Here is a 55,742-nt window from a genome sequence, read left to right on the forward strand (position 1 = left end):
GTGCCGGCGATGATGAACACCAGTGGTGCTTCGTGGTTCTGCCAGGCCAGGCGGTAGTGCAGTTTCTTCACCGGCCAGAAGTTGCTCGGCAGCTCATGCTCGCGCTCCGGGCGCAGCTTGAGCGCGTAGTCCGACTGGCGGATGTCGTCATCCGTCGGCAACTGCGGGCGCAGTTCCGGCGGGGTGGTGGCGATGGTCGCCTCGAACGGGTTGAGCAACGGATAGCCGTAGCTGGCCTGATCCACATCGCGGGCGAAAGCGGGCCCGGCGAGCCCCAGTGCGAGGCCGCCGATCAGGGCGGCCACGCGGCGAAGAAATGTCATGGTTCGGAGTCCTTTCAAGAGGAGGCCAACTCTAGGGTGACCGGGCATTAAGACCAGCACATTTCCTACAAGTGCGATATGCGTTTCAGCCCTTGCGCGCCAGGTCACGCAAGGCGTCGCCGGTTAGACGATAGACGGTCCATTCGTCCTGTGGGCGCGCGCCCAGGCTGCGGTAGAAACCGATGGCGGGTTCGTTCCAGTCCAGTACCGACCATTCCAGGCGTCCGCAATCGCGCTCCACCGCCAGCCGCGCCAACTCGGTCAGCAGTGCCTTGCCCAGGCCGGCGCCACGGGCAGCGGGGCGCACGTAGAGGTCTTCGAGGTAGATGCCCGGCTGGCTCAGCCAGGTGGAGTAGTTGTGGAAGAACAGCGCGAAGCCCTGGGGCTCGCCGTCCACTTCACCGATCAGCACCTCGGCATAGGGGCGCGGGCCGAACAGGTGATCGTGCATGCGCTGGGCGTCGGCCTTCACTTCGTGGACCAGCTTTTCGTAGTCGGCCAGTTCGCGGATCAGCTCGAGGATCAGCGGGATGTCGTCAGGGGCGGCAGGACGCAGGGTGGCGCGGGGCATGAAAATATCCTTGTGCTGCGAATGCTTCGGAGCATGCCCAAAGCCCCGCGCCGCTGGCAACAGGACGCTTCAGAAACGCTCCAGGCTTTCCAGCCAGATCAGCTCACAGGCGCCGGCGCCGGTGTCCTCGCGGGTCAGCGAGCTGACCCAGCGCCAGCCGTCGTCGCCTTCCACGCGCACCAGCTTGCCGGACAGGCGTACGTGCTCCCCGGCGGTGACCTGGGCCAGGGTGCGCGCCACGCCGTCATTGGCCGGGATCATGTGCATGTTGGCGGCGTGAGTTTCCAGCTCGCGGCGGGGAATCGGCAGCTTGTCGGCGTGCCAGTAGAACCAGCGGTTGCCCTGGCTGATGCGGATATCGGCGAGTACCTGCGGATTATCCATCGGTCCCCAGCCCAGCGCGAGGTCGGTGGGCGAGAGTTCGGCCTCGCGGCCCAGTCGGTAATCCTCGCGGCCTAGCACGCGGGCCTCGATGCTGAAGTCCTGTAGCGGATAGATGGAATAGCGCTCGACGCGGAAGCCGCCAGCAGACAGGACCTGGCTGTGCTGCTGCGGTGCGTGGGGGCGTTCGGTCGGCCACAGCCACCAGAAGCTGGAGGCCGCGCAGACCAGCAGGAACAGGGTCGATCGCTTCATCGAAGGCTCCGTGGGTGAAGGAAGTTTAAGCAGGCTTTGGCCCCTCTTGCATCGGCCCCGGCGCTGGTTATGCTGGGCGCCGATTTCCTGCCTCCCGGAGTAGTGGCGCCATGTCCCGACGTTTGCCCCTGATCCTCCTGCTGCTTGCCCTAGCGCTCTGGCTGGCCGCCAGCTATGGCTTGCGTTTCGGGCTGATGGAGGACAGTCGCTGGGTGGGCATCTGCGCCGAGGAAGCCATGCGCTGGGAGTGCAGCGCGCGCTCGCAACTGGGCTGGGCGATTCATTTCGGCGTGTTCGGCAAGTTGGCGCTGGGGCTTTCGCTGCTGGCCTTCTTCGTGCCACGCCAGGCGGGCTGGTGGCTGGCGGTACTGGCCATGCTGGTCACGCTGCCGGCGCTGGTGCTCTACAACGCCGGGCTCGCCGTCTTCGCCGTGGTGCTGGCCGGGCTGCGCCTGGTGCGCGCACCGGCCCGCTGACTCAGGCCTTTCGTTCGGCCGGGCGTATCCCGCGCCACAGCGCGCCCAGCAGGAGCAGGCTTACCGCCGCCCAGCCCATTGCCTGAAGATTGCTCAGGCCTTCCAGTGCCAGCTGTGCGGGAATCCCGACGGCGATGATCAGTGCCAGCAGCAGCGCTTCGCGGCGCGGGGCGGAAACCGGGCGGCACAGGTAGACCAGCGCCGGGAACAGCAGGGCCGCGCTGGGAAAGCTGCGATAGCGCGCATCGAAGACCATCCCGAGCATCAGCACCGCGCCGGCGAAACCGGCGGTCGCCAGCCACAGTCCGGCGCGGCGCTGCAGGGCGTCGAACGCCTGCGAGCGCCAACCCGCGCGGGCCGACAGCGCCAGGCTGACGTGCAGCAGTACCAGCAGGTTGAGGCCGGCCAGCGCCGCCGCCCAGAGCCATTCGCCCCAGAAGCGGCTGGTGATCACCGACAGCTCCAGCCAGAGGCCGATGCAGCCGGCACCCAGCGCGCCGGCCAGCGGCAGCAGGAAAGCACTGCGGGCAGAGGCTGGGCGGCCGCCCACCAGCAGGGCACCGAGCAGGATCACTCCGGAAAGCCCCAGCCACTGCGGCCAGCCCGGCAGATTGCTGACCGGCCCGGCGAGCACGCCTTTTTCCTCTCGGTCGGCGCTGAACAGACCCCAGTAGCCGCCCACCGCGCCTTCGCTCTGGCGCTTCCAGGGTTGGTCGAAGGCTTCGATCAGGTTGTAGTGCCAGCCTTTCTCCTCGGCCATATGCACGAAGCCACGGATGAACCGCGCCTCGTTGACCCGGCTGGGCAGGGCGGTCTCGCGCTGGCGGCCTTCGCTGGGCCAGCCGGTCTCGCCGATGAGGATGTCTTTGGGGGCGAACTCGCGGCCGAAGTCCTCGCGGATCTTCGCCACATGGGCGAGGGCATCGTCGATGCCGCTGGGGTTGTCTTCCCAGTAGGGCAGCAGGTGGATGGTGACGAAGTCCACCGCCGGGGCGATTTCCGGGTGCTGGTGCCAGAACTCCCAGACATCGGCGTAGGTCACCGGCTGGCGCACCTGGGCCTTCACCTTGTGGATAAGTCCGGCCAGGTAGCGCCCGGTGACCTCCTTGCGCAGCAGGGTCTCGTTGCCGACGATCACCGCCTGCACCACGTCCGGGTACTGGTTGGCGGCCTTGATCAGCGCCTCGACTTCACGTTCGGTATCCACCGGGTTGGCGTTGACCCAGGCGCCGAGCATCAGCTTCAGGCCGTGCTTGCGGGCCAGCGCCGGGATGCCTTCCAGGCCGGTCATGGAATAGGTGCGCACGCAGTCGAAGCGCGTCGCCAGCAGGGCCAGGTCGGCATCCATCTGCTCCGGGCGCAGCACGAAAGGCTGGTCGAAGGGCGACTGGTCCTTGGCGAACGGGCTGTAGGACGCGCACTGCAGCTTGTGCGTGGGCGTGGCCGCATCGGGCAGGACCACCGGTTTGCCCAGGCCGTACCAGAGCCCGCAGAGGGCGATCAGGGCAAGCAGCAGGGCGAGGCAATAGGGGAGGAGCGGAAAGCGCGAGGACTGTGGCATGGGAGCACGCGAACCGTGGCGAGGCGCGCATCTTAGCAACGCCGTCGGCCGCCGTCAGTGCCCGCGCGGGGCACTCAGGCGTGGCGGTGAATCCAGTGGGGCGTCGGCGCCGAATCGACTGCGGCGCTGCCCTCGATGCGCTTCCAGAACTTCTCGTGGAAGTGGAAGCCCACCGCGTTGCACAGCGGCTCGACCACCGCGACCAGCCCGCCCACGGTGATGCTGCCGGTCAGCGCGTAGGCGACGCTGAAGGCGATCATGAAGTGCATCAGAGTGAAGGTGACGGTCTTGAGCATGGTGGCGCTCCTCCAGTCGAGAATGATTCTCCGTTGCTGAAAGACTACTGCGGGGGAACCCCGCCGGGTAATCGAGCCTCTGTATGGAGGCGATAGGCCGGCAGCGGGGTCGTGGTTGGAATGGCGCGGTCGTGGATGGACGGGTTCTGTCGCGGATCGGACCGTTTGGCGTCGCTCTCAGAGCAGTTCGCCATCAGGGTGCGCCGATCATGAAGGGGCGGCCAAGACCGCGAAATGCGCCGGGTTCGCCCAGGCGCGCCGATAAAATCACGGGGAGAAAACCATGCGAATGATGCGACGCCTGTTGGGCCTGGGCGCAGGGCTGGTGCTGTCGGCGGCTGCCGGGCTGGCCGGTGCGGCGGCCAAGCCGGAAATCACCATCGGTTACGTGGACGGCTGGTCGGACAGCGTGGCGACCACGCACGTCGCCGCCGAGATCATGCGCGAGAAGCTCGGCTACCAGGTCAAGCTGATGCCGGTCGCCGCCGGGATCATGTGGCAGGGCGTGGCGCGCGGTAAGCTCGACGCCATGCTCTCGGCCTGGCTGCCGGTCACCCACGGCGCCTACTACGAGAAGATGAAGGACAAGGTGGTCAACCTGGGCGTGAACTACCCGGGTGCGAAGATCGGCCTGATCGTGCCGGAGTACGTGAAAGCCAACAGTATCGAAGACCTCAATGCGCAGAAGGATGACTTCGGCGGCCGCATCGTCGGCATCGACGCCGGCGCCGGGGTGATGCTCAAGACCGACCAGGCGATCAAGGACTACGGCCTGGACTACAAGCTGGTGGCCAGTTCCGGCAGCGGCATGATCTCCGAGCTGACCCGCGCGGAGAACGACAAGAAGGCCGTTGCGGTGACCGGCTGGATTCCGCACTGGATGTTCGCGAAGTGGAAACTGAAGTTCCTCGAAGACCCGAAAAAGGTCTATGGCGACGAGGAGCACGTGGATAGCGTGGCGAACCCGGCGCTGGAGAAGAAGGCACCGGAAGTCTGGGCCTTCCTGAAGAAATTCCAGTGGAAGGACGGCCAGGAAATCGGCGAAGTCATGCTCGCCGTGCAGAACGGCGAGAAGCCGGAAGTCGCCGCCAAGAAATGGGTGGAGGCGCACCCCGATCGCGTGAAGGAATGGCTGTAAGCAGCTAGATCGAACTGACACGCGCCACAGAATAATCCCCCGCGAACCTCCGGATTCGCGGGGGATTTTTTTATTTCACAGCGTCTATTCCGGGCTTGTCCGCGAAGTCTGGCTAAACGCTACGACTAAAGTCGTCTGGAGCCCTTGCAGCGCTCAAATAAATTAGGGATCGACGACATCCGCGTCATCCCCGCTGTGAGGACAAGAACAAAATGAACGACAGCATCTACCAGCGGATTGATACCAATCCGCGCTTCAAAGAGCTGGTGGCCAAGCGCGAGCGCTTCGCCTGGCTGCTCTCCCTGATCATGTTGAGCCTGTACGTGCTCTTCATCCTGCTCATCGCCTTCCAGCCGCAGCTGCTCGGCGCGAAGATCAGTGCCGATTCGTCCGTCACCTGGGGCATCCCCATGGGCGTCGGGCTGATCCTCTCGGCCTTCGTGCTCACCGGCATCTACGTGCGCCGCGCGAACGGCGAATTCGACCGCATGAATCAGGAAATCCTCAAGGAGGCCCAGCAATGAAAGGCCGAATTTCTGCGGCCCTCGCTCTGGCCGCGTTCGCACCTGCACTCTGGGCTGACGCCCTCACCGGCGAGGTACAGCGCCAGCCGCTGAACGTCTCCGCCATCGTCATGTTCGTCGCCTTCGTTGGCCTGACCCTGTGCATCACCTACTGGGCCTCCAAGCGCAGCAAATCCGCCGCCGACTTCTACACCGCCGGCGGCAGCATCACCGGCTTCCAGAACGGTTTGGCAATCGCCGGTGACTACATGTCCGCCGCGTCCTTCCTCGGCATTTCCGCGCTGGTGTTCACCTCCGGCTACGACGGCCTGATCTACTCCATCGGCTTCCTCGTCGGCTGGCCGATCATCCTCTTCCTGATCGCCGAGCGCCTGCGCAACCTGGGCAAATACACCTTCGCCGACGTGGCGTCCTACCGCCTCAAGCAGAAGGACATCCGCACCCTGTCCGCCTGCGGTTCGCTGGTGGTCGTGGCCTTCTACCTGATCGCGCAGATGGTCGGCGCCGGCAAACTGATCGAACTGCTGTTCGGCCTGAACTACCACGTCGCGGTGGTGCTGGTCGGCATCCTGATGGTGCTCTATGTGCTGTTCGGCGGCATGCTCGCCACCACCTGGGTACAGATCATCAAGGCCGTGCTGCTGCTCTCGGGCGCCACCTTCATGGCGATCATGGTGCTCAAGCACGTCAACTTCGACATCAGCACCCTGTTCTCCGAAGCCATCAAGGTCCATCCCAAAGGCGAGTCCATCATGAGCCCCGGCGGCCTGGTGAAGGACCCGATCTCCGCGTTCTCCCTGGGCTTCGCGCTGATGTTCGGCACCGCTGGCCTGCCGCACATCCTGATGCGCTTCTTCACCGTCAGTGACGCCAAGGAAGCCCGCAAGTCGGTGTTCTTCGCCACTGGCTTCATCGGCTACTTCTACATCCTGACCTTCATCATCGGCTTCGGCGCGATCCTGCTGGTCAGCACCAACCCGGACTTCAAGGACGCCACCGGCGCCCTGCTGGGTGGCAACAACATGGCGGCCGTGCACCTGGCCGATGCCGTCGGCGGCAGCCTGTTCCTGGGCTTCATCTCCGCCGTGGCCTTCGCCACCATCCTCGCGGTGGTTGCCGGCCTGACCCTGGCCGGCGCCTCGGCCGTGTCCCACGACCTGTACGCCAGCGTGCTGAAGGGCGGCAAGGCCAACGAGAAGGATGAACTGCGCGTCTCGAAGATCACTACCGTGTGCCTGGGTGTCGTCGCGATCGTGCTCGGCATCCTGTTCGAGAAGCAGAACATTGCCTTCATGGTCGGCCTGGCCTTCTCCATCGCCGCCAGCTGCAACTTCCCGGTACTGCTGCTCTCCATGTACTGGAAGAAGCTGACCACCCGCGGCGCGAAGATCGGCGGCTGGATGGGCCTGATCACCGCGGTGGTACTGATGATCCTCGGCCCGACCATCTGGGTGCAGATCCTCGGCCACGAGAAACCCATCTACCCGTTCGAGTACCCGGCGCTGTTCTCCATGGCCGTGGCCTTCATCGGTATCTGGTTCTTCTCCATCACCGACAAGTCGACCGCTGCCGACGAAGAGCGCGCGCGCTTCTTCCCGCAGTTCATCCGTTCGCAGACCGGCCTGGGTGCCAGTGGCGCAGCCGCCCACTGATAGCCTGAGCTAACCTGCCGGGGCCGGGGGTGGAAACACCTCCGGCCCCGCTTTTTTGACAGGGATGGATGACGGATGTCCGACGATTTCAACTTCGCCTCGCCACCCTTCGACCAGCTTCGCCCGCTGGAGCGCGAGCAACTGCGCGACGCGCTGAGCGTGGGCTACTACACGGTCGACGAAGTGCTGCTCGAAGCCGGTGCGCCGGTGCCTTGCCTGTTCGTGCTGATGAAGGGCGTGATCGAGGAACGCGGCGAAGACGGCAAGCTGTTCGCCCAGTATGGCGCCGAGGACCTGTTCGACGTGCGCGGGCTGTTCTCCGGCAGCAGCAAGCACCGCTACCAGGCGGTGGAAGAGAGCATCGTCTACGAACTGCCGGCGGCGGTGTTCCACCAGTTGTGCACGGACAACCCGCAGTTCGCCCGCTTCTTCCGTGCGGACCTGGCCAGCAAGCGCCAGCTGGAGCGCCGTGATGGGCAGAACCTGGCCGAATTCATCCTCACCCGCATCGCCCCAGAACACCTGTTGCCCGCCATCGAAGTCGAGCCCGGCCTGCCGCTGGGCGATGCAGCGCGCCTGCAACTCAGCCGTGGCGCGGACGCGCTGCTGGTGCGCGAGGATGGCGCGCTGGGCATCGTCACCCGCACCGACCTGATGACCGCGCACTTTCGCGACGGCTTCAGCGAGGCACAACCCATCGGCCCGCTGGCGCACCGTCCGCTGAGCCATGTCGAGCTGGGCGATTTCCTCTTCGACGCGATGATCCTCATGACCCGCCAGCGCATCGAGCGCGTGGCGGTGTGCGAGGAGGGCAGGGTGGTCGGTCTGCTGCACCTGACCCAGGTGCTCAGCCTGTTTTCGACCCATTCCCACGTACTGGCGCTGAGGATTGCCCGTGCCGAGAGCGAAGCTGAGCTGCGCGCCGCTGCCGAGACCCTGCACACACTGATCGCCACTCTGGCGGGCAATGGCATCCGCCTGCGCTTCATCATGCAATTGGTCAGTGCACTCAACGAGCAACTGCTCGAGCGCCTGTTCGAACTGCAGGTGCCGCCGGTGCTGCGCGGCCGTTGCTGCCTGCTGGTGATGGGCAGCGAAGGACGTGCGGAGCAACTGCTCAAGACCGACCAGGACAACGCGCTGATCCTCGACGACGGCCTGCCGGTGGAGCAGGGCCTGTTGTTGATGCAGCGCTTCTCCGCCGCGTTGCTGGAGTTCGGTTACCCGCCGTGTCCCGGCGGCGTGATGGCCAGCCGGCCGGAGTGGTGCAAACCCTTGTCCGAGTGGCAGCGCGAGTTGCGCGAGCTGCCGTTGCAAGGTCGCCCCGAACAACTGATGCGCCTGTCGATTCTCGCCGATGCCTGGCCGGTGGCAGGCAACCGGAGGCTGTTCGACAGCCTGCGCGACTGCCTGTACGAGCTGGCCGGCGACAGCAGCCGCTGGATAAGCGACCTGGCCCTCCCCGCGCTGCAATTCGATACGCCGCTGACTTTCCTCGGCCAGCTCAAGACCCAGGATGCTCACCTGGACGTCAAGCGTGGCGGCATCTTCCCCATCGTCCACGGCGCACGCGTGCTGGCCGTGCGCGAAGGGCTGGACGAGCGAGGCACCCTCGGCCGCCTCGCCGCGCTGAAGGCGCTCGGCGTGCTGGATGAGTCGCTGGTCGACAACCTGAGCGAAGCCTTCGAGCTGTTCCTCCAGTTGCGCCTGCGCCAGCAACTGGACGGTCAGTGCGACGGCCGCGAACAGGGGCTCGATGTTTCCCGTCTCAGCCGCCACGAGCGCGACCTGCTGCGCTTCGGGCTGCACACGGTGAAGAAGTTCAAGCAGAGCCTGACCCGCCAATTCCACCTGGAGACCCGATGAACGCCTGCGTCGTTGCCCCCGATCCGCACTGGTCCGCCTGGCGCCGCCGTCTCTACTGGTGGCGGCACGACCCGGCGGAAGCGGAAGAGCTGGTGTCGCTGGACCTGGAGACCACCAGCCTCGACCCGCGCAAGGCCGACATTCTCAGCATCGGCGCGGTGGTGATCCGGCGCGGCAAGCTGATTCTCGGCGAGCGCCTGGAGTTGCTGGTGGAGCCGCCGCCGTCGCTGGACGGCGAATCGATCCGCATCCACAAGCTGCGCCGCACCGACCTTGAAGGGCAGTTGCCGCTGGTGGAGGCGCTGCGCCAGGTGCAGGCGTTCATCGGCGAGCGGCCGCTGCTGGGCTACTACCTGTCGTTCGACGTCGCGGTGCTGCGCCGGCACTTGCAGGAACAGTTCGGCGCGCGGCTGGACAACCCCCGCGTGGAGGTCTCGGAGATCTACCACCGCAAGATGAGCCGGCGCTTTCCCGACCTGCACCTGGACCTGCGCTTCGATACCCTGGCGCGCAATCTGGATATCCCCATCGAAGGCCGCCACACCGCCATCGGCGATGCGCGCACCGCCGCGCTGATGTTCCTGCGCCTGCGCAAGGGCTCGCTGCCCCGCGACCTGAACTGACTCTGGCGCGGGCAGATTCTTTGAATCTTCCGCGCACCCTCCCGGTCGGACATTACAAGCGCTGGCCAATCGCAACACCGCGAGCCATCGCCCCTCGTCGACTGAAAGAGGAGAGACGATATGGGACTCGGGACCATCCTGTTGATCATCCTGATCTTGATGCTGATCGGCGGTCTGCCGGTCTTCCCCCACTCGCGCAACTGGGGCTACGGCCCGTCCGGTGTGATCGGCGTGGTGCTGATCGTGCTGCTGGTGTTGTTGTTGCTCGGGCGGATCTGAGCCAGTTGCAACCCCTCACCCTGACCCTCTCCGCAAGGGAGAGGGCTGGGGCGAGGGGGGAAACCCTGGCGCCGAGGCAAGGAGAAAACCTGATTCCCTCGGCTTTCGTCACAGCGCCGATACGCCACAGGGTGATTCGTCGCACAGCCCTCGTGGGGCACCTGTACTAACATACTGGGCCTTTGCCATCAGGGAGACGTAGGGATGCTGGGCGTTGTACTGGTTGTGCTCGGCGTGGTGTGGTTGCTCGTTCAGTGCGGGCTGGGCCTGCCGCCGCTGGCCGAAGCCATGACCCTGGACCCGGTGGTCAATCCGGATCGCTATTGGCAGTTCGCCTTCCTCGGCCCGGCCCTTCCCGTGGCGCTGGGTGTCTTCATGCTGCGCTACCGCATCAGCGGCTTCGCCCAGTTCAAGCGCGAGCGCATCAACTGCGCCGCCCATCTTCTGGTCTCCGCTGGCATCGCCCTGGTGCTGGGCAAGCTCTGCGTGCTTCTCCAGGCCTGATCGCGCAACCCGCGAAGCGCTAGTGCGCCGGCGGTTTGCCAGGGGCATTCAGCGCCCTGATTTCGCCGCTGATAGCGGAAAGCCTTGGTTACACTTCGGTCCACAGTCGTCGACAAAGCGTTGTCGATGACCCGTCCCGAACAAGACAAGAAAAGGCAGACCTCCCCTATGCAAAATCGCATCATGATTACCGGCGCCGGTTCCGGCCTCGGACGCGAAATCGCCCTGCGCTGGGCCCGCGAGGGCTGGAAGCTGGCGCTGGCCGATGTCAACGAAGCAGGCCTGCAGGAAACCCTCAAGCTGGTGCGCGAGGCCGGCGGTGACGGCTTCACCCAGCGCTGCGACGTGCGCGACTACAGCCAGCTGACCCAGCTGGCGCAGTCCTGCGAAGAGAAATTCGGCGGCATCGACATCATCGTCAACAACGCCGGCGTCGCTTCCGGCGGATTCTTCAGCGAACTGTCGCTGGAAGACTGGGACTGGCAGATCTCGATCAACTTGATGGGCGTGGTCAAGGGCTGCAAGGCCTTCCTGCCGTTGCTGGAGAAGAGCAAGGGGCGCATCGTCAACATCGCCTCCATGGCCGCCCTGATGCAGGGCCCGGCGATGAGCAACTACAACGTGGCCAAGGCCGGCGTGGTGGCACTCTCGGAAAGCCTGCTGGCCGATCTCAGCCTGGTGGACGTGAAGGTCCACGTGGTCTGCCCGTCGTTCTTCCAGACCAACCTGCTGGATTCCTTCCGCGGTCCGAGCCCGGAGATGAAGACGCAGGTCGGCAAGCTGCTGGAAAGCTCGCCTATCAGCGCCGCCGACATCGCCGACTACATCCACCAGGAAGTGGCCCGCGACGTCTTCATGATCCTGCCCCACGAGCAGGGCCGGATGGCCTGGCAGATCAAGCAGCAGAACCCCCAGGCGATCTACGACGAGATGGCGAAAATGGCGGAGAAGATGCAGGCCAAGCGTCGCAGCCTGTCCTGATTTTCATTCCCGAATTGCCCCCTTTCGGTGCAACGAAAGAGAGGGCTTGCCCAGGCCGGTGCAAAGGGTTAGTTTTAGTCACCGGCCTGCCTGGCTGATGTACGTTGGACCCCGGTGAAAGCCCCGCTCATTTCGCGGGGCTTTTGCTTTTTCGGGCTACTGCGCAGCTGCGGGGATTCGCGCTTTGCGCGATGCCAGGCCTGTGTTAGAAGGCTTGCGTGTCATTGAAGGAAGAACCCGCTTGCACTGTGAATCCATCGTCTATGGCTGCATCCGCGACTGGCCCGGCGACTCGATGGAGCGCCGCCTGCGCCGTGCCGCCAACCGCAAGGTGCTCGACAGCCTGCCCATGGGCGAGGCTTGGCCGTTCCTGGGCCGCGAGATGTTCAGCCGCTGCGAGACCGAAGGCGCGGGCCTGTACCAGTCCCAGGTGATCCATTTCGGCGCCAGCTACCAGACCATCGAGTACGAGTGGAAACTCTGGGTCGAACAGTTCGAAGCCCTGCTGCGTCGCCTCTACTGGGCCAGCGCGGTGGTGCACCTGGAAACCGAAGTCAACGGCAGCCACACCTTCCGCTGGGAGTCCGAGAACGGCTTCCACAGCCCCCGCGAAGGCGAGCTGAAAGTGCGCTGCGCCTGGGAACGCGAGGGCGGCCTGCGCGGCTGACCGACGCACTTCCCGTCACGGAAAGAACCCCATGATCAACTACCTCTGGTTCGTCCTCGCCGCGTTCTGCGAGATTGCCGGCTGCTACGCCTTCTACCTGTGGCTGCGTCTGGACAAGAGCGCCCTGTGGATAATTCCCGGCCTGCTCAGCCTGACGGTCTTCGCCCTGCTGCTCACCCGCGTCGAGGCGAACTACGCCGGACGGGCCTATGCCGCGTACGGCGGCATCTACGTCGCTGCGTCGCTGTTCTGGCTGGCCTTCGTCGAGAAGAGCCGTCCGCTGTGGAGCGATTGGATAGGTGTGGCGCTGTGCGTGATCGGCGCCAGCGTGGTGCTTCTAGGGCCGCGTCTGGCCCCTTGAGCTAAACGATTCGCCCTCCAGCATTCGGCGGATAACGCCGTTGGCGTTATGCGCCCTACGCAGACCCAACCGGGCGCTCCGGTCCCACCGCTGAGCTTCATCGTAGGATGGGTGGAGCTTGCGATACCCATGCTGTGGGTGCGCGCAATCGATGGGTATCGCTGCGCTCCACGCCATCCTACGTGGTGTTCATTGAGGTGCTCCTGGGCCGGTGCTTCAGTCCTCCAGCCACTCCTTCGGCACTTCGCTTTTCAGCATCAGCTGGCACTGCTGGCTTTCCGGATCGAAGACGATCACCGCCTCGCCGCGTTTGAGCGCATGCCGCGCACGCTCGACGCGTACGTCCAGCGGCGTGTCATCGCCGTTATCGGTGCCTTCGCGGGTGACGAAGTCTTCCAGCAGGTTGTTCAGGGTGTCGGCTTCGATCAGCTCGAAGGGAATCAGCATGGCGGGCTACTCGGGAATCGCACTGGTGAATCGCAGCGCGGGATTGTAGTCCCGTGCTGCGCCGAGTGCAGCTTCAGTTCTTTTTCCCGTCCTTGCCCTTGTCGCTGCTCCGGTCAGAGCCATCGCCGCTGTCGATCAGGTCGTCCACCGGCGGCACGTGGGTGGTGCTTTCCATGTGCACCGGATGTTCCAGCTGCTTGCTGAAGCGCTCCAGCGTGCCTTCGCTGGGTTCTGCATCGCTGTCGAACACCGGCGGGCTGAGCATGTAGGCCGTCAGCAGTTTCGCCAGGGCGGCAAGGCTGTCGATGTGGGTGCGCTCGTAGCCGTGGGTGGCGTCGCAACCGAAGGCCAGCAGGGCGGTGCGGATGTCATGGCCGGCGGTGATCGCCGATTGCGCATCGCTGTGGTAGTAGCGGAACAGGTCCCGCCGTACGGCGACCTCATGGCGTTCGCCGAGGCGCAGCAGGTGACGGGAAAGATGGAAGTCGTAGGGCCCGCCGGAATCCTGCAGGGCCACGCTCACCGCGTGCTCGCTGGAGTTCTGCCCCTCGGCCACCGGGGCGATGTCGATGCCGACGAACTCACTCACGTCCCAGGGCAACGCGCCGGCCGCGCCGGAGCCGATTTCCTCGGTGATGGTGAACAGCGGGTGGCAGTCGATGGGCGGCACCTGGCCGCTTTCCACGATGGCCTTCAGCGAGGCCAGCAGCGCGGCCACGCCGGCCTTGTCGTCGAGGTGGCGGGCGCTGATATGGCCACTTTCGGTGAATTCCGGCAACGGGTCGAAGGCGACGAAATCACCGATGGCCACGCCCAGCGATTCGCTGTCGGCGCGGCTGGCGGTGTAGGTGTCCAGGCGCAGTTCGACGTGGTCCCAGCTGATCGGCAGGGTGTCCACGGCGGTATTGAAGGCGTGCCCGGAGGCCATCAGTGGCAGCACGCTGCCACGGAATACGCCGTTCTCGCAGAACACCGTGACGCGGCTGCCCTCGGCGAATCGGCTCGACCAGCAGCCCACCGGCGCCAGTGCCAGGCGGCCGTTGGGCTTGATCTCGCGGACGATGGCGCCAATGGTGTCCAGATGCGCCGAGACCGCACGGTCCGGGCTCTTGCGCCGGCCCAGCAGGGTCGCGCGGATGGTCCCGCGGCGGGTCATCTCGAAGGGTACGCCGATCTCCTCCAGCCGCTCGGCGACGTAGCGCACGATGGTGTCGGTGAAGCCGGTGGGGCTGGGGATGGCGAGCATTTCCAGCAGCACACGCTGCAGGTAGTTCAGGTCCGGTTGGGGCAGTTGGGTCATGCCGGGGCCTCCACGTTGGGGTGTGGCTGGTCACGGTTGTCGCGATGCAGCAGTTCGCGGCTCAGCGGGAACAGCAGGTCGACGAAGCGCTCGGCGACGGGTTGTGGCTCATGGTTGGCCAGGCCGGGGCGTTCGTTGGCTTCGATGATCACGTACTCCGCCTGGTCGGCCTCGGTGACCAGCAGATCGAGGCCGGTGACCGGAATCTCCAGCGCCCGCGACGCGCGGATGGCGGCGTCGGCGAGCGCCGGGTGCAAGCGCTCGGTGACGTCTTCCAGGGTGCCGCCGGTGTGCAGGTTGGCGGTGCGCCGCACAGCCAGGCGCTGGCCGCTGGGCAGCACGTCGTCGTAGCTGAAGCCGGCGGCGCTCAGGGTGCGTTCGGTTTCGCCGTCCAGCGGGATGCGGCTCTCGCCGCCGGTGGCGGCCTGGCGACGGCGGCTCTGCGCCTCGATCAGCTTGCGGATGCTGTGCCGGCCATCACCGATCACCTCGGCGGGGCGGCGGATGGCGGCGGCCACCACTTCATAGCCGATCACCACGATGCGCAGGTCCTGGCCGGGGTGGTAGCTCTCGAGGATCACCCGGGTGTCGAACTGCTTCGCGTGGGCGATGGCGTCCTCCACTTCTTCCGGCGTGCGCAGGTCCACGGCGACGCCCTGGCCCTGTTCGCCGTCCACCGGCTTGACCACCAGCGCGCCGTGGTCCTCGAGGAAGGCGGCATTCTCCTGCACGCTGCCCGCCAGCCGCTGCTGCGGCTGGCGCAGGCCGGCGCGGTCGAGGGCGCGGTGGGTGAGGGTCTTGTCCTGGCACAGGCTCATGCTCACGGCGCTGGTGAGGTCGCACAGCGACTCGCGGCAGCGGATGCGCCGGCCGCCCTGGGTGAGAGTGAAGAGGCCGGCGTCGGCATCCTGCACCTGCACCTCGATGCCGCGCCGATGGGATTCGTCGACGATGATCCTGGCGTAGGGGTTGAGCCCTTCCTCAGGGCCGGGGCCAAGGAAAAGCGACTGGTTGATACCGTTCTTGCACTTCACCGCGAAGGTCGGCAGCTCGCGGAAACGCAGCTTGCGGTACAGCGACTTGGCCTGCTGGTTGCCGTGCAGCACCGACAGGTCCAGGTACGCCAGCCCCCGGCTCATGAAGTGCTCGATCAGGTGGCGCACCAGCGCTTCGCCGACGCCGGGCCGGCTGGACTGCGGGTCCACCGCCAGGCACCAGAGGCTGGAGCCGCCTTCCGGGTCGCGGAAGGCCTTGGCGTGGTTGATGCCCATGACCGTGCCGATCACCGTGCCGGTCTCGGCGTCCTCTGCCAGCCAGTAGGCCGGGCCGCCCTGGTGGCGCGGGGTGACGTTGGACGGATCGACCGGCAGCATGCCGCGCGACAGGTACAGGCGGTTGATTGCCGCCCAGTCGTCATCGCTGTGCACGCGGCGGATGCGGAAGCCGCGGAAGGGGCGGCGCGCCGGGCGGTAGTCGGTGAACCACAGGCGCAGGGCATCGGAGGGGTCGAGGAAGAGTTGTTGCGGGGCGTGGGCCAGCACCTGCTGCGGCGCGGCCACGTAAAGGGCGATGTCGCGTTCGCCGGGTTGTTCGTTGAGCAGCTCGGCGGCAAGCTTGTCGGGGCTGGAGAAGGTGTGGCCGATCAGCAGGCGACCCCAGCCGCACTGCAGGATCAGCGGGCCGTGGCTTTCCGCGTGGTCACCGGCGAAGCGCGCCTGCAGGCGCTCGTAGGTCGGCGTCTGGCCGCGCAGCAACCTCTGGTTGTGAGGATGGGGCAGGTTGGAATGGGGTTTCATCTTGCGCTCCCTGATAAGGCTTCTGTCCTGGGCTGAAGGAAAAGGCAACGCCGCACGAGGCGGCGTTGCCGAGCCGAGGGACTGTTGTTGCTTTGCGCGAGCCGCGTTGCTGCGCCAAATCGCGCCAGGCTAGACGCGGGACGCCGGCAATGGTCATTCCCTTGCCTAGTCCCGCAACGACGCATGGCGCGATTTGCCGCGCAACCCGATGGGCCAGCCCGTCTATTGCGCAGCAAGACGTGATGCGTTGGCTGCTGGAACCACCGCACTTCCGCTTCGTGCCGGGCGCTGCGTAATGGGCGGCGCTGGCGTGGCCGCAGCGAAGCATCAACAGTCCCTCATAGGCCTTGTTCCGTCAGCCAGAGGTTGAGGGCCGCCAACTGCCACAACTTGGAACCACGCAGCGGGGTGAGGTCGCTCGCCGGGTCGCTGAGCAGGCGGTCGAACATCGCCGTCTCGAACAGCCCCCGGTCCTGGCTCGGGTCCAGCAGCAACTCGCTGACCCAGGCGCGGGTATTGCCTTGCAGGTGCTTGAGACCTGGCACCGGGAAGTAACCCTTGGGCCGGTCGATCACTTCGCTGGGGATGACCTTGCGCGCGGCGGCCTTGAGCACCTGCTTGCCACCGTCGCCGAGCTTGAAGCGGGACGGAATGCGCGCCGACAGCTCCGCCACGCGGTAGTCGAGGAACGGCACGCGCGCCTCCAGGCCCCAGGCCATGGTCATGTTGTCCACGCGCTTGACCGGGTCGTCGACCAGCATGATGGTGCTGTCCAGGCGCAGTGCCTTGTCCACCGGGTCATCCGCGCCGGCCCGGGCGAAGTGCTCGCGGACGAACTCGCTGGCCACGTCCTCCACCCGCAGGGCTTCGCGCACGGTGTCCAGGTACTCGCCGTGAGTGCGGTCGAAGAAGGCTGCGCGGTAGGCCTGCAGCGGGTCCTTGGCGCCGGCCACCTTCGGGTACCAGTGGTAGCCGGCGAACAGCTCGTCGGCGCCCTGGCCGCTCTGCACCACCTTGCAATGCCTGGAGACTTCCCGCGAGAGCAGGTAGAACGCGATGCAGTCGTGGCTGACCATCGGCTCGCTCATGGCGCGGAAGGCTGCCGGCAGCTGCGAGATCACTTCCTTCTCGTCGATGCGCAACTGATGGTGGCGCGTGCCGTAGCGCTGGGCGATCAGGTCGGAATACTGGAACTCGTCGCCACGTTCGCCGCCGGCATCCTCGAAGCCAATGGAGAAGGTCAGCAGGTCCTCGACGCCGGCCTCGTGCAGTAGGCCGACCAGCAGGCTGGAGTCCACCCCGCCGGAGAGCAGCACGCCGACTTCGCGGGCGGCACGCTGACGCACGCTCACGGCATCGCGCAGGCTGCTCAGCAGGCGGTCTTCCCAGTCGTCCAGGGTCAGCTCGCGCTCGTCCGGCAGTGGCCCGTAGTCCAGGGTCCACCAGCGCTGGCGCTCGGTGTGACCGTCGGCGTCGATGGTCATCCAGGTGGCCGGCGGCAGTTTCTGCACCTCGGCCAGCAAGGTACGCGGCGCGGGGACCACGGCGTGGAAGTTGAGGTAGTGGTTGAGCGCCACCGGGTCCAGCGCCGGGTCGATGTCGCCGCCCTTGAGCAGCGCCGGAAGGCTGGAGGCGAAGCGCAGGCGCTTGCCGGTCTGCGACAGGTACAGTGGCTTGATGCCGAGGCGGTCGCGGGCGATGAACAGGCGCCGTTTGTCGCGTTCCCAGATGGCGAAGGCGAACATGCCATTGAGGCGTGGCAATAGTTGTTCACCCCAGGCGTGGTATCCCTTGAGGAGTACTTCGGTGTCGCCTCCGGAAAAGAAGCGGTACCCAAGGGCTTCCAGCTCGCCGCGCAGTTCGGGGTAGTTGTAGATTGCCCCGTTGAACACCAGCGACAGGCCCAGCGAGGTGTCGATCATCGGCTGACCGGAAGCTTCGGCCAGGTCCATGATCTTCAGCCGCCGATGCCCCAGGGCCACCGGCCCTTCGCTGTGGAAGCCCCAGGCATCGGGACCTCGCGGGGCGAGGTGATGGGTGATGCGTTCGACCGCGGCAAGATCCGCAGCCTGTTTGTCGAAACGTAACTCTCCAGCTATTCCGCACATTTCCTTACCGGTACTCCGTTGGGGATGAAGTGGGTGGCGCCTCACGGACGCCTTAGGGGATGACCCGTCGATCTGGCGAGAGTTCTATCTGATTTCATTGAGAAAAAATGACGGAGCAGCAGGTGGACTGAGATGGCCGAGAGCAAGACTGCGATGCGCAACGCCCACGCACTCTCCATGTTGCAGGCCCTGAGACGGCTGCAGCAGGCGGCGGAAGTGCACTCCAAGAGCCTGGGCCGTGACGGCGAACTGACGCCGCTGCAGTTGCTGATCCTGCAGGTGGTGGAACTGGAGGGGGAGATAACCGCTGGTCAGTTGGCGCGGCAGGTGGCGCTGTCGCAGTCGTCCATTTCCAGCGCGCTGACTCGCCTGGAAAGCAAGGGCCTGCTGACCCGTCGGCGCGACGACGATGACCGCCGCAAACAGTGGCTGAGCCTGGAAGCGGTCGGCCGGCGTGCGCTCAGGAATGGGCCGACGCTGTTGCCCGAGCACGCACTGGAGCGTTTCGCCGGGCTGCCCGAGTGGGAGCAGCATGCCATTCTCGCCGGACTGCTGCGGGCGGCCGAGCTGTTCGAGACGCCGGGAGCCGCGGCCGAGGAAGAAGAGTTCTAGGGCCCTGTAAGGGCTGTCAGCTCATCAGCTTCTGCGCGGCCAGCGACAGGCTGACCGCCACCAGCATCAGCGCGAACAGTCGCTGTAGCGTCGCGCCACCCAGCCGTACCGCCAGGCGATTGCCGAACAGCACGCCGAGCGCACCGCCTGCCGCCAGGCACGCCAGCAATGGCAGCGGCGGCTGTGCGTGGGTGAGGTAAAGCAGGAAACCACCACCGGACACCAGTGCGATCACCGCCATGGAGGTCGCCGTCGCCGCCATCATCGACAGCGGTGTGAACCACAGCAGCCCCGGCACGATCAGGAAGCCGCCGCCCACGCCCATCAGACCGGACAGCAAACCCACCGCCAGGCCAACACCCAGTAGCGGCCCGTTACGCATCGGCGTGTCGCAGGTGCGTGGCTGGCTGGAGCCTTGCCACATGCGCCAGGCCGACCACAGCACCAGTAGGCAGAAGCCGACGATCAGCCACGCGTCCGGCACGTACTTGCCCAGCCACTGGCCGACGGCGTTGCCCGGCCAGCCGGTGATCACCAGCCAGAACAGTGGCTTCCACGCCACCTGGCCCTGCCGTGCGCGCGGCACCGCACCAATGGCGGCGGACAGTGCGACAGCGCCGAGGCTGACGCCGATGGCATCGTGCAGTGGCAGATGCAGGCTGAGCAGCAGGGGTAGCGCCACCAGGGAACCGCCAGCGCCAGTCAGGCCCAGCAGCAGCCCGAGGATCAGGCCGATGGCGGAAGATTCAAGCAGCAGTGCATCCATGTCGGTGGTCCGCTCTGGAAGCTGGTCGCGGCCCTGTCGATGGACCGCGAGGTGTTCAGGAGTTCTTCTGGCCGCGCACGACATCGCGCAGCAAGAAGCGATTGGGGTGGCAGGCCTCGGCCACGGCGCGCGGAAGTGGCAGCGGTTCGCCGTCGATCCAGGCCGCCAGCAGTTCGCCGGCCAGCGGCGCGGTGACCAGCCCGCGTGAGCCATGGGCACTGTTCAGGTACAGGCCGTCCAGCCAGGGGCAGGGCGTCTCCGGTACCTGGCGCGCATCCTTGCCGAGCACCGCGTAAGACTGGGCGAAGGCTTCGCGATCCGCCAGCGGGCCCACCAGCGGCAGGTAGTCCGGGGTGGTGCAGCGGAAGGCGGCGCGGCCCTGCAGCGTGGCCGGGTCGAGCTGGGCTATGTGCATCCGCTCGCTCAGGTCTGTGGATATCTCCGCCAGCAGGTCGAGGTTGCCCAAGTGTTCTTCCAATGATGGCTCGGTATCGTCTCGTTTGAATTCGAAACTGGCGCCCAGGGTGTGCTCGCCGTGACGCGGCGGGGCGACGTAGCCTTCGGCGCAGACCACGGTACTCAGCGAGGCGCTCTCGGCGGTGGCTGGCACGCGGGTGATCTGCCCGCGAATGCGCTTCATCGGCAGTGATTCGGCGCCTGCGAAGCGGCGCACTTCGGCGGCGGTGGCGAGGATGGCGACGGGCGCGCCGGCGAGCTTCTGCTCGCCGCTCCAGGCGCTCCAGCCATCGGCTTCGCGTTGCAGGCGGACTTCCTCGCCGGTCAGCACGCGGATATTCGGATGCGCTGCGAGATGCCGACACAGTGCGGGCGGATGCACCCAGCCGCCTTCGGGATAGAACAGCCCGCCGGCCGGCAGGCCGATGCCGGCGATGGACTCCGCCTCAGCCTTGTCCAGCTGACGCAGCAGGGTCGCCGGAAAGGCATCGGCCAGCTTGGCCTGGCGCTGTGTCTCGGCGTCATCGAAGCCCAGTTGCAGCACGCCGCAATCGGACCATTCCTCGCCTTTCTGCAGACGCCGGATCAGCCGCCGCGTGTGCCCGAAGCCGCTGACGATCAACCGCGACAGTGCGGTGCCGTGGGCGGACAGCTTGAGGTAGAGCACGCCTTGCGGATTGCCCGACGCTTCTTCGGCGAGGCCTGCGTGACGCTCGATCAGCGTCACTTTCCAGCCCCGCGCGGCCAGGCTGGCGGCGCTGGCGCAACCGGCCATGCCGCCGCCGACCACCAGCGCTTCCCGAGGGCCTTTGGGGTGAGCGGGACGGCTGTACCAGGGCTTGCCGGCCGGCTGTTCGACACCGAGGAATTCGCCCTGGGACATCTCCCATTTCTTGCCGAAGCCCAGGGTGCGACGGATCTTGAAGCCGGCCGCGCCCAGCCCGCGCCGGACGAAGCCGGCGCTGGTGAAGGTGGCAATGCTCGTGCCCGGCCCCGAGAGGCGCGCGAGCTCGGCGTAGAGCGCGTCGTTCCACATCTCCGGGTTCTTCGCCGGGGAGAAACCGTCGAGGAACCAGGCGTCGATGCGCGCGTCCAGCTCGGGCAAGGTTTCCAGCACGTCGCCCACCAGCAGGGTCAGCACCACGCGGCCCCCGGCGAAGACCAGGCGCTGGAAGCCCGGGTGGATCGCCACGTACTGCTCCAGCAACTGCCCCGACAGATCCGCCAGCTCGGGCCAGAGGGCGAAGGCGCGGCGCAGGTCGTCCAGCGCCACCGGGTACTTCTCGGTACTGACGAAGTGCAGCCGCGCATCGCTCGGCGCCTGCTCTTCGAACAGCTGCCAGGCGCAGAGGAAGTTCAGCCCGGTGCCGAAGCCGGTTTCGCCGATGCACAGGCGTCCGCCAGCGGGGAGCGCAGCAAAGCGCTCGGGCAGGTGGTTGCCGTTGATAAACACGTGATGCGTCTCGGCGATCCCCGAGACGGGGGAGAAATACACGTCGCCATAGACGCGGGAGGTCGGCTGGCCGTTCTCGTCCCAGTCGATCTGGGCGCTGCTGATGTCTGGCATGTGGGGGCAGGGTTGTGAAACGAAGCCGGCAGTTTAGCCGATCCGCCGCGCAGACAGCCTGCGTCACATCCGCTACCTTTTACTCACTTCGAGACAAGGAGAGGTGCATGTTCGAATCCGCCGAGATCGGTCATTCCATCGACAAGGAAACCTACGAGAAGGAAGTCGCGGTGCTGCGCGAAGCCCTGCTCGAGGCGCAGTACGAGCTCAAGCAGCAGGCGCGCTTCCCGGTGATCATCCTGATCAACGGTATTGAGGGCGCTGGCAAGGGCGAGACGGTGAAGCTGCTCAACGAGTGGATGGACCCGCGCCTGATCCGGGTGGAAAGCTTCCTCCTGCCCACCGACGAGGAACTCTCGCGGCCGCCGCAGTGGCGCTTCTGGCGCCGCCTGCCGCCCAAGGGGACGACCGGTATCTTCTTCGGCAACTGGTACAGCCAGATGCTGTATGCACGGGTCACTGGCGAGATCAAGGACAGCCAGCTCGATGGCCTGATCAGCGATGCCGAACGCTTCGAGCGGATGTATTCCGACGAAGGCGCGCTGATCTTCAAGTTCTGGTTCCACCTTTCCAAGAAGCAGCTCAAGGAACGCCTCAAGGCGCTGGAGAACGACCCGACCCGCAGTTGGCAATTGAGCGAGATCGACTGGAAGCAGAACGAGGTCTACGACAAGTTCGTGCGCTACGGCGAGCGCGTGCTGCGCCGCACCAGCCGTGACTATGCGCCCTGGTACGTGGTGGAGGGCTCCGATGAGCGCTACCGCAGCCTGACGGTCGGCCGCACCATCCTCGAAAGCCTGCAGGCCGCGCTCAAGCGCAAGGACCGCCCGACCCCGCAGCCCCATGCCGCGCCGCTGGTTTCCAGCCTGGACAACAAGGGGCTGCTGGATGCACTTGATCTGGGCCTTTCGCTGGACAAGGACCAGTACAAGGAACAACTGGCCAAGGAACAGGCGCGCCTGGCCACGTTGATGCGCGACAAGCGCTTCCGCAGCCACTCGCTGATCGCCGTGTTCGAAGGCAACGACGCCGCCGGCAAGGGCGGCGCGATCCGTCGCGTGACCGATGCGCTGGACCCGCGCCAGTACCGCATCGTGCCGATCGCCGCGCCCACCGAGGAGGAGCGTGCGCAGCCCTACCTGTGGCGCTTCTGGCGGCATATTCCGGCACGCCGGCAGTTCACCATCTTCGATCGTTCCTGGTATGGCCGCGTGCTGGTGGAGCGGGTCGAAGGCTTCGCCAGTGACGCCGACTGGCTGCGTGCCTATGCGGAGATCAACGATTTCGAGGAGCAGCTGGCGAACTACAACATCGTGCTGGTGAAGTTCTGGCTGTCCATCGACCAGGAGACCCAGCTGGAGCGCTTCAAGGAGCGGGAGTCGATCCCCTTCAAGCGCTTCAAGATCACCGAGGAAGACTGGCGCAACCGCGACAAGTGGGACCTCTACGTGGACGCGGTGGGCGACATGGTCGACCGCACCAGCACCGAGATCGCGCCCTGGACGCTGGTGGAGGCCAATGACAAGCGCTATGCGCGGGTGAAGGTGCTCAAGACCATCAACGACGCGCTGGAGGCGGCTTACGCCAGTTCGAAGAAGGGCAAGAAGGACTGACGTTTCAGAAGTTTTTTTGTAGAAGCGAGCTTGCTCGCGAACCAGCCCCGCTCAGTGCTTCCCTGCAGGAGCGGGCCCTGCCCGTGAGCCGCCGGCCTACCCGCCGTTCTTCTGCGAAGGCTTCGGCGCCCCGACCAGCCGCCCCATCGCGCCGGCAATGCCCATCTCCCGTAGCACCTGCAGCTCGCCCTCGGTCTCGACCATCTCCGCGATCAGCGGCAGGTCGATGCTGTTGGAGGCGCGGTACATGGCTTCGATGAACAGGCGCTTGTCGTTGTCCTGGTCGATGGCGCGGATGTAGCTGCCGTCGATCTTCAGGTACGCAAGGCCCAGGCGGGTCAGGTTACCGATCAGGCTGAAGCGTCCGCCGAAGTGCTGCAGGCCCAGCTTGGCCCCGACGTCCTGTACCGACTGGGCGAGCTTCTCCAGCTCGGCCGGCGGCGGCAGGTAGCGTTCGTCCACTTCCAGGGTCATCAGTTGTGCTTCCTGCGGGTGGGCGCGGAGGATTTCGAACAGCTGGCGCAGGGGCTCGGCGCTGCGCACGGTTTCTGCCGACAGCGACAAGGCCAGCGGCGCCGGTTGCTGGGCGAGGTGGGCGAGGGCATGTTCGAGCATGGCCAGGTCGAAGCGCGCGGACCAGCCGAAGCGTTCGATCCACGGCAGGAACTGCCCGGCGGCGACGGCCTCGCCCTTGGGATCGAGCAGCCGCGCGAGGACTTTCTGGTGCAGCAGTTCGCCCTTCTCGGCGCAGGCGCGCACGGGCTGGAACCATAGCTGTAGCTTGCCTTTCTGCAGGGCGTCGTCGAGCCACTCGCGCCAGGCTCGGGAGTCCTGCGCGGGCTGGCCGCCGGAGCTGTCCAGGCGCTGCCAGGGACGGTCCGGCGAGGACTGCGATTGCGCCAGGGCCTGATCCGCGCGGGACAGCACGCTGGCCGCGGATTCGCCGGGGCGGAAGGCCGCGAGCCCAAGGTGCGCCACCGGCTTGCAGTCGCTGGCGCCGGTGCCGCGCAGGTTCTCCAGGGCGGCGCTGAGCTGGTCGGCCAACAGTTCGGCGCTGGCGCTGTCGACGCCAGGGGCGAGCAGGGTGAACTCGCCGCCACGGCTGCGGGCGGCAAGCCAGTCCGGGGTGCCGTGGGTCTCCCGCTCACGCTCCAGCAACTCGGCAACATCGCGGATCAGCGCGTCGGTGCGCTGCCCGCCCAGGCGCTGGTTGAGCCCGGCCAGGTCGTTCAGGCGCAGCAGCAGCAGATAGCCGGCGGCGTTCTGTTCGCTGGGGGACAATTGCGCATCCAGCCGCGCGTCGAACAGGCGGCGGTTGGCCAGGCCAGAGAGGCTGTCCTGGTAGGCCTCTTCGCGCAGTTTCTCGCTGCGGGTGGCTTCCTCGGCGAACAGCGCCTTGAGCTTGTCGACCATCTGGTTCATCGCCTGCACCACACGCTTGAGTTCGGGAGTGCGTGGCTCCTTGGGCAGGGTGAGGAATTCGCGGCGGGTGATGGCGTGGGCCTGCTGCACCATCTGGTCCAGCGGCTTGAGCTGGGTGCGCAGCAGCCAGCCGCCGAGGATGGCGCTGACCAGCCCGCAGGCCAGCAGCCAGGCGAGGCTGCCCAGCGCGCCGTCCCACAGCTTGGCCAGGGCGAACTGCGGATGGCTGACCACCTCGACCCGCGCGGCCTGTTCCCAGCCGCGCATGATCAGCGCATCGCCGCCCTGGGCCTTGAGGTTGACCAGCTTGGCGAACCAGCCCGGCACCTGCTGGTTCTGCGTGTCGCTGTCGCGTTCGACTATCACCTTGCCCTCGGGAATGCTCACCACGCGGATGGTGGCGAAGTAGCCGGAATCGAAGATCGAGCTGACCATCAGCTCGATCATCGCCGGGTCGTCCACGTGCGGGGTGAGCGACAGCCCCAGTGCGGTGGCTGCATCCTGGGCGTGGGAGCGCAACTGGCTGATCATCTGCTCGCGAGAGCTTTCCAGGCTGGCGGCGAAGCTGCCGGCGAAGGCCACCACGAGGAACAGGCAGATCGCCAGGAACAGTTGCTTGAGCAATGACATGCCGGGTTTCTCCTATCGCGTCTCGTCGAGGTCAAGGCCCTCGGCGCGCATCTTGGTCAACAGGTCCTGCCAGCGCGACAGCTTCTTGCTGTCGCCAGTGCGCTTGCCGCCGCCAGGGCCGGGCAGCCACAGCCCCTCGGCGTTGAAGGCGTAGACGGGCAGGAGGTCCTTGCGCTGGGAGGCGGGCTTGATCTGCGGGATCAGGTTGTCCAGCACCAGCGGTTCGGCAGTGGGGGAGGCGTAGTAGGTAAGCACCATGTGCGCCTGGTTCTGCTGCAGCGCCTTGACGTAGGTGATGCGCAGCTTGTCGCTGGCGACCCCGAGGCGGCGCAGCGTGACGAACTTGGCGATGGAGTAGTCCTCGCAATCGCCGGCGCCCTTGTAGAGGGATTCCACCGGTGTCGCCCAGTAGTCCTCCTGGTGCCAGACGGTGCGGTCGTCGGTGAATACCAGGGCGCCGTTGAAGAAGGTATTGACCGCCTTGAGCTTGGCGCTCTCGTCGAGGTTCTCACTGTCCTGGATCAGGCGTCCCCAGGATTCGATGCGGGTCTTGGCGGTGCCGAGGTTGCCGTAGCGCTGCTCGGCGTTCTTCAGGATGGTGTCGAAGTTCCAGGCGGCGCCGGCGGTCAGCGCGAGGAGCGCGAGCAGCAGCACGCCGGCCCGCAGACGCAGCGGGCTGGCGAACAGCCAGAGGGCTCCTCGGGGTGGCTGCATCGCCAGCGCTCCATGTGGGATGTGTGGAGTCTAGGCGCTCTTCGAAAACTTGCGCTGGCGTATCGCCATGGGGCGAGAAGGCCCGTCGTATGGGCCTTTCGGCGAATCTGACAGGATTGTCATTTAAGGGTCAGCGTGCGGTCCTGCGCTCTGGCTTATAACCCCAGGATGAGGCCGCTGTGGCCGAACCAGACGCAGGAGAGCGGGATGCAGGGGCAACGGCGGGTTTGGCTGGCAGCAGGGTTGCTGGGGGTGACGGCGCTGGGGGCTGGCATCTGGGGCTTTGCCGGCCGGCACGAGGCCCCGCAGGCGGCGGCCCAGCCAGCCGGCGTGCCGGTGACCCTGGCGCGCGTGGCCCGCGAGGACCTGACGCAGAACCTCGACGGCGTCGGCACCGTCACCTCGCTGCACAGCGTGCTGGTGCGTCCGCAGGTCGAAGGCCAGCTCACCGCGTTGCTGGTGGAAGAGGGGCAGATGGTCAAGGAAGGTGAACTGCTGGCGACCATCGACGACCGCGCCATCAACGCCGCGCTGGAGCAGGCAGAGGCGACCCGGCAGAGCAACCAGGCGCAGCTGCGCATCGTCGAGCAGGACCTGGCGCGCTACCAGACGCTGAGCCAGCGCGGCTCGATATCCCGCCAGACCCTGGAACAGACCGAAGCCGAGGCGGCCCGCCTGCGCGCCACCCTGCGTGGCAACCAGGCCACCATCGACGCCGAGCGCGTGCGCCTGTCCTACACACGCATCACCTCGCCGGTTGCCGGCCGCGTCGGCATCCGCAACGTCGACGTCGGCAACCTGCTGCGCACCAATGACAGCAGCGGCCTGTTCACTGTTACCCAGATGTCGCCGATCTCGGTGGTCTTCGCCCTGCCGCAGGAAAGCCTGCCGCAGCTGCAACCGCTGATGAAGGGCGATTCCCCGGTGGTCGCGCGCAGCCGCGACGGCGGTCAACTGCTGGGCGAGGGCCATCTGCGCAGCATCGACAACCAGGTCGCCAGCAGCACCGGGACCATCCGCGTGCGTGCGGTCTTCGACAACAAGGACGGCCAGCTCTGGCCGGGGCAGTTCGTCGCCATCGACCTGCAGTCCGGCGTGCTGCGCAACGGCCTGGTGTTGGACAGCCGTGCCGTGCGCCGTGGTCTGGACGGTGCCTTCGTGTTCCGCATCGAGGATGGCAAGGCGCAGAAGGTGCCGGTGCGCATCGTCCAGGAAGTGGATGGCCGAACGCTGGTCGAAGGCCTCGCGGCGGACGATGAAGTGGTGCTCGACGGCCACTCGCGCCTGACTCCCGGCGCCCGCGTGGAGGTGCAGGGCGACGTGCAGACCCTGGCCCGCCGGAGCGAGCCGTGAGCGTGCGCGCCGGCATGTCCGGCTGGTGCGTGCGCCACCCCATCGCCACCTGCCTGCTGACCATCGCCTCGCTGCTGCTCGGCCTGCTGGCGTTCTTCCGCCTCGGCGTGGCGCCTCTGCCGCAGGTGGACTTCCCCACTATCCAGGTGCAGGCGCTGCTGCCCGGCGGCAGCCCGGAGACCATGGCGTCTTCGGTGGCGACTCCGCTGGAAGTGCAGTTCAGCGCCATCCCCGGCATCACCCAGATGCTTTCCACCAGCGCCCTGGGCTCGACCACCCTGACGCTGCAGTTCGACCTGGAAAAGAATATCGACGTCGCCGCCCAGGAGGTCACCGCCGCGATCAACGCCGCCGCCGGGCGCCTGCCGGCGGACATGCCGAACCTGCCGACCTGGCGCAAGATCAACCCGGCGGACAGCCCGATCATGATCGTCCGGGTGAATTCCGAGCTGATGCCGCTGATCGAGCTCAGTGACCTTGCCGAAGTGCTGCTGTCACGCCAGCTCAGCCAGATCAGCGGGGTCGGGCAGATCTTCGTGGTCGGACAGCAGCGCCCGGCGATCCGCATCCAGGCGCAGCCGGAAAAGCTGGCTGCGTTCCGCCTGACCCTGGCCGACCTGCGCCAGTCGCTGCAGTCGGCGAGTATCAATCAGGCCAAGGGCGCGCTGTTCGGCGACGGCCGCGTGTCCACCCTGGCGGCCAATGACCAGCTGTTCAGCCCCGGCGAGTACGGCGACCTCGTGGTTGCCTACCGCGCCGGCGCGCCGGTGTTCCTGCGCGACCTGGCGAAGGTGGTGAAGGCGCCGGAAGACGATTACGTGCAGGCCTGGCCGGATGGCCGCCCCGGCGTGGCACTGGTGATCCTGCGCCAGCCCGGCGCGAACATCGTCGAGACCTCCGATGCCATCCAGGCCGAGCTGCCACGCCTGCGTGAAATGCTGCCGGCGGGCGTCGAAGTGGAAGTGCTCAACGACCGCACCCGCACCATCCGCGCCTCGCTGCATGAAGTGGAGTTGACCCTGCTGTTGACCATGGCCCTGGTGGTGCTGGTGATGGGGCTGTTCCTGCGCCAGCTGTCGGCGACCCTGATCGTCGCCACCGTGCTGGCGGTGTCGCTCAGCGCCAGCTTCGCGGCCATGTACCTGCTGGGCTTCACCCTGAACAACCTGACATTGGTGGCGCTGATCATCGCCGTGGGCTTCATCGTCGACGACGCCATCGTGGTGGTGGAGAACATCCACCGCCACCTGGAGCAGGGCAAGGACCGGGTACAGGCGGCGCTGGCCGGCGCCTCGGAGATCAGTTTCACGGTGGTGTCGATCAGTTTCTCGCTGATCGCCGCGTTCATCCCGCTGCTGTTCATGGGCGGCATCGTCGGGCGGCTGTTCCGTGAGTTCGCCGTCAGCGTCACGGCGGCCATTCTGATTTCGGTGGTCGCTTCGCTGACCATCGCGCCGATGCTCGCCTCGCGTTTCATGGGGGCGCCCCATCACCATAAAAGCGGGCACGGGCACGACGACGGAGGCATCGCCGGTTGGTTGCTGGCGCGCTACGCCAAGGGGCTGGACTGGTCGCTGCATCACCAGCGCACGGTGCTGGCCGGCTTCGTGGTCTGCGTGGCCATCGCGGTGGGCGGCTACGTCGGCATTCCCAAGGGCTTCTTCCCGTCCCAGGACACCGCCTTCGTCTTCGGCACCACCCAGGCCGCCGAAGACATCTCCTATGCCGACATGGCCGAGAAGCACAAGCAGCTCGCCGAGATCGTTGCCGCCGACCCGGCGGTGCAGAGCTACAACCACGCCATCGGCATCACCGGCGGCAGCCAGAGCCTGGCCAACGGGCGCTTCTGGATCGTGCTCAAGGACCGTGGCGACCGCGACGTCTCGGTGGACGAGTTCATCAACCGCATCCGGCCCAAGCTGGCCAAGGTGCCGGGTATCGTCCTCTACCTGCGTTCGGCGCAGGACATCAACCTCGCCACCGGGCCGGTGCGCACCCAGTACCAGTACGCCCTGCGCAGCAATGACAGCGCGGCGCTGGCGCAGTGGGCGGATCGCCTGACCCAGCGGTTGAAGGAGGAGGGCGGCCTGCAGGATGTGTCCAACGACCTGCAGATGGGCGCCAGCGTCACCTCGCTCGAGATCGACCGGGTAGCGGCGGCACGCTTCGGGCTGTCCGCTGAGGACGTCAGCCAGACCCTCTACGACGCTTTCGGCCAGCGCCAGGTCGGCGAATTCCAGACCGAGGTCAACCAGTACAAGGTCATCCTCGAACTGGATTCGCGCCAGCGTGGCCGCGCGGAAAGCCTGGCGTGGTTCCACCTTCGCTCGCCGCTGACCGGCGAGATGGTGCCGCTGGCGGCGGTGGCGCGGGTCACGCCGGCCAAGTCGGGGCCGCTGCAGATCAACCACAACGGCATGTTCCCGGCCGTCACGCTGTCCTTCAACCTGTCACCGGGCGTGGCCCTGGGCGACGCCGTGAATCTGGTGCAGCGGGCGCAGGCGGAGATCGGCATGCCGTCGAGCATCAGCGGCGAATTCCAGGGCGCCGCGGCAGCCTTCCAGAGTTCGCTGGCGAGCCAGCCGCTGTTGATCCTCGCGGCGCTGTTTGCGGTCTACGTGATCCTGGGCGTGCTCTACGAGAGCTTCGTGCACCCGCTGACCATTCTTTCCACCTTGCCCTCGGCCGGCATCGGCGCGGTGTTCCTGCTCTGGGGCTGGGGCCTGGAGTTCTCGGTGATGGCGCTGATCGGCCTGGTGCTGCTGATCGGCATCGTCAAGAAGAACGGCATCCTGATGGTCGACTTCGCCCTCGCCGCGCAACGCCAGCGCGGGCTGTCGCCCTACGACGCGATCCGCGAGGCGTGCCTGGCGCGCTTCCGGCCGATCATGATGACCACGCTGGCCGCGCTGCTGGGGGCGATCCCGCTGATGATCGGCTTCGGCACCGGCTCGGAACTGCGCCAGCCGCTGGGCGTGGCGGTGGTCGGCGGGCTGGTCTTCAGTCAGGCGCTGACTCTGTTCAGCACACCGGTGGTTTACCTGGCGCTGGACCGGCTGTTCCATCGCCAGCAACCTGCAGCGGCCGCGCTGGGAGGTGCGGTATGAGGAGCGGCTGGGTAGCATGCCGGACTGCGGGCGTCACGAACGGAGGGCTGGCATGCGCGTACTGATTGTCGAAGACGAGAGCAAGACCGCCGACTACCTGCAGCGCGGGTTGAGCGAGCAGGGCTTCACCGTGGACGTCGCCAGCAACGGCATCGACGGCCGGCACCTGGCGCTCAATGGCGAATACGACGTCATCGTCCTTGACGTGATGCTCCCCGGCATCGACGGCTACGGCGTGCTGCGCGCCCTGCGTGAACAGCGCCAGACGCCGGTGATCATGCTCACCGCCCGCGAGCGTGTGGAAGACCGCGTGCGCGGCCTGCGCGAGGGCGCCGACGATTACCTGATCAAGCCGTTCTCCTTCCTTGAACTGGTGGCGCGCCTGCAGGCCCTGACCCGCCGTGGCGCACACCTGGAAAGCGCGACGCAGATGCGCATTGCCGACCTCGCCATCGACCTGGTCAGCCGCCGTGTGCAGCGCGGCGGCACGCGCCTGGAGCTGACCGCCAAGGAGTATTCGCTGCTTTGCGTGCTGGCCCAGCGCAGTGGCGAAATCCTTTCCAAGACGGCCATCGCCGAGCTGGTCTGGGACATCAATTTCGACACCGACACCAACGTCGTCGAGGTCGCCATCAAGCGTCTGCGCGCCAAGCTCGACGGGCCCTTCGACACCAAGCTGCTGCATACCATCCGGGGCATGGGCTACGTGCTGGAAAGCCGCACCGCCCAGGAGCGTGAGGCGTGAGGGGGCTATCGCTATCCACGCGGCTGGCCGGCATGTTCGCCGGCGCCGCGCTGGGCATCTTCCTGCTGATCGGCTCGGCCCTCTACTGCGTGCTGGACGGGCAGATCGAGCGCCTGCAGCGCTCGGAGCTGGATACCCGCTTCAACATGGTCGCGCGCATGCTCGACAAGCCCGACCTGGCCGAGCGCTGGCCGCACATGCAGCTCAAGCTCAACACCCTGAGCCAGGAGTACCAGCTGATCCGCTTCTGGATCGACAGCGACGACTCGCGCTTCCGCTACGGCCAGCCCAACGACGCGGTGCGGCGGATGCTCGGCAGCGGCAACGGCTACGCCGAACTGGAACTGCCCGGCCACGATTCGCCGCTCAGCGCCCGCGTCGGCGTGCTGCCCGCCAGTGGCTCACGCCCGGCGCTGGTGCTGCTCGCGGCGATCGACAGCGTGGCCTTCCAGCATGCCCGCCACGCCACGCTGATTACCCTGTTCGTGCTGTCCGCGCTGGGCATCGCCCTGGCGACGCTGTGCGGGCACTGGATAGCGCGGGTCGGCCTGCGGCCGGTGCGCGAACTCTCCGCCGAGGCGCGGCAGATCAGCCCGAAGCAATTGTCCCAGCGCCTGCGCCTGGACGGCTTGCCGACGGAATTGTCGGCGCTGGCCGGTGCCTTCAACGAGGCGCTGGATCGGCTGGAGCAGGCCTACCTGCGCCTGGAGTCGTTCAACGCCGACGTCGCCCACGAACTGCGCACGCCGCTGGCCAACCTGATCGGCCAGAGCCAGGTGGCGTTGTCCCGCGAGCGCAGCGCGCAGGATTACGAAGAGGTGCTGCAGTCCAATCTGGAAGAGCTGGAACGCCTGCGCGCCATCGTCAACGACATGCTGTTCCTCGCCCGCGTCGATCAGGGTGGGCTGGCGGCCGAGCGGGTGGAAACCTCGCTGGCGGCTGAGGTGGCGACGACCGTGGATTTCCTCGAGGTGATCTTCGACGAGCAGGGCGTGCAGGTGAGCCTGCGCGGCGACGCACGGGCCTGCGTCGAGCGGGCGCTGGTCCAGAGGGCGGTGACCAACCTGCTGTACAACGCCGCGCAGCACACCGCGTCGGGTGGTCGTATCGAGGTGCGCCTGAGCGGCGAGCGCGGCGCCGCGCTGGTGGAAGTCAGCAACCCCGGCGAGCCGATCAACGCCGAGCAGCGCGCGCGCCTGTTTGAGCGCTTCTACCGCGCCGACCTGGCCCGCGCCAACAGCCAGAGCAGCCACGGGCTGGGGCTGTCCATCGTCAAGGCGGTGGCGAGCATGCATGGTGGCTCGGTGTTCGTGCGCAGCGAGGGCGGCATCAACACCTTTGGCTTTACGGTGGATGCGGTGGGGGCGGTGGTGGTGAGTCGCCTGGATGAAGGTGGGAGCGTGGGGGAGGTGGTGTCGGTCTGATGGTTCGGCGCGTGTGGCGTTGCCCTCTCCCTAACCCTCTCCCTGAAGGGAGAGGGGACTGTCCGGTGCGCTTTGAAAGCTCGGCGTTGTACGGCTGACTCCGCGTAGCCATCTGCTCCAAACGGCTCCCTCTCCCTTCAGGGAGAGGGCTGGGGAGAGGGCGCTCGCCCGGGCAGAGGACTCAATCCAAGCGCCGGGTCTTGGTCCGAATCAGATAGATAGTCACCAGCGTCGCACTGGTCAGCATGAACGCCCAGGCCCAGGGGCGTTGCACCACGAAGCCGGAGATCAGGATGCTGCACCACATCAGGCCGATGGCGTAGACCTTGCCCTTGAGCGGGATGCCTTCGCCGTCGAGGTAGTCGCGGATCCACGGGCCGAGCTTGGGGTGGTTCACCAGCCAGTCGTAGAAGCGCTGGGAGCTGCGCATGAAGCAGGCGGCGGCGAGCAGGAGGAAGGGCGTGGTGGGCAGCACCGGCAGGAAGATGCCGATCACGCCCAGGGCCACGCTGAGCCAGCCGACGCCGAGCAGGCAGTAGCGAACCCAGGCGTGGCGGCTCTGGCGGATTTCTCGTGGCATCGACTGGCGCGAAGCGAGTCCGGAGCCGCGTGGCGCAGCTCCGGTGGCGGATCAGTGAGTGCGCGGCTTCAGCAGCGCCGGCTTCTCTTCCGGCGCCTGGCACAGCAGGAACAGGTTGGTCAGCAGCTCCGGGATCTGCGCGACCATGTCGTCCACCAGCCCGCGGTCGCTGGCGATCTCATCGAACTCGGGCTGTTCGTCGAACAGGCCGGAACCGACCATGATCGGCAGCAGCAGCTCGCTGACTTCTTCCTCAGCCTGTTCGAACCAGATGGCCTCGCGCAGGAACACGCCTTCCATGAAGCCGATGCACCAGCCGCGGATGTCGGAGTCGTCAGGCTGGTCGCCCAGGTAGGGTTCGCAGGGCAGCTCCAGCTCCTCGTCACCGGCCATCTGGCGGATGATGTGCGCCTTGAGCTGGACCAGGGTGGATTCGATCTCGCTGCGCTCTTCCTCGCTGCGGTAATGCGGCGGTTCGGCGAACAGGGCGTCGATCCACTCGCGCTCCGGCACTTCCTCCGGGCAGATCGCCAGCGCGGTCAGGTAGCCGTGTGCCGCCACGTAGTCCAAGGCTTCCTCGTGCAGATCATCGGCATCGAGAAAGGCTTGCAGGCGGGACAATTGGTCGGCGAAGGACATCGGGTACTACCTCGGAGGTGATCGGTCCCGAATTGTAGTCTTTCCGCTGGCCGGCGGCAAAAGCCAAATGCCCGTGCAGCCCGCGCCGACGCAGGGCTCGGACGCAGAGCTCGGACGCATGTGGCGGATTTTTCCGCAGTTTCCCGGACAAGGTGCCGGCCGCAGCGGGATCGCTTGCGTATAATGCGCGGCTTCATTCGGAGTCCCCCATGCTCGAACAGGCCCTGCGCATCCTCAAAGACGTTTTCGGTTACGACGCTTTCCGCGGCAATCAGGCGCGGATCATCGAGCGCGTGGCCGGCGGCGGCGATGCGCTGGTGCTGATGCCCACCGGTGGCGGCAAGTCGCTGTGCTTCCAGGTGCCGGCGCTGCTGCGCGAGGGCCTGACGGTGGTGGTTTCGCCGCTGATCGCGCTGATGGAGGACCAGGTCGCCACGCTGGACGAACTGGGCGTGCCGGTGGCGGCGCTGAACTCCTCGCTGAGCCCCGAGGCCCAGCGCGAAATCGCCGACCGCCTGCAGCGCGGCGAGATCAAGCTGCTCTACCTCGCCCCGGAACGCCTGGTGCAGCCGCGCATGCTGGCCTTCCTGCAGCGCCTGGAAATCGGCCTGTTCGCCATCGACGAGGCGCACTGCGTATCGCAGTGGGGCCACGACTTCCGTCCTGAATACCTGCAGCTGGGCCAGCTCGCCGAGCTGTTCCCGCATGTGCCGCGCATCGCCCTGACCGCCACGGCGGACATGCGTACCCGCGAGGAGATGATCCAGCGCCTGCACCTGCAGGACGCTGAGCAGTTCCTCTCCAGCTTTGACCGGCCGAACATCTTCTACCGCATCGTGCCCAAGGAGCAGCCGCGCAAGCAGCTGCTGGGCTTCCTGAGCGAGCGGCGCGGCGACGCGGGCATCGTCTACTGCATGTCGCGCAAGAAGGTCGAGGAGGTCGCCGAGTTCCTCTCTAACCAAGGCTTCCCAGCGCTGCCTTACCACGCCGGCCTGTCCAACGACCTGCGCGCCTATCACCAGAAGCGCTTCCTCAACGAGGAAGGGCTGATCATGGTCGCCACCGTCGCCTTCGGCATGGGCATCGACAAACCCAACGTGCGCTTCGTCGCGCACCTGGACCTGCCCAAGAGCCTGGAGGCGTACTACCAGGAAACCGGCCGCGCCGGTCGCGACAGCCTGCCCGCCGACGCCTGGATGGCCTACGGCCTGCAGGACGTGTTGCTGCTGCGGCAGATGATGCAGAACTCCGAGGGCGACGAGCGCCACAAGCGCGTCGAGCGGCACAAGCTCGAAGCCATGCTGGCACTGTGCGAGGAAACCCGCTGCCGCCGCCAGGCACTGCTGGCCTACTTCGACGAGGTGATGCCCAACCCCTGCGGCCACTGCGACATCTGCGTCGATGGCGTGGAAACCTGGGACGCCACCGAGCCCGCGCGCCAAGCCCTGTCGGCCATCTACCGCAGCGGCCAGCGCTACGGCGTCGGCCATCTGGTGGACGTGCTGCTGGGCAAGGACACCGAGAAGGTGCGCAGTGTCGGGCACCAGCACCTGGCGGTGTTCGGTATCGGTAAATCCCGTGGCGAGGACGAGTGGCGCACGCTGTTCCGCCAACTGGTCGCCCGTGGCTTCGCCGACGTGGATGTCGACGGCTTCAACGGCCTGCGCCTGACCGAGGCCTGCCGTCCGCTGCTGCGCGGCGAGGAGACGTTAGCCCTGCGCCGCGATCCGAAGCCGCAACGCAGCAAGTCCTCCTCTTCCGGCGGCGCCAGCCCGGCCAGCCAGCTGGTACGCCAGGAGGAACGCGAGATGTGGGAAGCCCTGCGCACCCTGCGGCGCAAGCTGGCGGAGGAGCACTCGGTGCCGCCCTACGTCATCTTCCCCGACGCCACCCTGCTGGAAATGCTCCGCAGCCAGCCCACCACGCTGTCCGCCATGGCCCAGGTCAGCGGCGTCGGCGCGCGCAAGCTGGAGCGCTACGGCCAGGCCTTCCTCGATGTCCTCACCGAGTCGGACACGGCGCCGGACACCCCCGCACCGGTCACCGACCTGCGCCACGAACTGGTGACCCTGGCCCGCGCCGGCATGACCCCCGCGCAGATCGCCCGGCAGCTCGATTGCAGCGAGAAGAACGTCTACAGCCTGCTGGCCGAGGCCATCGGCCGCCAGCAGCTGACCCTGGAGCAGGCGCTGGACCTGCCCGAGGAACTGCTCGGTGAAGTCCAGGATGCCTTCCTCGACGAGGACGGCGAACTGCCGCCGGTGAGCGCCATCGCCGAGCTGTTCGAAGGCCGCGTGCCGCTGGGCGTCCTGCATTGCGTGCGCGCCGCCCTGCAGGCCGAGCTGGAAGTCTGATCGCGTCGAAGTACGGCGTTACAGATGAAATATCAATGTGCCAGCAACGGCGCCTTTTCCTACCAGTCCTATCTGTCAGTACGGATCAGTTTCGGAGTGACAGATGGCGAGCTGGGTGCGGGTAGTGGCGGGGCTGCTGGTCGTCGGGCAACTCAGTGGATGCGCCAGTGGCGGCGGACTGACCGAGGGCGGGAAGAACGCCTTGATCGGCGTTGCGGCGGTCGCGCTGGTGGCGGGGCTGGTCATCATGTCCAAGGACGATGACGACGACGATCGTGATTGCCGCAAGCGCCATGGGCATTCGGATCGCCGTTACTGCAACGACTCCTACTACGGCCATGACCGTTACCGGAACTCCCGGGACGATCGCTGGTGAGTGGGCTGCCCGTCAGTTTCGTGACGGGGCAAAACGACAAACTTGTGACGCACGTCCCGAACGGCTATGGTGGCACTTAGACCTCCACGAGAAGAGGTGAGCGTGCCACAACAACAAAGCTGGCTGGACGACGTTCGTTCCAATGCCTATGCCGAACAGCTCTCCCGGGGCTTTCGCCGCCTGCGTTTCGAACCCGACCTCGAGACCCAGTACCGCCATTACCTGCTCGAAGACAGCTTCGATCTCAAGCGCACCGCGCTGACCATCGGCGTGCTGATCTGGCTGGCGCTGGCGGCCATCGACTTTCTCCTGATCCGGACTGCAGAACACTGGGACATGCTCGCCGTGCGCATCGGCGTGCTGGTGCTGCTGAGCGTCTGCGGCGGGCTGATCCTGCAGCGCCGGCACACCCAGCTGCTGGTGCCGCTGAGCCTGGCCTGCATCCTCAGTGTCGGCATCGGCGCGGCGGCCGTGGCCGGCATCGCCCACACCGTGGACCAGAGCTATCCCTACGAGGGCCTGTTGCTGGTCAGCATGGCGGCCTACTTCCTGATCGGCCTGCGCTTCGCCGAGGCGGTGGGTAGCGCTTCGGTGATCCTGCTGGCCTACGTGGGCTTCGAGCTTTACGCGGGGTTGCCGCTGCCCAAGCTGATCAGCAACGTGGTATTCCTGCTGCTGGCCAACCTGGTCGGCGCAGTGGGCTGCTACCTGCTGGACTACAAGTCCCGCCAGCACTTCCTCATCAGCCGCCTGCTGAAGGTCATGGCCGAGCACGATGCCCTGACCGGCCTGCACAACCGCCGCAGTTTCAATCGCCAGCTGGAGCGCCTGTGGCGCCAGGCTCAGCGCGAGAGCGTGGGGCTGGCGCTGCTGCTCTGCGATGTCGATCACTTCAAGGCCTACAACGACCGCTATGGCCACCAGGCGGGCGACGGCGTGCTGCAGCGCATCGGCGAGGTGCTGACGGCCAGCGCACGGCGCCCGCTGGACATGGCTGTGCGGCTGGGGGGCGAGGAATTTGCCGTGCTGCTCTATGGCGCCAGCGAGCGCGAAGCCAGGGAGCGCGCCGAAGTCGTGCGCGAGTCGGTGCAGGCGCTGGGCATCGCTCACGAAGGGTCGCTGACGGCGGACGAGGTGACGCTGTCCATTGGCGTGTCCTGCCTGTGGCCGGAGACCGGCCACCCGCTGCGCAGCATCTACGAGCATGCCGACCGTGCCCTTTACGAAGCCAAGGCGTTCGGACGCAACCAGGTCGTCGCCTGATGGCCCATTCTGTCCCCCGAGCTGGCGCCGTGCGTGACTGCGGCGCGCGCAGGCGCGGTGCTAGCATGCGCCGCACCCCGTCACCGAGCCCGCGCCCATGCAGCAGCTGATCCAGCCCAACGGCCAACCGCACTACGGCATCTTTCCCGGCACCCCGGCGACCATCAACTACCGTGATTTCGACTTCCGCTCGCCGATGGGCCGCCGCCTCGGCGCATTGAGCAAGTGGCGCAGCTTCCACCAGTTCCAGTACTTCGGCCTGATCAGCCCGACGCTGATCGGCGGTTGCGCACTGGCGGATGTCAGCCTGCTCACTATCGGTTTCGTTTACCTCTACCACCCCGAGAGCGGGCGGATGATCGAGCGCCAGTTCAAGTGCCCGTTGGGCATGGGGACGAACTTCTCGCAGGCACCCAACGACGGCGTCTGTGAACTGCGCCAGGGGCGCAACCTGCTGCGCCTGGAGAACAGCTCCGCACCTTTCGAGAAGCGTCTGCTGGTCGAGCTGGACGACGGCACTCGCATCGACGCGCGCTTCAGCGAGGAGCAGCCGGCGTTCCAGCCCATGAGCCTCTGCACGCCAACGGCGGTGAACGGCTGGGTCTACGCGCGCAAGGTGGCCGGCGTGCAGTGCCACGGCGAGGTGCGCAGCGCGCTGGGCAACTACGACCTGCGCGAGCTGGATGCCTATGCGCACCACGACTGGTCCGCCGGCTACATGCGCCGCGAGACGTTCTGGAACTGGGCCTGCCTGTCCGGCGAGACGCAAGGGCGGCGCCTCGGGCTGAACCTGTCGTGCGGCGTCAACGAGACCAGCTTCACCGAGAACTGCTACTGGCTCGACGGCCAGTTGGTGAAGGTCGACACCGTGCGCTTCGAGTTCGACCGCGACCATCCGCTGCAACCCTGGACCATCCGTTCCTACGATGGCCAGGTCGAACTGCGCTTCGAGGCCCACGGGCTGCACCAGGAGCGCCTCAACCTCGGCGTGCTGGCCAGCAACTTCAAGCAGATCTTCGGACGCTTCAGCGGCGTGCTGCGACCGGCGGGACAGGCCGAGTTGCGCATCGACAACCTGTGGGGGTTCGTCGAAGACCAGTACGCGAAATGGTGAGATAGTGATTTACACCCTGCGACAATCTGTCATTGTACGGGCTTGATTAGCTGGCTAATAATTAGTCAAATCAATTAGCCGTCCAACCTCCTACCGTACGCAGCACAATGTCAGACAACGATAAGCACTATTTCGGTACCCAACTGGCCCAGGCTTCGCGTGCATGGCGGGCCGAACTCGACCGCCGTCTCAGCCACCTCGGCCTGTCCCAGGCTCGCTGGCTGGTGCTGCTGCACCTGGCCCGTCACGCCGCCGCCCCCACCCAGCGTGAGCTGGCCCAGTCGGTCGGTGTCGAGGGTCCGACCCTGGCGCGCTTGCTCGATGGTCTCGAAGCCCAGGGGCTGGTCCGTCGCCAGGCAGTCGCCGAAGACCGCCGCGCCAAGCGCATCGCTCTCACCCCCAAGGCAGACGTCCTGATCACCGATATCGAGAACATCGCCGCCGCCGTTCGCAACGAAGTGCTGGCAGGGATATCGGAAGAGGAAATCGCGCTGTGTCAGAAAACGCTCAGTCGGATTCTCGGCAACCTCGAGCGAAACTGAGCAATTCATCACGTTATTCGGGTAAAGTAGCCATTTTTCTGGCGGTCCTTTGCGGGGCCGCTGGCCATTCGCTATCCACCCCTTAACCATTCGCCGGTTTTTCGACGATTTATCTTGACCAAACCCTGAGCACCACCTAATCCGTGATATCAGACGGCCTGTACCCTGCAAGGTACAGAGGAGTGGTGCGTTGCGGTCTGCAGTCCGGCATGGTTCCAGTGTGTGGACAGGTTCAACCTGCCGCTTTAGAGCGGTCAGGGAATGGCGTGCAGACCCGGACAATGGGATGGGGTTATGGCTCGAATAAATAGAATTCCGCTGACGCTTGCCGCACTTTCGGTTTTTGTCTCCGCTCACGCGAATGCCCTTGGGCTCGGCGATATCACGCTGCACTCCGGGCTGAACCAGCCGCTGGATGCCGAGATCGCCCTGCTCGAAACCGGCGACATGACCTCCGACGAACTCATAGCGAAGCTCGCGAGTCCCGCTGACTACGAGAACGCTGGTGTCGACCGCTTCGTGTTCCTGCAGAACCTGCGCTTCACCCCGGTGATCCGCAATGGTCGTGGCTACATCAAGGTGGTGTCCACGCAGCCGGTGCACGAGCCTTACCTGAATTTCCTGATTGCCGTGGAGCGCCCCAACGGTCGCATGCTGCGCGAGTACACCGTGCTGATCGATCCGCCGGAGTACAGCGCCAACCGCAGCGTGGCCGCCAATGTCGCGGCGCGCGACGTCGCGCTTTCGCGCTCTTCCGGTTACCGCCCGGACGCCTACCGCCCGGAGCCCGTGCGCCGCGCGCCGGCACAGCCGCCGCTGCCGGCGGGTGATGGCCGCTACACTACGGTGCGCAATGACACCCTGTGGAAGATCAGTTCGCGCCTGACGGGCAGCGGCGCTTCCCGCGCGCAACTGATGGACAGCATCGTCGCGCTGAACCCGCAGGCCTTCGTCAATGGTGACCCGCACCGCCTGAAGGTGGGCCAGACGCTGATCCTGCCGCAGGGCCAGGAGCACGCCGGCAGCGCCAGCACGGCCTTGGCGCCGCAGCCCGCTTCCACCGCTCCAGCGTCGGCCGCCGAGCAGTCTGCAGTCGCACCGCAGACACCTGCCACTGCTACGGCCAGTACTCCGGCTCAGGCCCAGGGCAATGCTGCCGCACCGGCAGCGCCGGCCGCAGATGCCAGCGTCGCCAAGGTGGAGGCCGACCTGCTCCTGGCCAATGCCCAGCGCGACCAGATGAACCAGCGCATGGACGATCTGCAGAAGCAGCTGGTATCCCTCCAGCAGGCCCTGCAGAGCCGCGACCAGCAGGTGCAGTCGCTGCAGGCCGAGCTGGATCGCCGCCAGGGCGCGGAAGCCTCGGGCAATGCTCCGGCAGCCAATGCTCCGGTGGCTGATGCACCGACCAGCAACGCCCCGACCAATGCCGTGCCAGCCGCTCCCAGCTCTGTGGCGCCGGAGCCGCAGAACAACCCGGCCCCGAGCGTCGCTCAGCCGGCAACCCCGGCGCAGGATGCCCAGGGCTCCGGTTTCAACTACTGGCCCTGGCTGGGCGCCGGCGCCCTTGGTGCGCTATTGGTCGGCCTGCTGTTCGCCCGTCGCAAGCGCGAGGAAAAGCCGGTCGAGATGCCGCCCCTGCGCGCGGCCGTGCCCGAGCCGGTGAAGCCGCTTCCGGAGGTCAAGCCGCTGGCTGCTGCTGTCGTGGCTCCGGTACCCACGCCGCATCCGGTGGTGGTCGCCACCCCGGAGCCGGGCGTTGCCCGCCTGCCCGCTGCCAGCGCGGACAGCCTGGAAGGCGCGGATATCTACATCGCCTACGGCCGCTTCACTCAGGCCCGCGACATGCTGCGCAAGGCCGTCAACGCCGAGCCGAATCGCCGCGAGCTTCGCATGAAGCTGCTGCTGGTACTGGCCGAGCTGGGCGACGTGGCTGGCTTCCATGAGGAAGAGCACGGCCTGGTGGCCGCCGGCGGTGACCAGAAGCAGATCGACCAGCTCAAGTCGCGCTACCCGGCGATGCTGATTCGCCCGGAAGACACCCTGCAGCCGCCCACCGGCGAGACGCTCACCGACTGGGACGACCTCGAACTGGGCGAGCCCGTGGCCACTCCCGTGGAGCAACCCAGGGCTGCGCAGGACCAACCGGACTTCGCGATGAACCTCAGCGACCTGTCGCTGGACCTGGACTGGGACAAGCTCGACAACCCCTTCGACTCCACCAAACAAGGCAAGGCTGCTGCACCCAAGGTCGCACAGGAAGTGCCGTCGGACTTCCGCAGCAATCTGCACGAGCTGCCGGAAATCACCGAGCTGGATCTGGGCGAGCACGGCGAGATGTTCGGCCATGGCAGCAAGACCATGGGCGTGGAGGAGGAGCTGACCTTCGACCTGCCGGATGATATTGGCCACGAGCACGACGAGCTGCTGGCCAGCCTCGACCGCGCCCGCCAGTGTATCGACCAGGGCAACCTGGAGGAGGCTTACGGCATCCTCAAGCAGGTGATCGCCAGCGGTGACTCCAAGGCCAAGGCCGAAGCGCGCGAGCTGCTGGCACTGATTGCCTGAGTCTCACCACGTATGAAAGAGCCCGGCACTTGCCGGGCTTTTTCATACCTGCAGGATATCGCTCCCGCCATACCCTGTAGGAGCGGGCTACTGAGCGCATGCCTCAGAAATTACGCCCCAGGTTGATGTACACCGCGTGCTCGCTCGCATCGTTCAGGCCGTAGCTGAAGGACAGCGGCCCCAGCGGCGTCTCGAAGCCCATCAGGATACTGCCGGCGTTGACGTAGCCGGTGTCGTAGCTGTTGTCGTTGTTCCATACCCGCCCGCGCTCCAGGCTGCCGCCCAGGTAGAAGGGGAAGTCCAGCGGCAGGAAGGAGCGCTCGGTCATGCGCCGGTAGTAGATGACCCGCCCGAGGCTGTAGTTCTGCCCGGCCAGCGCGTCCTGGCGATAGCCGGAGAGCTGCCGCGCGCCGCCGAGCAGGAAGCTCGACACCACCACGTCAGCGTCGTCGAGGGTACGCCCGTAGCCGCCGCCCAGTACCCAGGTGTTCGGGCCGCTGCTCAATGCCTTGTCGAGCTGGAATTCCCACTGCCGATAGCGGTCGTCGTCGCCCAGGGAGGGTGTGTGCTCGCGGAAGGACGTCTGGATGTTCTCGCCCTCGCGGGGGAAGTCGACGTTGTCCATGGTGTCGAAGGAGTACTGCAGCTGGGCGTAGCCCTCGGTGAAGTGGAAGTCCGGCAGGTCCTGCTCGCCCACGCGCACGTCGGCCTTGCCGAAGGCCTGGGCCACGCCGAGGCGGAATTCACCGTTGTTGGCGATCTGCCGGCCCAGGTTGAGGCCGTAGCCGTAGCGCTCGAGCCGGTACTCGGCAATCGGGTCGTCGTTGTCCGTGGCCTCGACGTTCTGTGCCTCATTGAACACGTACGGAGCCACGAAGTAGCGCGAGCCCACGTCCAGCGGCTGGTAGAACTCGCTGTAGAGCTCCTGGCGGTCGCCGATCTGCAGGCGCGTCAACCATTCCGCGCCGAGGCGATTGATGCCGTTCATGCGGTAGCTGCCGCCGACGTTGAAGGTGCTGTCGCCGCGCAGGTCGTCGGAGAGGTTCAGGCCCAGGCGCAGGTAGTCGGTGCCGCCGCGCTTTCCGTACGCGTGGATCACCAGCACGTTGTCGGACTTGCCGTCCGCGCCTGGCTTGTTGTGCACCACGCGGTACTGCACCTGGTCGAAGTAATCCAGGCCGTAGAGGGTGCTCATGTCACGCTGCAGTCGCTCCAGGTCCAGGTGCTCGCCCAGCGGTTGGCGGATGTAATGGAGGATGACGTCGTCGCTGACCTTGGAGTTGTTCTCCACTTCGATCCGGTCAATCACCGGTTGCCGCTCGCCCGGCGCGCGCGCTTCGGTGAGTGCTACCGCCTCGGCGTCGGCGGGCTTGCGTAGCGTCGCCAGGCGCGGGGCGAGGATGCTGGTGGCGCGGTAGCCTGCGTCGATCAGTTGCGGCACGCGGCCGAAGTCGGTGGAGCTGTAGCCGCTCAGGGGCGGCTGCACCAGGATGTCGCTGGACTTCAGGGTGGCCAGCTGCGCTTCGGAGTTCTTGCGGGTCATCAGGGTGACGGACTGGTTGAGCATGTCCACCACCGTGGTCAGCTGCTTGCGGTCCAGCAGCGGGTTGCCGATGTCGACCACGATGACCACGTCGACGCCCATCTGCCGCGCCACGTCCACCGGGATGTTGTCGACCATGCCGCCGTCCACCAGCAGCTTGCCGTTGACGTCCACCGGGGCGAACACCGCGGGGATCGACATGCTGGCGCGGATCGCCTGGGGCAGGTGACCCTTGCTGAACACCACCTTCTCGCCGGTGGAGATATCGGTGGCCACCGCGCGGAAGGGGATCGCCAGCTGGTCGAAGTTGCGCGTATCGCTGGTGTGTACCAGCAGGCTCTCCAGCAGCATCGACAGGTTCTGCCCCTGGATCGCGCCCAGCGGCAGGCCGAGGGTGCCGTCGTCGCGGAAGCTGAGCTTCTGCTTCACCAGGAAGTCGCGGTCGTCCTGCTTGCGGCGGAAGGGTACGTCAACCCGGGGCGGCGAGTCGGACAGCGCCTGCTTCCAGTCCAGCCCCAGAGCCAGCTGTTCCAGTTCCCTGGGCGTATAGCCCGCCGCGTACAGGCCGCCGATCACCGCGCCCATGCTGGTGCCGGCGATGGCGTCGACATGGATGCCCTGTTCGTCCAGCGCCTTGAGCACGCCGATGTGCGCCAGGCCGCGCGCCGCGCCGCCAGAGAGGACCAGGCCAATCTTCGGTGGGGTATTCGCCGCCAGGGCGCCGAGGGGAAGGAGCAGGAGGAGGGCGAACAGCAGTCGGCGCATGAAGAGAAGAGTCCGGTAGGGCGTTTCAGACCGGTATTATAGGTTCGCGTCCTACAGCAGAGTCTGATTCATGTCCGAAGCCAAAGCCGAAATCGTCATCACCTATTGCACCCAGTGCCAGTGGCTGCTGCGCGCCGCCTGGCTGGCCCAGGAGCTGCTGAGCACCTTCGGCGACGACCTGGGCAAGGTCAGCCTGGTACCGGGCACCGGCGGGGTTTTCCAGATCACCTGCGACGGCGAGCCGATCTGGGAGCGCAAGGCCGACGGCGGTTTCCCCGAGGCCAAGGTGCTCAAGCAGCGGGTGCGCGACCGCATCGATCCACAGCGCGATCTGGGCCACAACGACCGCTCCTGAATCCGAGCGGTACCGCCCGGCAGATTAATTCGATAGCTGGCTAACTTCTTTGCTTCATATCAAAAGGAGACTTGTGTCTCGCTTTTAGGCTGGTGGCATCCATTCTCCGCAAAGGATGCCCGCCATGAGCATCATCGTCACAGGTGCAGCCGGTTTCATCGGCAGCAACCTCGTCAAGGCGCTGAACCAGCGCGGCGAGACCGACATCATCGCGGTCGACGACCTGACCGAAGGCGACAAGTTCGCCAACCTCGCCGACTGCGACATCAGCGATTACCTCGACAAGCGCGATTTCATCGAGCGCTACGCCCGCGGTGACTTCGGCGTGGTGCGCGCGCTGCTGCACCAGGGTGCCTGCTCCAGCACCATGGAGCGCGACGGGCGCTACATGATGGACAACAACTACCGCTACAGCAGCGAGTTGCTGGACGCCAGCCTGTCGCTGGGCGTGCCGTTCCTCTACGCCTCGTCGGCAGCGGTATACGGCGGCGGCCATGAGTTCCGCGAGATGCGCTCCTGCGAGAAGCCGCTGAACGTCTACGGCTATTCGAAGTTCCTCTTCGACCAGCGCGTGCGCAAGGTGCTGCCCACCGCTCGCACCCAGGTTGCCGGTTTCCGCTACTTCAACGTCTATGGCCCGCGCGAGCAGCACAAGGGCCGCATGGCCTCGGTGGCCTTCCACTGCTTCAACCAGTTCCGCGAGACCGGCAAGGTCAGGCTGTTCGGTGACTACGGTGACTATCCGGCCGGCGGCCACCTGCGCGATTTCGTTTCGGTGGAGGACGTGGCGAAGGTCAACCTGCACTTCCTCGACAACCCCGAGCGCAGCGGCATTTTCAACCTCGGCAGCGGCCGCGCCCAGCCGTTCAACGACGTGGCCCTGGCGGTGATCAACACCCTGCGCGAACAGCAGGACCTGCAGCCACTGACCCTGGACGCGGCGATCCGCGCTGGATTGCTGGAGTACACCGAGTTCCCGGACGAGCTGCGCGGCAAGTACCAGTGCTACACCTGCGCCGATATCGCCTTCCTTCGCGAGGCGGGCTACCGCGCACCGATGATGGGCGTGGAGGAGGGTGTGCAGCGCTATTGCCACTGGTTGCTGAAACAGGACTGATACCGCTTGTATCGGGCTTTTTACCCAGTCTTTACCGACTGCTGACACTGCGCGGGGGGCGGGCGCGAGACAATTCTCACCACGAACGGCGGGCGGTGGATCGCCCGTGACTGGAGGTGAAATGAAGCTGTCCTCGCGCATCGCGCTCAGATCCGTCGCCACGCTGCTGGCCCTGAGCCTGTCGGCCACCGCCATGGCAGGGCCCCATGGTGGGCCGGGCGGCCCGGGACCGGGTCCGTACCATGGCTGGGGCCCAGGGCATGGCTATGGCCTGCCGGATTACGCGCGGGAAGTCTGGATCGGCAGCATGCTCTACTTCGTCGCCGCCGGAACCTACTACCTGTGGAACGCCGACCGCCGCCAGTACGTCGCGGTGGAAACGCCGCCGGCCGTGCAGGCTGCCCCGACCACCAGCTACGAAGTGATCGCCTATCCCGCCAGCGGCCAGTCACCAGAGCAGCAGAGCCGCGACCGCTACGAGTGCCACAGCTGGGCCGTCGGCCAGAGCGGTTTCGATCCCGCCGCCGCCACCCAGGCGCCGCCGGCGGGTCAATCCGACACCTACCGTCGCGCGCTGGGCGCCTGCCTGAGCGGGCGCGGTTACAGCATCAACTGATTCCCCGGCGCCTTATCCACAGGCGCCACACCGAACAGGCCGCCACGCAGGCTGTCGTGCGATGAATCCTTGGCATTCCCTCCCCGGGGCAAGGTTCGAGTTTCGCGCGCTGCGCGGCGGCCTTCTTTTTTGTCTCTCGCTCCTACAGAAAAGCCAGTCTGTGGGATTAGTGCGATCCGCGTGCGCTGAGGAAGGTTGCGAAGATGATCAGCACGCCGCCCGCCAGCATGCGCAGGCTTGGTTCTTCGCCAAACAGTACGCTGGCGAAGGCGATGCCGTAGACCGGCTCCAGGGCGAAGATCACCGCCGCCGTGCGCGCCTTGATCAGCCGCAGGCTGGCCACGAACAGGCTGTGGGCGACGCCGGTGCAGAGTACGCCCAGGGCGACCAGCCAGAGCCAGTCCATGCCGCGCACCGAGGGCAGGTCGAGAAGCACCAGCGGCAGCAGGCAGACGATGATCGTCAGGTTCTGGCACAGCGCCGCCTGGATCGGGTCGATGCCGCGCACGCTGACCCGGTTGGCCAGCGACAGCAGGGCGAACAGCAGGCCGGAGAGGGTGCCCCAGAGCAGGCCAGCGGTGGCGCCGTCGCGCAGGTCCAGGGTCGGCGTGACCATCACCAGACCGATGCACACCAATGCCACTACCAGGTACTCGCCCCTGCGGATGCGCTCGCGGAACAGCAGGCCCTCCAGCAGCACGGTGAAGGCCGGGAAGCTGGCGAAGCCGAGGGTGGCCACCGCCACGTTGCCCACCTTCACCGCGAGGAAGAAGGTCAGCCAGTGCGTACACAGCAGCACGCCGCCGCCCAGCAGCATGGCGGCCTGTTTCAGCGTGGGGCGCTTCTGCTGCCGCAGGTGCCCGGCGAACACCGCCGCCAGAGACAGCGAGCCGAACAGTGCGCGGCCGAAGACGATGACCAGGGGGCCGGCGAGGATGAGTTTGCCGAAGATGCCGGACAGCCCGAACATCAGGGCGCCGATGTGCAGGCCGATCAGGGCGCCGCGGGGAGTGAGTTCAGTAACGCGCTTCATGCCTGAGCTCCCGCCGACTGTCGTGGCGGGGCCTTGTCTGGAAAGAGGAGGGCGCGCCAGACCAGCCGGCGCGCGGTGGAACGGGGTCAGGCCAGCCGCGCGCCATTGGGCAGCGACTTGTCGAAACCGGCCAGCACCACTTTCTCGTCGCTGTCGTAAGCGCCGGTGACCAGCACTTCCGAGCGCACGCCGGCGATGGATTTTGGCTCGAAATTGCACACGCACAGCACCTGGCGGCCAATCAGCTCGTTGGCGTCATAGTGTGCGGTGATCTGCGCGCTGGACGTCTTGATCCCCAGCGGGCCGAGGTCAACCTGGAGGATGTAGGCGGGTTTGCGCGCCTTGACGTTGGGTTCGGCCTGGACGATGGTGCCCACGCGCAGTTCGACGCGCTCGAAATCCTGCCACTCGATGGTGTCTGCCGACATCGCTGCTCCCGCTGGTTTGCCCGGTTTGTCTGGTTCGATGGCCGGCAGTCTAGGCCGTGGGCGCGCAGCTGTCTGTCGCGCGGCTAGCGGGAATTGTCGCGCGACTGCTGACGCAGTTGGCGCGGGGTGGTGCCGAACTGGCGCACCAGGGCGGCGGTGAAGGCGCTCTGCGAGGCGTAGCCGACCTTCGCGGCAATCTCGCCGACCGACTGGTGCGAGCCGCGCAGCAGGTCGCGACCCAGTTGCAGGCGGCGCTGGCGCACGTAGTCCATCGGCGTCTGCCCGGTTTCGGCGAGGAAGCGCGCGTGGAAGCGCGCGGCGGATAATCCGGCGAGCCGCGCCAGGTCGGCCACCTGCAGCGGGTGTGCGGCATGCCGGTCGATGTAGCTGTCGAGGCTGGTCAGCGGCAGTTGCGCCGGTTCGTCGATGCGCTGCTGCCCGGCGGCGAGACTGGCGAGCAGCAGGATGGCGCCTTGGCGCGCCAGCACCGGGTCATGCAGCGAGCTGCCGGCGAGCCAGTGCACCAGCTGCGCCTGGTCGTTGCTGAGCAGGCGCTGGCCGGGGGTTTCCAGCAGGCGGCGACCGGCATCGCTGTGCAGGCCGAGGCCGCCGAGCAGATCTTCCTCGTCTTCCAGGTCCACCACCAGGCAGCGGCTGCCATCGGGGCTGGCGCAGGCGTGGTGCTCGTCACGCGGGACCACCGCGAAGGTCTGCCGGGTTACCAGGCTGCCGCGACCGCCCACTTCGAAATCCAGGCTGCCGGACAGGCCCAGCACCAGCTGCGCATGGCTGTGGCTGTGGGCGAGGTGGTCATGGCTGTAGTGGCGCAGGGAGAGAATCTGGCTCATGCAAGGCTGCTTTCGTGCTGGCGGGCAGGCTGACAGTCTAGCGCGCCGCGGGCTGTAACGGGACTGTCGCGAGTCGGTCACTTTCGCTTCACCGCGCCGGTCGACACTCGGAGAAACCCCACTGGAGGTCGCCGACGATGAGCAGCGCGCAACGCATGACGCCGACGAAGAAGCAACGGGTGCGGACCCTGTGGATATCCGATGTCCACCTGGGCACCCGCGATTGCCAGGCCGAGCACCTGGCCGGCTTCCTCAAGCGCTACCACGCCGACCGCATCTACCTGGTGGGCGACATCATCGATGGCTGGAAGCTACGCGGCGGCATCTACTGGCCGCAGGCGCACACCAACGTGATCCGCCGCCTGCTGACCATGAGCAAGCGCGGCACCGAGGTGATCTACGTCACCGGCAACCACGACGAGTTCCTGCGCCGCTATTCCTCACTGCTGCTGGGCAACATCCGCCTGGTCGACGAGATCGTTCACACCACCGCCGACGGCCGCCAGCTGCTGGTGATCCACGGCGACCAGTTCGACGTGATCACCCGCTACCACAAGTGGCTGGCCTTCCTCGGCGACTCCGCCTACGAGTTCACCCTGACCCTCAACCGTTGGCTCAACCACTGGCGCAGCCGCTATGGCTACGGCTACTGGTCGCTGTCGGCGTACCTCAAGCACAAGGTGAAGACGGCGGTGAACTTCATCAGTGACTTCGAGGAGGCCATTGCCCATGAGGTGCAAAAGCGCGGCCTCAATGGCGTGGTCTGCGGGCACATCCACCATGCGGAAATCCGCCAGATCGGCGAGGTGGAGTACCTCAACTGCGGTGACTGGGTGGAGTCCTGTTCGGCGCTGATCGAGCACTGGGACGGCAGCATCCAGCTCTATCGACTGGCCGAGGAGCAGGCGCGCGCCGAGGAACCCGTGGTGGTCGAGTCGGCGGCATGAGGCTGCTGATCGTCACCGATGCCTGGCTGCCGCAGGTCAACGGCGTGGTTACCAGCCTGAAAGCGCTGGTGGCCGAGCTGGAAGGGCTGGGCCACGTGGTCGGCCTGCTCTCCCCGCAGGACTTTCGTCACCGTCCGTGCCCGAGCTACCCGGAGATCCCGCTGGCGTGGGACCTGTGGAAGGTAGGCGAGAAGATCAGCGGCTTCGCTCCCGATTGCGTCCACCTCGCCACCGAGGGCCCACTGGGTTGGGCCGCGCGACGCTGGCTGGTGCGCCGGGGGCTGAGGTTCAGCAGTGCCATCCATACGCGCTTTCCCGAATACGTGAACACCCGTTGGCCGTGGCTGCCGCTGGGCTGGGGCTATGCCTTCCTGCGGCGCTTCCATGCACCCAGCGCAGCCGTGCTGGTCAGTAGCGAGCGCATGCGTAGCACGTTCGCCGATCACGCCTACGCCAACCTCGCGCTCTGGCGCAAGGGTGTGGACCTCCAGCGTTTCCAGCCGGGGGTGAGCGCACCGCTGGACGAGCCGGTGTTCCTCTATGTCGGCCGGCTGGCGCAGGAAAAGAACCTCGAAGCCTTCCTTGCCCTCGACCTGCCGGGGCGCAAGCGCGTGGTGGGCGATGGTCCGCAGCGGGCCGCGCTGGAAGCGACTTATCCACAGGTGGAATTCCTTGGCTATCGCCACGGCGACGAACTCGCCGAGGCCTACCGCAGTGCCAGCGTGCTGGCCTTCCCGTCGCTGACCGACACCCTCGGCCTGGTGATGTACGAGGCGCTGGCGTGCGGCACGCCAGTGGCGGCGTTCCCGGTGGCGGGGCCGCTGGATGTGCTGGAACAGGGTGTCACCGGAGTGATGGACGCCGACCTGCGCAGCGCCTGCCTGCGGGCACTGGAACTGGATCGCCAGGCCTGCGTGCAGTGGGCACGGGGGCAGACCTGGCGGGCATCGGCGCAGGAATTCCTGGCGCTTCAGGTGCGCTTGTCGGAGATGCCGGTCAGTGACGATCCGGGCTACGTAAGCGGCTGATCAGAACAGCTGGCGGTCGTGGTCCAGGCTCTGATCTACCAGCCACTTACCGTGGGCAATGGACGCGTGCTGGGCCTTTTCCAGGTCCGACATGAAGGCGTACTCAACCGGCAGCGTCTTGCGCCTGGTGGTCTGCCCGTCCGGGGCGGTGATGTGGCAGCCGGCGGCCCAGGGGGTTGGCAGGCCGGGGTGTTCGACGACATCGGCAGTGATGGTGTACTTGCGGTACTCGCATTGCATCAGGCTCATGGGGCGTCCTCCTGGCTGTTCACCAACGGCCCATGCAGGGCGGATGGCGAGCGGATCGGTGCCGGCGTCATGCGCGGGCAAGCCTCGTTAACCCCCAACATAGACCACTGGGGCAGGCCATTGGCCGGATACCGACGAACGCGAATGTCACCTTTGCCGGAGATTTCCCGGCCGAATCTTCCCAATGCCGGCGCACCGCGCCAGACTGTCGGCCATGCCAATCCAGACCCTTTCCCGCCTCACCGAAGTCGACGCCCGCCAGTGGGACGCCCTGTTGCCGGAAGCCCAGCCGTTCCTGCGTCACGCCTTTCTCTGTGCGCTGGAGGAAAGCGGCAGCGTCGGCGGCCGTACCGGCTGGAAACCGTCCCATCGCGTGCTGCTGGCCGACGATGGCCGCTTGCTGGCCGCTGCGCCGGCCTATCTGAAAAGCCATTCCTACGGCGAGTACGTGTTCGACTGGAGCTGGGCGGATGCCTGCCTGCGCGCCGGCATCCCCTACTACCCCAAGCTGCTGGTGGGCATTCCCTTCACGCCGGTCGGCGGCGCTCGCCTGCTGGGTGCGCCCGAGGCGGCGCTGAGCCTGGTGGGCGCGCTGGTGGGTGAAGTGGACGAAGGGCATTGCTCCGGCGTGCACGTGAACTTCACCGATACCGCCGCCGATGCATTGCTGCGCGATGCCGATGGCTGGCTGGAGCGCCTGGGCTGCCAGTACCACTGGAGCAACCGCGGCTACCGCGACTTCCAGGATTTCCTCGACGCGCTCAGCTCGCGCAAGCGCAAGCAATTGCGCAAGGAGCGCGAGCAGGTCGCCGGGCTCGGGCTGGACTTCGTCTGGATGGAGGGGCGCGAGCTGTCCGAGGCGCACTGGGACTTCGTCTACGCCTGCTACAGCAGTACCTATGAGGTACGCGGGCAGGCGCCTTACCTGAGCCGCGCGTTCTTCAGCCTGATCGGTGAGCGCATGCCCGAGGCGATCCGCGTGGTCTTCGCCCACCAGAATGGCCGGCCCGTGGCCATGGCTTTCAGCCTGCTGGACGGCGACACGCTGTACGGCCGCTACTGGGGCTGCCTGGCGGAGTTCGACCGGCTGCACTTCGAAACCTGCTTCTACCAGGGGCTGGACTTCGCCATCGGCCATGGCCTCAAGCGCTTCGACGCCGGAGCGCAGGGCGAGCACAAGCTCATCCGTGGCTTCGAGCCGGTGATCACGCGCTCCTGGCATCGACTCGGGCACCCGGGGCTGCGTGACGCGGTGGAGGAGTTCCTGGTGGGAGAGAGGGCGGGCATCCTGGCTTACGCCGAAGAGGCCCGCGCGGCGCTGCCGTATCGGCAGGATTGACGCCTGTTGGCCGGCTCTGGGAATTCCCTGTAGGAGCCGGCCCTGTCCGCGAAGCGCCGGCAGGGCCGGCGTCCCGCGAGCGCTAACGGTCTACTCCGGCTTCGCCTCGCCTTTGCCCGGCAGCATGCGCACCAGCGTGTTGTCGCGGCTGATGTAGTGATGGAACAGCGCGGCCAGCGCGTGAATACCGATCAGCCAGTAGCCGAGCACGGCGATGGTCTCGTGCCAGTACTTCACCTGCTTGGCCAGGTCCGGGTTCTTGTCCACCAGGTGTGGCAGCTCCAGGCCCCAGAACGGCACCGGCTTGTCGGCGGCGCTGAGGATGATCCAGCCGGCCAGCGGCAGGCCGATCATCAGGCCGTAGAGCGCCAGGTGCGCGAGCTTCGCCAACACCATCTGCCAGGCCGGCGGCGCCGGGACGATCGGCGGGGTGGGGTAGATGAAGCGGCCGATGATGCGCAGCCAGACCAGCACGAAGACGCTCAGGCCGAACATGAAGTGAAACTGGGAAAACAGCGCGCGGGTGTCGCTGCCTTTGGGAAAGTTGGTGCGGTACTCCATGCAGAAGTACGTGGCGGCGATCAGCACCAGCATGATCCAGTGCAGGGCAATGGACAGGCTGCCGTAGCGCGACGGGGACTTGGACAGGCTCATGACGGTTCCTTGTGTGGCTCTTTTTCGTACGCCGCGTTCTGACGACGGGGCTGTCAATCTGAGCATAGAGCCTTAAGCGTGCCTGAAAAACCGTTAAGCCAAAGTGAAAGGGCCGCAATGTGCGGCCCTTTTGATGTCGGTCAGCCTTCGTCGTCGGCTGACTGGCGGGAGCGGATGGCGTTCACCAGCCGCTTGGCCAGGGCCGGGTAGTCCTCGTCGAAGTGGTGGCCGCCGGGCAGTTGCAGGTTCTCGCCCACCGACTGCGGTTGGGTGCAGCCGCTTTCGTCCTTCTCTTCGATACCGTACACACAGAGCACTTTCGGCCCCGGCAGACGAGCCATTTCCGGGCCGGTGGAGGCTTCCTGGCCGGCCTTGCCGAGCCAGCCCTGCACTTCGATCTCGAAGCTGCCGCTGCGGGCGAAGGCCAGCAGGATCACCGAGCTGACGTCTTTCTTGGCGTCCGCCGGCAGGCGGTTGTAGATCGCCGGCAGCACGTCGGCGCCGAAGGAATAGCCAGCCAGCACGAAGTGCTTGGCGCCCCATTTCTCGCGGTAGTGCTGCATCAGCAGGGCGAGGTCGGCTGCGCTCTGTTCCGGGGTCTTGTGCTCCCAGAAGTAGCGCAGGGCATCGACGCCCACCACCGGATAGCCCAGCTCGGCCATTTGCGCCGCGACGTCGCGGTCCAGGTCGCGCCAGCCGCCGTCGCCCGAGTAGAACAGGGTGACGGTTTCCGACGGCTTGGCCGCCGGGACTTCCACCACCGGCACGTTGTCGCCACCGCCTTGTAGCTGCTGTCGCAGTTGGTCGGCTAGGACCTTGGGCAGCGGCGTGTCGTAGTCGGTGATTACCGTCTCTGCGTTCTGCAGGTTGCGGGCGAAGCGCGCACTGGCGTCGTCCGGGTTGTCGTTCCAGGCAGCCACCCAGTGGCCGTGGGCGGCAGTCGTCGGCAGCGGGGTGGCGGCGCAGTCGGGCTTTTCCAGGGAGAAACCGACCGACAGGGCCTTGGCCTTGTCGTCGGTCTGCCCTGCGAGCCAGCGGAAGGCCCAGGCGCTGCCCGGCCCGATGCCGGCGACCAGAGTCGGCTGGCCGTCGAGCAGCTCGCCGGCAGCCTTGATGCGGGCCTGCTGGGTGGCGCAGTCCTTTTCCGGGAGGACGAACTGCACCACGCGGGCGCCGCTGTCGTGGGCCAGGGCCAGCAACTGGCCGTCGTCGAGTTTCTGGTCGGCCTGCACGGCCAGCAGTACACGGGCGTTCGGTTGCTTGCTGGGGATGGCCAGCGCGACGGCGCTGCCGTCGGCGAGTTGGCGGTGTTCGAGGGAAGCCTGGGAAGCCGGGCGGCTCCACAGCAGCAGACCCACGGCGATGATGACCAGCAGGAGGAGGGCGAGCAGGTGTCGCCAGCGTCGTTTCAACATATCAGCGTTTTACCAATCCACTCAGGCCGCCGGCGATGAGGGCGGCCGTATCGGCCAGGGCCACCAGCGGATCCAGTCCGGCGGGCACGGCCAGGTAACGGGGTTCCCAGTCGGGCTGGAACTTGTCCTTGAAGCGCCGCAGCCCCTGGAAATTGTAGAACTGCTCACCCCGGCGGAAAACCAGCGCGCCGAGACGTTGGGTCAGCGGGGCGCCACGGCGCGGCTGCAAGCCGGCCAGGGGCACCATGCCGAGGCTGAAGCGGGTGTGCCCGCTCTCCTTGTAATGCAGGATCAGGCCGAGCATGAGGAATTCCATGGTCAGCTTGGGGGCGTCGGGGGCCACGCGCATCAGGTCGATGCTCGCCAGCTCCTTGCCGGAGGTTTCCAGCAGGTTGGCGAAGGCCACGGCGCGGCCCTGGAAGCGGACCACGACGACGCGGAAATAACGCAGGTATTCCGGGGTAAAGCGGCCCAGGGAGAAGCCCTTCTCGCGGACGTTCTTGCCGCCCAGCCAGGCATCGGAGATGGCGCGCAGTTCGTCCATCGGCGCGTTGCCGGCGTCATGGAATTCCAGGCTCAGGCCGTCGCGCTGGCCACGGTTCCAGGTGTAGCGCAGGTCCTTCATCTCCTTGCCCTTGCTCTCCAGGTCGAAGCGGCGCAGATCGACCCGCGCCTCCTCGCCGAGCTTGAGCGCGGTCAGGCCGATGTCCATGTACAGCGGCAGGTTTTCCGCGCGAACCTGGTAGAACACCGGGCGCGCATGGTGCAGGTCGCAGAGGTCGCGGAACTGCCAGATCAGTTCGGCGCGGGCCTGGGCCGGGCCGACCGGGTCGAACAGCGCCACCAGGCTGCGGCCACGGCGGGCGTACATCAGGAAGGCGTCGTTGCCCTCGTGGAACAGCAGCGCCTTGTCGCCGGACAGGGCCAGGCCGCCGTCGGGCTGCGCGGAATTGGCCAGGATGCCGGCGGCGGTGTCCAGGTCCTCGCGGGTCGGTGCATGGATGGCCGGCGGCGCGGTGCGCAGCAGCCAGTACAGCGCCAGCGCGGCCAGCAGCAGGCAGCTGCCCAGCGCGGCACGCAGGCCACGCGGGGCGTCGGCGTCCAGGGCGAACTGCCACCAGAGTTCGTGGCTGTAGGGCACATCCTGGTAGGCGAACAGCAGCAGCCAGATAGACGCGGCGATAACGCAGGCAGCGGCGCCCAGGTACAGCGGCGAGAAGGGCAGGTCCATCAGGCGGCTGCGGCGGTAGAAGGCGCTGCGGAAGATGACCAGCAGGGCGGCGGTGAAGCTGAGGATCAGCGCTTCTTCCCAGTCGAAGCCCTTGAGCAGCGACAGCACGGCGCCGGCGATCAGCAGGCCGATGGTCAGCGCCCAGGCGGCGGAAAGGCGGCGCCGCAGGCCGTGGGCGAGCAGCAGGCAGAGCACGCCGATCAGGCTGGCGGCCAGGTGC

Annotated in this window: 52 protein-coding genes (2 of these 52 running past the window's edge); 29 read left to right on the forward strand and 23 right to left on the reverse strand. The window is 66.6% G+C overall.

The window, feature by feature from the left end; all coding sequences use genetic code 11:
- From IB256_RS03230 to IB256_RS03240, 3 genes are all read right to left on the reverse strand, one after another.
- A protein-coding gene (locus IB256_RS03230) for a serine/threonine protein kinase (protein ID WP_081520236.1) crosses the window boundary here: on the reverse strand, positions 1–323 show its 5' end (the start). Its footprint begins 1,027 nt before the window's first position; 323 of the gene's 1,350 nt are visible here — the first part of the coding sequence; the start codon lies at positions 321–323; the stop codon falls past the left edge of the window.
- 85 nt (positions 324–408) lie between these two features.
- Positions 409–894, reverse strand: a complete 486-nt coding sequence (locus tag IB256_RS03235; protein WP_192401248.1) for a GNAT family N-acetyltransferase — start codon at positions 892–894, stop codon at positions 409–411.
- A gap of 69 nt (positions 895–963) precedes the next feature.
- A complete protein-coding gene (locus IB256_RS03240) occupies positions 964–1,530 on the reverse strand; it encodes a hypothetical protein (RefSeq protein WP_192401250.1) in 567 nt (188 codons plus the stop codon).
- Positions 1,531–1,640: 110 nt separating this feature from the next.
- Between IB256_RS03240 and IB256_RS03245 the strand changes: the two genes are divergently transcribed.
- Complete coding sequence (locus tag IB256_RS03245; protein WP_192291301.1) at positions 1,641–2,006, forward strand: hypothetical protein; 366 nt, start codon at positions 1,641–1,643, stop codon at positions 2,004–2,006.
- Between the two features lies 1 nt (position 2,007).
- Here IB256_RS03245 and IB256_RS03250 read toward each other — a convergent pair whose 3' ends face one another.
- Both IB256_RS03250 and IB256_RS03255 read right to left on the reverse strand, forming a co-directional pair.
- Positions 2,008–3,567 (reverse strand): beta (1-6) glucans synthase, encoded by a 1,560-nt coding sequence (locus IB256_RS03250; protein ID WP_192401252.1) that lies wholly within the window; start codon positions 3,565–3,567, stop codon positions 2,008–2,010.
- Between the two features lie 74 nt (positions 3,568–3,641).
- Positions 3,642–3,863: a DUF2061 domain-containing protein gene (locus tag IB256_RS03255; protein ID WP_192401254.1), complete on the reverse strand. Its 222-nt coding sequence runs from the start codon at positions 3,861–3,863 to the stop codon at positions 3,642–3,644.
- Positions 3,864–4,146: 283 nt separating this feature from the next.
- Between IB256_RS03255 and IB256_RS03260 the strand changes: the two genes are divergently transcribed.
- The 10 genes from IB256_RS03260 to IB256_RS03305 all read left to right on the forward strand — a co-directional run bounded on the left by IB256_RS03260 (position 4,147) and on the right by IB256_RS03305 (position 12,458).
- Positions 4,147–5,001, forward strand: coding sequence for a glycine betaine ABC transporter substrate-binding protein (locus IB256_RS03260; RefSeq protein WP_192291295.1), 855 nt, complete (start codon positions 4,147–4,149; stop codon positions 4,999–5,001).
- Positions 5,002–5,213: 212 nt separating this feature from the next.
- Positions 5,214–5,525 (forward strand): DUF485 domain-containing protein, encoded by a 312-nt coding sequence (locus tag IB256_RS03265; protein ID WP_081520244.1) that lies wholly within the window; start codon positions 5,214–5,216, stop codon positions 5,523–5,525.
- Positions 5,522–7,177, forward strand: a complete 1,656-nt coding sequence (locus IB256_RS03270) for a cation acetate symporter (RefSeq protein ID WP_081520245.1) — start codon at positions 5,522–5,524, stop codon at positions 7,175–7,177. The genes IB256_RS03265 and IB256_RS03270 overlap by 4 nt, the downstream gene beginning before the upstream one ends.
- A gap of 75 nt (positions 7,178–7,252) precedes the next feature.
- The gene (locus IB256_RS03275; RefSeq protein ID WP_192401256.1) at positions 7,253–9,043 is read left to right on the forward strand and encodes a DUF294 nucleotidyltransferase-like domain-containing protein; all 1,791 of its coding nucleotides are present in this window, start codon (positions 7,253–7,255) and stop codon (positions 9,041–9,043) included.
- Positions 9,040–9,666 (forward strand): 3'-5' exonuclease, encoded by a 627-nt coding sequence (locus tag IB256_RS03280; protein WP_192291291.1) that lies wholly within the window; start codon positions 9,040–9,042, stop codon positions 9,664–9,666. Before IB256_RS03275 ends, IB256_RS03280 begins: the two co-directional genes overlap by 4 nt.
- Positions 9,667–9,786: 120 nt before the next feature.
- Positions 9,787–9,945 (forward strand): DUF3309 family protein, encoded by a 159-nt coding sequence (locus IB256_RS03285; RefSeq protein ID WP_081520248.1) that lies wholly within the window; start codon positions 9,787–9,789, stop codon positions 9,943–9,945.
- 204 nt (positions 9,946–10,149) lie between these two features.
- The gene (locus IB256_RS03290; RefSeq protein ID WP_081520249.1) at positions 10,150–10,449 is read left to right on the forward strand and encodes a hypothetical protein; all 300 of its coding nucleotides are present in this window, start codon (positions 10,150–10,152) and stop codon (positions 10,447–10,449) included.
- 168 nt (positions 10,450–10,617) lie between these two features.
- Positions 10,618–11,430 carry an SDR family oxidoreductase gene (locus IB256_RS03295; RefSeq protein WP_045210280.1) on the forward strand — a complete coding sequence of 271 codons (813 nt, stop codon included), beginning with the start codon at positions 10,618–10,620 and terminating at the stop codon, positions 11,428–11,430.
- 241 nt (positions 11,431–11,671) lie between these two features.
- A complete protein-coding gene (locus IB256_RS03300) occupies positions 11,672–12,097 on the forward strand; it encodes a hypothetical protein (protein ID WP_024766159.1) in 426 nt (141 codons plus the stop codon).
- 31 nt (positions 12,098–12,128) lie between these two features.
- Entirely contained in the window at positions 12,129–12,458 is a 330-nt protein-coding gene (locus IB256_RS03305) for a YnfA family protein (protein ID WP_192291289.1), read from the forward strand.
- Between the two features lie 216 nt (positions 12,459–12,674).
- Here the strand turns inward: IB256_RS03305 and IB256_RS03310 are convergent, their stop codons facing one another.
- The 4 genes from IB256_RS03310 to IB256_RS03325 form a co-directional block, all read right to left on the reverse strand.
- Entirely contained in the window at positions 12,675–12,905 is a 231-nt protein-coding gene (locus IB256_RS03310) for a YheU family protein (protein ID WP_081520251.1), read from the reverse strand.
- A gap of 73 nt (positions 12,906–12,978) precedes the next feature.
- Positions 12,979–14,205 (reverse strand): osmoprotectant NAGGN system M42 family peptidase, encoded by a 1,227-nt coding sequence (locus tag IB256_RS03315; protein WP_192291287.1) that lies wholly within the window; start codon positions 14,203–14,205, stop codon positions 12,979–12,981.
- Positions 14,202–16,001 carry an N-acetylglutaminylglutamine synthetase gene (gene ngg, locus IB256_RS03320; RefSeq protein WP_192401258.1) on the reverse strand — a complete coding sequence of 600 codons (1,800 nt, stop codon included), beginning with the start codon at positions 15,999–16,001 and terminating at the stop codon, positions 14,202–14,204. Before ngg ends, IB256_RS03315 begins: the two co-directional genes overlap by 4 nt.
- Positions 16,002–16,339: 338 nt before the next feature.
- Positions 16,340–18,109 carry an N-acetylglutaminylglutamine amidotransferase gene (locus tag IB256_RS03325; protein ID WP_192291283.1) on the reverse strand — a complete coding sequence of 590 codons (1,770 nt, stop codon included), beginning with the start codon at positions 18,107–18,109 and terminating at the stop codon, positions 16,340–16,342.
- Between the two features lie 132 nt (positions 18,110–18,241).
- Here IB256_RS03325 and IB256_RS03330 point away from each other — a divergent pair, with 132 nt between their 5' ends.
- Positions 18,242–18,721, forward strand: a complete 480-nt coding sequence (locus IB256_RS03330; RefSeq protein ID WP_192291281.1) for a MarR family winged helix-turn-helix transcriptional regulator — start codon at positions 18,242–18,244, stop codon at positions 18,719–18,721.
- Between the two features lie 16 nt (positions 18,722–18,737).
- Here the strand turns inward: IB256_RS03330 and IB256_RS03335 are convergent, their stop codons facing one another.
- A complete protein-coding gene (locus IB256_RS03335; protein WP_192291279.1) occupies positions 18,738–19,487 on the reverse strand; it encodes a sulfite exporter TauE/SafE family protein in 750 nt (249 codons plus the stop codon).
- A 55-nt stretch (positions 19,488–19,542) separates the two neighbouring features.
- Positions 19,543–21,510 carry a bifunctional tRNA (5-methylaminomethyl-2-thiouridine)(34)-methyltransferase MnmD/FAD-dependent 5-carboxymethylaminomethyl-2-thiouridine(34) oxidoreductase MnmC gene (gene mnmC / locus IB256_RS03340; protein ID WP_192291277.1) on the reverse strand — a complete coding sequence of 656 codons (1,968 nt, stop codon included), beginning with the start codon at positions 21,508–21,510 and terminating at the stop codon, positions 19,543–19,545.
- Between the two features lie 107 nt (positions 21,511–21,617).
- Between mnmC and pap the strand changes: the two genes are divergently transcribed.
- Positions 21,618–23,123 carry a polyphosphate:AMP phosphotransferase gene (pap, locus tag IB256_RS03345; protein ID WP_192291275.1) on the forward strand — a complete coding sequence of 502 codons (1,506 nt, stop codon included), beginning with the start codon at positions 21,618–21,620 and terminating at the stop codon, positions 23,121–23,123.
- Between the two features lie 96 nt (positions 23,124–23,219).
- Here the strand turns inward: pap and lapD are convergent, their stop codons facing one another.
- The gene (gene lapD, locus IB256_RS03350; protein WP_192291273.1) at positions 23,220–25,175 is read right to left on the reverse strand and encodes a cyclic di-GMP receptor LapD; all 1,956 of its coding nucleotides are present in this window, start codon (positions 25,173–25,175) and stop codon (positions 23,220–23,222) included.
- A gap of 12 nt (positions 25,176–25,187) precedes the next feature.
- Entirely contained in the window at positions 25,188–25,889 is a 702-nt protein-coding gene (gene lapG / locus IB256_RS03355; RefSeq protein WP_192291271.1) for a cysteine protease LapG, read from the reverse strand.
- A gap of 207 nt (positions 25,890–26,096) precedes the next feature.
- Between lapG and IB256_RS03360 the strand changes: the two genes are divergently transcribed.
- The 4 genes from IB256_RS03360 to IB256_RS03375 are packed head-to-tail and all read left to right on the forward strand — an operon-like array spanning position 26,097 to position 32,518.
- The gene (locus tag IB256_RS03360; protein ID WP_225601589.1) at positions 26,097–27,242 is read left to right on the forward strand and encodes an efflux RND transporter periplasmic adaptor subunit; all 1,146 of its coding nucleotides are present in this window, start codon (positions 26,097–26,099) and stop codon (positions 27,240–27,242) included.
- Positions 27,239–30,349 carry a multidrug efflux RND transporter permease subunit gene (locus IB256_RS03365; protein WP_192291269.1) on the forward strand — a complete coding sequence of 1,037 codons (3,111 nt, stop codon included), beginning with the start codon at positions 27,239–27,241 and terminating at the stop codon, positions 30,347–30,349. Before IB256_RS03360 ends, IB256_RS03365 begins: the two co-directional genes overlap by 4 nt.
- Before the next feature lie 52 nt (positions 30,350–30,401).
- Positions 30,402–31,094: a heavy metal response regulator transcription factor gene (locus IB256_RS03370; RefSeq protein WP_015478176.1), complete on the forward strand. Its 693-nt coding sequence runs from the start codon at positions 30,402–30,404 to the stop codon at positions 31,092–31,094.
- Positions 31,091–32,518 (forward strand): heavy metal sensor histidine kinase, encoded by a 1,428-nt coding sequence (locus IB256_RS03375; protein ID WP_192291267.1) that lies wholly within the window; start codon positions 31,091–31,093, stop codon positions 32,516–32,518. Before IB256_RS03370 ends, IB256_RS03375 begins: the two co-directional genes overlap by 4 nt.
- Before the next feature lie 181 nt (positions 32,519–32,699).
- On the opposite strand, the gene IB256_RS03380 is transcribed toward IB256_RS03375, so the two are convergent.
- A complete protein-coding gene (locus IB256_RS03380) occupies positions 32,700–33,098 on the reverse strand; it encodes a YbaN family protein (RefSeq protein WP_192401260.1) in 399 nt (132 codons plus the stop codon).
- Between the two features lie 51 nt (positions 33,099–33,149).
- A complete protein-coding gene (locus tag IB256_RS03385; RefSeq protein WP_192291263.1) occupies positions 33,150–33,737 on the reverse strand; it encodes a YecA family protein in 588 nt (195 codons plus the stop codon).
- Between the two features lie 209 nt (positions 33,738–33,946).
- Here IB256_RS03385 and recQ point away from each other — a divergent pair, with 209 nt between their 5' ends.
- From recQ to IB256_RS03415, 6 genes are all read left to right on the forward strand, one after another.
- Positions 33,947–36,091: a DNA helicase RecQ gene (gene recQ / locus IB256_RS03390; RefSeq protein ID WP_192401262.1), complete on the forward strand. Its 2,145-nt coding sequence runs from the start codon at positions 33,947–33,949 to the stop codon at positions 36,089–36,091.
- Between the two features lie 103 nt (positions 36,092–36,194).
- The gene (locus tag IB256_RS03395) at positions 36,195–36,467 is read left to right on the forward strand and encodes a hypothetical protein (protein ID WP_081520266.1); all 273 of its coding nucleotides are present in this window, start codon (positions 36,195–36,197) and stop codon (positions 36,465–36,467) included.
- 66 nt (positions 36,468–36,533) lie between these two features.
- Positions 36,534–37,730, forward strand: a complete 1,197-nt coding sequence (locus tag IB256_RS03400) for a sensor domain-containing diguanylate cyclase (RefSeq protein ID WP_171039428.1) — start codon at positions 36,534–36,536, stop codon at positions 37,728–37,730.
- A 97-nt stretch (positions 37,731–37,827) separates the two neighbouring features.
- Positions 37,828–38,844, forward strand: coding sequence for a DUF2804 domain-containing protein (locus IB256_RS03405; protein ID WP_192291257.1), 1,017 nt, complete (start codon positions 37,828–37,830; stop codon positions 38,842–38,844).
- 107 nt (positions 38,845–38,951) lie between these two features.
- Positions 38,952–39,386, forward strand: coding sequence for a transcriptional regulator SlyA (gene slyA / locus IB256_RS03410; protein WP_081520269.1), 435 nt, complete (start codon positions 38,952–38,954; stop codon positions 39,384–39,386).
- 294 nt (positions 39,387–39,680) lie between these two features.
- Positions 39,681–41,954, forward strand: coding sequence for a FimV/HubP family polar landmark protein (locus IB256_RS03415; RefSeq protein ID WP_192401264.1), 2,274 nt, complete (start codon positions 39,681–39,683; stop codon positions 41,952–41,954).
- A gap of 103 nt (positions 41,955–42,057) precedes the next feature.
- On the opposite strand, the gene IB256_RS03420 is transcribed toward IB256_RS03415, so the two are convergent.
- A complete protein-coding gene (locus IB256_RS03420; protein ID WP_192291253.1) occupies positions 42,058–44,262 on the reverse strand; it encodes a patatin-like phospholipase family protein in 2,205 nt (734 codons plus the stop codon).
- A 70-nt stretch (positions 44,263–44,332) separates the two neighbouring features.
- Between IB256_RS03420 and IB256_RS03425 the strand changes: the two genes are divergently transcribed.
- From IB256_RS03425 to IB256_RS03435, 3 genes are all read left to right on the forward strand, one after another.
- On the forward strand, positions 44,333–44,617 hold the full coding sequence (locus tag IB256_RS03425; protein ID WP_045212468.1) for a SelT/SelW/SelH family protein: 285 nt from the start codon (positions 44,333–44,335) through the stop codon (positions 44,615–44,617).
- 124 nt (positions 44,618–44,741) lie between these two features.
- On the forward strand, positions 44,742–45,734 hold the full coding sequence (gene rfaD / locus IB256_RS03430; protein WP_192291251.1) for an ADP-glyceromanno-heptose 6-epimerase: 993 nt from the start codon (positions 44,742–44,744) through the stop codon (positions 45,732–45,734).
- 121 nt (positions 45,735–45,855) lie between these two features.
- Positions 45,856–46,350: a hypothetical protein gene (locus tag IB256_RS03435; protein ID WP_192291249.1), complete on the forward strand. Its 495-nt coding sequence runs from the start codon at positions 45,856–45,858 to the stop codon at positions 46,348–46,350.
- A gap of 166 nt (positions 46,351–46,516) precedes the next feature.
- Here the strand turns inward: IB256_RS03435 and IB256_RS03440 are convergent, their stop codons facing one another.
- From IB256_RS03440 to IB256_RS03450, 3 genes are all read right to left on the reverse strand, one after another.
- Positions 46,517–47,383 (reverse strand): DMT family transporter, encoded by an 867-nt coding sequence (locus tag IB256_RS03440; RefSeq protein ID WP_192291247.1) that lies wholly within the window; start codon positions 47,381–47,383, stop codon positions 46,517–46,519.
- Between the two features lie 86 nt (positions 47,384–47,469).
- Complete coding sequence (locus IB256_RS03445) at positions 47,470–47,811, reverse strand: tRNA-binding protein (protein WP_192291245.1); 342 nt, start codon at positions 47,809–47,811, stop codon at positions 47,470–47,472.
- Positions 47,812–47,894: 83 nt separating this feature from the next.
- Positions 47,895–48,659 carry a helix-turn-helix transcriptional regulator gene (locus IB256_RS03450; protein WP_192291243.1) on the reverse strand — a complete coding sequence of 255 codons (765 nt, stop codon included), beginning with the start codon at positions 48,657–48,659 and terminating at the stop codon, positions 47,895–47,897.
- Positions 48,660–48,796: 137 nt separating this feature from the next.
- Between IB256_RS03450 and IB256_RS03455 the strand changes: the two genes are divergently transcribed.
- Positions 48,797–49,606 (forward strand): UDP-2,3-diacylglucosamine diphosphatase, encoded by an 810-nt coding sequence (locus tag IB256_RS03455; protein WP_138215195.1) that lies wholly within the window; start codon positions 48,797–48,799, stop codon positions 49,604–49,606.
- Positions 49,603–50,634 (forward strand): glycosyltransferase family 4 protein, encoded by a 1,032-nt coding sequence (locus IB256_RS03460; RefSeq protein WP_192401266.1) that lies wholly within the window; start codon positions 49,603–49,605, stop codon positions 50,632–50,634. The genes IB256_RS03455 and IB256_RS03460 overlap by 4 nt, the downstream gene beginning before the upstream one ends.
- Here IB256_RS03460 and IB256_RS03465 read toward each other — a convergent pair whose 3' ends face one another.
- The gene (locus IB256_RS03465; RefSeq protein WP_081520280.1) at positions 50,635–50,883 is read right to left on the reverse strand and encodes a hypothetical protein; all 249 of its coding nucleotides are present in this window, start codon (positions 50,881–50,883) and stop codon (positions 50,635–50,637) included. It abuts the gene before it with no gap.
- Positions 50,884–51,097: 214 nt separating this feature from the next.
- Here IB256_RS03465 and IB256_RS03470 point away from each other — a divergent pair, with 214 nt between their 5' ends.
- Entirely contained in the window at positions 51,098–52,222 is a 1,125-nt protein-coding gene (locus IB256_RS03470; RefSeq protein ID WP_192401268.1) for a GNAT family N-acetyltransferase, read from the forward strand.
- 90 nt (positions 52,223–52,312) lie between these two features.
- Here IB256_RS03470 and IB256_RS03475 read toward each other — a convergent pair whose 3' ends face one another.
- The 3 genes from IB256_RS03475 to mprF form a co-directional block, all read right to left on the reverse strand.
- On the reverse strand, positions 52,313–52,876 hold the full coding sequence (locus IB256_RS03475) for a cytochrome b (protein ID WP_192401270.1): 564 nt from the start codon (positions 52,874–52,876) through the stop codon (positions 52,313–52,315).
- Between the two features lie 140 nt (positions 52,877–53,016).
- Positions 53,017–54,291, reverse strand: a complete 1,275-nt coding sequence (locus IB256_RS03480; protein ID WP_192401272.1) for a virulence factor family protein — start codon at positions 54,289–54,291, stop codon at positions 53,017–53,019.
- Position 54,292: 1 nt separating this feature from the next.
- On the reverse strand, positions 54,293–55,742 hold the 3' portion of the coding sequence (gene mprF, locus IB256_RS03485) for a bifunctional lysylphosphatidylglycerol flippase/synthetase MprF (protein ID WP_192291231.1). It continues 1,184 nt past the right edge of the window; 1,450 of the gene's 2,634 nt are visible here — the last part of the coding sequence; its start codon lies beyond the right edge, outside the window; it ends in the stop codon at positions 54,293–54,295.

Source organism: Pseudomonas sp. PDM17, assembly GCF_014851985.1.
Lineage (GTDB): Bacteria > Pseudomonadota > Gammaproteobacteria > Pseudomonadales > Pseudomonadaceae > Pseudomonas.

Excerpts from the sequence above, each read along its gene's own strand:
- IB256_RS03235 (WP_192401248.1), bottom strand. The coding sequence starts at position 894 with ATGCCCCGCGCCACCCTGCGTCCTGCCGCCCCTGACGACATCCCGCTG.
- IB256_RS03240 (WP_192401250.1), bottom strand. The coding sequence starts at position 1,530 with ATGAAGCGATCGACCCTGTTCCTGCTGGTCTGCGCGGCCTCCAGCTTC.
- IB256_RS03245 (WP_192291301.1), top strand. The coding sequence starts at position 1,641 with ATGTCCCGACGTTTGCCCCTGATCCTCCTGCTGCTTGCCCTAGCGCTC.
- IB256_RS03250 (WP_192401252.1), bottom strand. The coding sequence starts at position 3,567 with ATGCCACAGTCCTCGCGCTTTCCGCTCCTCCCCTATTGCCTCGCCCTG.
- IB256_RS03255 (WP_192401254.1), bottom strand. The coding sequence starts at position 3,863 with ATGCTCAAGACCGTCACCTTCACTCTGATGCACTTCATGATCGCCTTC.
- IB256_RS03260 (WP_192291295.1), top strand. The coding sequence starts at position 4,147 with ATGCGAATGATGCGACGCCTGTTGGGCCTGGGCGCAGGGCTGGTGCTG.
- IB256_RS03265 (WP_081520244.1), top strand. The coding sequence starts at position 5,214 with ATGAACGACAGCATCTACCAGCGGATTGATACCAATCCGCGCTTCAAA.
- IB256_RS03270 (WP_081520245.1), top strand. The coding sequence starts at position 5,522 with ATGAAAGGCCGAATTTCTGCGGCCCTCGCTCTGGCCGCGTTCGCACCT.
- IB256_RS03275 (WP_192401256.1), top strand. The coding sequence starts at position 7,253 with ATGTCCGACGATTTCAACTTCGCCTCGCCACCCTTCGACCAGCTTCGC.
- IB256_RS03280 (WP_192291291.1), top strand. The coding sequence starts at position 9,040 with ATGAACGCCTGCGTCGTTGCCCCCGATCCGCACTGGTCCGCCTGGCGC.
- IB256_RS03285 (WP_081520248.1), top strand. The coding sequence starts at position 9,787 with ATGGGACTCGGGACCATCCTGTTGATCATCCTGATCTTGATGCTGATC.
- IB256_RS03290 (WP_081520249.1), top strand. The coding sequence starts at position 10,150 with ATGCTGGGCGTTGTACTGGTTGTGCTCGGCGTGGTGTGGTTGCTCGTT.
- IB256_RS03295 (WP_045210280.1), top strand. The coding sequence starts at position 10,618 with ATGCAAAATCGCATCATGATTACCGGCGCCGGTTCCGGCCTCGGACGC.
- IB256_RS03305 (WP_192291289.1), top strand. The coding sequence starts at position 12,129 with ATGATCAACTACCTCTGGTTCGTCCTCGCCGCGTTCTGCGAGATTGCC.
- IB256_RS03310 (WP_081520251.1), bottom strand. The coding sequence starts at position 12,905 with ATGCTGATTCCCTTCGAGCTGATCGAAGCCGACACCCTGAACAACCTG.
- IB256_RS03315 (WP_192291287.1), bottom strand. The coding sequence starts at position 14,205 with ATGACCCAACTGCCCCAACCGGACCTGAACTACCTGCAGCGTGTGCTG.
- ngg (WP_192401258.1), bottom strand. The coding sequence starts at position 16,001 with ATGAAACCCCATTCCAACCTGCCCCATCCTCACAACCAGAGGTTGCTG.
- IB256_RS03325 (WP_192291283.1), bottom strand. The coding sequence starts at position 18,109 with ATGTGCGGAATAGCTGGAGAGTTACGTTTCGACAAACAGGCTGCGGAT.
- IB256_RS03330 (WP_192291281.1), top strand. The coding sequence starts at position 18,242 with ATGGCCGAGAGCAAGACTGCGATGCGCAACGCCCACGCACTCTCCATG.
- IB256_RS03335 (WP_192291279.1), bottom strand. The coding sequence starts at position 19,487 with ATGGATGCACTGCTGCTTGAATCTTCCGCCATCGGCCTGATCCTCGGG.
- mnmC (WP_192291277.1), bottom strand. The coding sequence starts at position 21,510 with ATGCCAGACATCAGCAGCGCCCAGATCGACTGGGACGAGAACGGCCAG.
- pap (WP_192291275.1), top strand. The coding sequence starts at position 21,618 with ATGTTCGAATCCGCCGAGATCGGTCATTCCATCGACAAGGAAACCTAC.
- lapD (WP_192291273.1), bottom strand. The coding sequence starts at position 25,175 with ATGTCATTGCTCAAGCAACTGTTCCTGGCGATCTGCCTGTTCCTCGTG.
- lapG (WP_192291271.1), bottom strand. The coding sequence starts at position 25,889 with ATGCAGCCACCCCGAGGAGCCCTCTGGCTGTTCGCCAGCCCGCTGCGT.
- IB256_RS03360 (WP_225601589.1), top strand. The coding sequence starts at position 26,097 with ATGCAGGGGCAACGGCGGGTTTGGCTGGCAGCAGGGTTGCTGGGGGTG.
- IB256_RS03370 (WP_015478176.1), top strand. The coding sequence starts at position 30,402 with ATGCGCGTACTGATTGTCGAAGACGAGAGCAAGACCGCCGACTACCTG.
- IB256_RS03380 (WP_192401260.1), bottom strand. The coding sequence starts at position 33,098 with ATGCCACGAGAAATCCGCCAGAGCCGCCACGCCTGGGTTCGCTACTGC.
- IB256_RS03385 (WP_192291263.1), bottom strand. The coding sequence starts at position 33,737 with ATGTCCTTCGCCGACCAATTGTCCCGCCTGCAAGCCTTTCTCGATGCC.
- recQ (WP_192401262.1), top strand. The coding sequence starts at position 33,947 with ATGCTCGAACAGGCCCTGCGCATCCTCAAAGACGTTTTCGGTTACGAC.
- IB256_RS03395 (WP_081520266.1), top strand. The coding sequence starts at position 36,195 with ATGGCGAGCTGGGTGCGGGTAGTGGCGGGGCTGCTGGTCGTCGGGCAA.
- IB256_RS03400 (WP_171039428.1), top strand. The coding sequence starts at position 36,534 with ATGGTGGCACTTAGACCTCCACGAGAAGAGGTGAGCGTGCCACAACAA.
- IB256_RS03405 (WP_192291257.1), top strand. The coding sequence starts at position 37,828 with ATGCAGCAGCTGATCCAGCCCAACGGCCAACCGCACTACGGCATCTTT.
- slyA (WP_081520269.1), top strand. The coding sequence starts at position 38,952 with ATGTCAGACAACGATAAGCACTATTTCGGTACCCAACTGGCCCAGGCT.
- IB256_RS03415 (WP_192401264.1), top strand. The coding sequence starts at position 39,681 with ATGGCTCGAATAAATAGAATTCCGCTGACGCTTGCCGCACTTTCGGTT.
- IB256_RS03420 (WP_192291253.1), bottom strand. The coding sequence starts at position 44,262 with ATGCGCCGACTGCTGTTCGCCCTCCTCCTGCTCCTTCCCCTCGGCGCC.
- IB256_RS03425 (WP_045212468.1), top strand. The coding sequence starts at position 44,333 with ATGTCCGAAGCCAAAGCCGAAATCGTCATCACCTATTGCACCCAGTGC.
- rfaD (WP_192291251.1), top strand. The coding sequence starts at position 44,742 with ATGAGCATCATCGTCACAGGTGCAGCCGGTTTCATCGGCAGCAACCTC.
- IB256_RS03435 (WP_192291249.1), top strand. The coding sequence starts at position 45,856 with ATGAAGCTGTCCTCGCGCATCGCGCTCAGATCCGTCGCCACGCTGCTG.
- IB256_RS03440 (WP_192291247.1), bottom strand. The coding sequence starts at position 47,383 with ATGAAGCGCGTTACTGAACTCACTCCCCGCGGCGCCCTGATCGGCCTG.
- IB256_RS03445 (WP_192291245.1), bottom strand. The coding sequence starts at position 47,811 with ATGTCGGCAGACACCATCGAGTGGCAGGATTTCGAGCGCGTCGAACTG.
- IB256_RS03450 (WP_192291243.1), bottom strand. The coding sequence starts at position 48,659 with ATGAGCCAGATTCTCTCCCTGCGCCACTACAGCCATGACCACCTCGCC.
- IB256_RS03455 (WP_138215195.1), top strand. The coding sequence starts at position 48,797 with ATGAGCAGCGCGCAACGCATGACGCCGACGAAGAAGCAACGGGTGCGG.
- IB256_RS03460 (WP_192401266.1), top strand. The coding sequence starts at position 49,603 with ATGAGGCTGCTGATCGTCACCGATGCCTGGCTGCCGCAGGTCAACGGC.
- IB256_RS03465 (WP_081520280.1), bottom strand. The coding sequence starts at position 50,883 with ATGAGCCTGATGCAATGCGAGTACCGCAAGTACACCATCACTGCCGAT.
- IB256_RS03470 (WP_192401268.1), top strand. The coding sequence starts at position 51,098 with ATGCCAATCCAGACCCTTTCCCGCCTCACCGAAGTCGACGCCCGCCAG.
- IB256_RS03475 (WP_192401270.1), bottom strand. The coding sequence starts at position 52,876 with ATGAGCCTGTCCAAGTCCCCGTCGCGCTACGGCAGCCTGTCCATTGCC.
- IB256_RS03480 (WP_192401272.1), bottom strand. The coding sequence starts at position 54,291 with ATGTTGAAACGACGCTGGCGACACCTGCTCGCCCTCCTCCTGCTGGTC.